Genomic DNA, 56783 nt, shown 5'->3' on the forward strand with positions numbered 1-56783 from the left:
GGATCACGAGCCGCAGCACGTCCGAGGCGCTCCCCGCCGCGCGATCGGCGACCCGTCTGGCCAGGGCGAACAGCCGCTCCGGCAGGACCTCGGCGGCCGACACGACGGCGTCGATCTCCGACAGCGTCCGTGCGTCGTCGGTCTCCTCGGCGACCTCGACGGCATAGGCGTCCACGACCCGCCCGGCCGAGCGCAACGGGACCCGCACGCGCACCCCGGGTCGGACGAGGTCCGCATGCTCCTCGGGGATCGCATAGTCGAACAGGCGATCGAGCTGCGGCAGCGGGGACTCCAGCTGCACGCGGACGATGCGACGGGCCATGGTCACCGCCCCGCCGTCAGAGGCCGGCGGCGCCGCGCAGCTCCTCGGCGCGGTCGGTCCGCTCCCAGGTGAAGTCGGGGAGCTCACGGCCGAAGTGCCCGTAGGCCGCGGTCTGCGCATAGATCGGCCGGAGGAGGTCCAGCTCCTCGATGATCGCCTGCGGCCGGAGGTCGAACACCTGCGAGATCGCACGGGTGATGACGTCGTCCGCGACGGTCCCGGTGCCGAACGTCTCGACGTACAGGCCCACCGGTTGCGCCACGCCGATCGCGTAGGCGACCTGCACCTCCAGCCGCTCGGCGAGACCCGCCGCCACCGCGTTCTTCGCGACCCAGCGCATCGCGTACGCACCGGAGCGGTCGACCTTGGACGGGTCCTTCCCGCTGAAGGCGCCACCGCCGTGCCGCGCGGCCCCGCCATAGGTGTCGATGATGATCTTGCGACCGGTGAGGCCGGCGTCCCCCTTCGGGCCCCCGGTGACGAAGGGGCCTGCCGGGTTGATGTAATAGGTCACGTCGTCGAGGTCCAGCCCCGTGCTCGCGAGGACCGGGTCGATGACGTGGGCGCGGACGAGCTCCTTGAGCTCGTCCTGCGGGACGTCGGGGTGGTGCTGGGTCGAGAGCACGATCGCGTCCACGGTCTTCGGCGTGAAGCCGTCGTAGCCCAGCGTCACCTGGGTCTTGCCGTCCGGGCGGAGGAACGGCAGCGCGCCGGAGCGACGCACCTCGGTGAGCCGCTCGGCGATCCGATGGGCCGTCCACGCGGCCATCGGCATCAGCTGAGGGGTCTCTGTCGTGGCGAAGCCGAACATGATGCCCTGGTCGCCGGCGCCGAGGAGGTCGCGCGGGTCGACGGATCCCCCCTCGCGGTGCTCACGGGCCTGGTCGACCCCGTGCGCGATGTCGCCGGACTGCTCCCCCACCGAGACGCTCACGCCGCAGGACGAGCCGTCGAACCCGGTGTCGCTCGAGGTGTAGCCGATCCCGTTCACGACATCGCGCACGATCGTGGGGATGTCGACGTAGGCCTCGGTCCTGATCTCCCCCGCCACGTGCACGAGCCCGGTCGTCACCAGCGTCTCGACGGCGACGCGCGACCCGGTGTCCTTGCCGATGAGGCCGTCGAGGATGCTGTCCGAGATCTGATCGCAGATCTTGTCCGGGTGGCCTTCGGTGACGGACTCGGACGTGAAAAGGCGCAGGGCGCTCATCGGTGCTCCATCGGTTGCGGGCGGGATGTCCTGCGCGCGGTGTGCCGCGACGCGGTGTCTCCAGTATGAAGGGAGCCGTCGACATCCGGTGAAGGATGACGACGGCTCCCGATGCTCTTCCGCCTACTCGGCGTGGCGGATGCGGAGCTTGTCCTCGTTGATCTCGTGCAGGGCGATCGTGAGCGGCTTGTCCTCGACGGAGGAGTCCACGAGCGGCCCGACGTTGTCGAAGAGGTTGCCCTCGTGCAGGTCGGAGTAGTAGTCGTTGATCTGACGGGCCCGCTTGGACGCGTAGATGACGAGCTCGTACTTGGACGAGACGCGCTCGAGCAGGTTGTCGATCGGCGGATCGATGATCCCCTGGTTGCTTCCGGCCATGAGTGACCTCCTGGATAGGGCGGCACGGTGGCCGCGGACGAGTTTCGAGGCGCGCGGGTACGGATCAGCGCGCAGAGACTGAGGACAATTCTACGACCTCCTGGGCCGCGTCGGCGACGTCCTCGTTCACGACGCGGTAATCGAACTCGCCCTGGGCGGCGAGCTCGGTCTTCGCGGTACGCAGGCGCCGCGCCCGCTCCGCCTCGTCCTCGGTCCCCCGCCCGACGAGACGGTGGACGAGCTCGTCCCACGACGGCGGCAGGAGGAAGACGAGGGTCGCCGCCGGATCCGCCGCGCGCACCTGCCGCGCTCCCTGGAGGTCGATCTCCAGGAGCACGGTCTTGCCCTCCTCGAGGGCGCGCTCGATCGGGGCGCGCGGCGTGCCGTAGCGGAACCGGTTGTGGACCGTGGCGTGCTCGAGCAGCTCGTCGTCGGCGATCATGCGATCGAACTCGGCGTCGTCGACGAAGAAGTAGTGGATGCCGTCCTCCTCACCAGGACGAGGAGCACGGGTCGTGGCCGAGACGGAGAGGTGGATCTCCGGGTGATGGTCGCGGATGTGCGCGGCGACCGTGCCCTTGCCCACGGCCGTGGGGCCGGCCAGCACGAGGAGCCTGCTGCGCCCCTCGCGCGGGGCGAGCACCGGGAACCTGCCGTCCAGCCACCCGGTCAGGGCCCGGCGCTGACGCACGCCGAGACCGCCCAGGCGCTTGACGGGCGAGATCTGCAGCTCCGCGAGGATCCGATCGCGCTTGCCCGCCCCGATCGCGGGCAGCGCGGTGAGGAAATCGGGGACGCGGAGCGATCCGGACGTGGAGTCGGGATCGGCGAAGGCCCGGTCCACGACCTCCTGGGGAGAGACGACACGCATCGTGAGATCGCGCTTCAGCGACGCACGCGCCCGCCGGCGCTCGACCGCCCGACGCGCGGCGGCGGCACGATCGACCTCGGGGACGTCCCGCTTGACGACCTCAGACACCAAGAACCTCCCGATAGTGCGCGACGCGCGCGTCGATGGCGTCGGCGATCCCCTCGGGACCGGCGGACAGGATGCTTCTGCTCTCGCTCGCGAGCACGTTGCGGGCAAGCGGGCCGAAGCGGCGCGCGAGGTCCTCCGGCTCCGCGCCCTGAGCGCCGAAGCCCGGTGCGAGGATCGGGACGCCGGCCAGCAGCTCGTCGTCCAGTCCGAAGGATGTCCGGTCCACGGTGGCGCCGATGACGAGTCCCACCGGGCCCAGCCCCTCGGCGGATCCCGCCCGGACGACGTCCTCGGCGACGCGCCTCGCGACGGAGGCCCCTCCGGCGGTGAGGGCGCGCTGGAGCTCCGCCCCCTCGGGGTTGCTCGTCGCCGCGAGGACGAAGACGCCCTTCCCGGCGCCGACCGCCCGGTCGAGCACGGGGCCGAGCGCTCCGCCGCCGAGGTACGGGCTCACGGTGACCGCATCGGACTCGAGCGGGGACCCCGGGGCGAGCCACGCCTCCGCGTACCCCTCGTTGGTCGACCCGATGTCTCCCCGCTTGGCATCGGCGATCACGAGGAGCCCGGCCGCACGCGCGGCTCGCAGCACCTCCTCCAGCACGGCGAACCCCCGGGAGCCGAACCTCTCGAAGAAGGACACCTGCGGCTTCACGGCGGCGACCCGTCCCGCGGACGCCTCGACGACGCGCAGGGCGAAGCCGCGCACGCCCTCGGCGCTCTGGGGGGCGCCCCAGGCGTCGAGGAGCGCTGCGTGCGGATCGATCCCGACACAGAGGGGGCCCCTCGCGTCGAGCGCCGTGCGCAGCCGGTCGCCGAACCCTCCCGTCACACCGCCGCCTTCCGGTCCGCGATCGCACGGAGACGATCCGCGCGGTCCGCTGCGTACTCCTGGAGGCTCCGCACCTGGAATCCCGCGTCGACAGCGTCCAGCCCGCTGACGGCCGCGCCGAGCGTGGCGATCGTGGTGAACAGCGCCTTGTCCGCGGCCACGGCCGCCGCCCGGATCTCGTAGCCGTCCGCGCGGGCGGCGCCGCCGCTCGGCGTGTTGACGATGATGTCGATCGCCCCCTCGTTGATGAGGTCGACGATGTTCTTGACGCCGGTCTCCTGCGTCTCGCTGAACTTCTCCACCACGGTCACCGCGATGCCGTTCCTGGACAGGATCTCCGCGGTCCCCTCGGTGGCGACGATCGTGAAGCCGAGCTGCTGCAGGCGATGCGCCGGCAGGATCACCGCGCGCTTGTCGGCGTCGGCGACCGAGATGAAGACCGTGCCGGAGGTGGGCGTGCCGCCGTAGGCCGCCGCCTGGCTCTTCGCGAAGGCGGTCGGGAAGTCGCGGTCGATGCCCATGACCTCCCCGGTCGAGCGCATCTCCGGGCCGAGGACGGAGTCGACGTTCTTGCCGTCACGGGTGCGGAACCGCTTGAACGGCAGCACGGCCTCCTTCACCGACACCGGGGAGTCCAGCGGCACGCGCGAGCCGTCGATCTCGGGGAGCATCCCCTCCGCGCGCAGCTCGGCGATCGTGGTCCCGGTCATGATCCGGCTCGCGGCCTTCGCCATCGGGATCCCGAGCGCCTTCGAGACGAACGGAACCGTGCGGCTCGCCCTCGGGTTGGCCTCGATCACGTAGAGCACGCCGGCGCTGATCGCGAACTGCACGTTCAGCAGGCCCCGCACCCCGACGCCCTCGGCGATCGCGAGCGTCGCCTGACGCACCCGGTCGATGTCGGTGCGTCCGAGCGAGACGGGAGGCAGGGTGCAGCTGGAGTCGCCGGAGTGGATCCCGGCCTCCTCCAGGTGCTCCATGACCCCTCCGATGAACAGCTCGGCGCCGTCGTAGAGCGCGTCGACGTCGATCTCGATCGCGTCGTCCAGGAAGCGGTCGACCAGCAGCGGCTGACCGGGGCCGATGATCGCCTGGTCGGCGACACGGACGAAGTAGTCCCGCAGCGCCTCGGTGTCGTAGACGATCTCCATGCCGCGCCCGCCGAGCACGAAGCTCGGCCGCACCAGCACGGGGTAGCCGATCTCCTCGGCGACCCGCACCGCGCCGTCCGCGTCGGTCGCCGTGCCGCTGCGCGGCGCCACGAGCCCCGCCTCGTCGAGGAGGCGGGAGAACAGCTCGCGCTCCTCCGCGAGGTCGATGGCCTCGGGGCTGGTGCCGAGGATCCGGAACCCGGCGTCCTCGATCCCCTTGGCAAGGCCCAGAGGGGTCTGGCCGCCCAGCTGGCAGACGACGCCGAGGATCTCGCCGCTGGCGGACTCCGCATGGAGCACCTCCAGGACGTCCTCCAGGGTCAGCGGCTCGAAGTACAGCCGGTCCGAGGTGTCGTAGTCGGTCGAGACCGTCTCCGGGTTGCAGTTGACCATCACCGTCTCGTATCCGGCGTCGGACAGCGCGAAGGAGGCATGCACGCAGGAGTAGTCGAACTCCACCCCCTGGCCGATCCGGTTCGGGCCCGAGCCGATGATGACCACCTTGGTGCGCTCGGACGGCGCGACCTCGGTCTCGGCGTCGTAGCTGGAGTAGTGGTAGGGCGTGAGCGCGGGGAACTCGCCCGCGCAGGTGTCCACGGTCTTGTAGACGGGCCGGAGGCCCAGCCCGTGGCGGACGCCGCGCACCTCGTCCTCCGGGAGCCCTCGCAGCTGCGCGATCTGCGCGTCGGAGAAGCCGTGCTCCTTGGCCTCGCGGAGCATGTCCGCATCCAGCTCGGCGGCCTCGTGCACGCGCTCGGCGACCTCGTTGATGAGCACGATCTGGTCGATGAACCAGGGGTCGATCGCCGTGGCGTCGAAGGCCTCGGCGATCGTCGCACCCTTGCGGAGCGCCTGCTGGAGCACGACGATCCGACCGTCCGTCGGCGTCTTCGCGATCTCCAGCAGCTCCTGCGCGGTCCGGGGCTCGTCGCCCCAGTGGAAGCTCGATCCGCGCTTCTCCAGCGAGCGGAGCGCCTTCTGGAGGGCCGTGCTGTAGTTGCGACCGATCGCCATCGCCTCGCCGACCGACTTCATGGTGGTCGTGAGCGTGGGGTCGGCGGCCGGGAACTTCTCGAAGGCGAAGCGCGGGACCTTCACCACGACGTAGTCCAGGGTCGGCTCGAAGCTCGCCGGGGTCACCCCGGTGATGTCGTTGGGGATCTCATCGAGGCGGTAGCCGAGTGCCAGCTTCGCGGCGAGCTTGGCGATCGGGAAGCCGGTCGCCTTGGACGCCAGCGCCGATGACCGCGACACGCGGGGGTTCATCTCGATGACGATCACGCGGCCGTTCTCCGGGTTCACCGCGAACTGGATGTTGCAGCCGCCGGTGTCCACCCCGACCGCCCGGATGATGTCGATGCCGATGTCGCGGAGGTTCTGGTACTCGCGATCGGTCAGCGTCAGGGCGGGAGCCACGGTGATGGAGTCGCCGGTGTGGACTCCCACCGGGTCAACGTTCTCGATCGAGCAGACGACGACCGTGTTGTCGGCCGTGTCGCGCATGAGCTCGAGCTCGTACTCCTTCCATCCCAGGATGGACTCCTCCAGGAGGACCTCGTTCGTGGGAGAGTCGTGCAGGCCGGCACCGGCGATCCGGCGGAGGTCCGCCTCGTCGAAGGCGAAGCCCGAGCCGAGGCCGCCCATCGTGAAGCTGGGGCGCACCACGACCGGGTACCCGAGCTCCTCGGCGCCGGCGATGGCCTCGTCCATCGTGTGCGCGATCCGGGAGGCCGCGACCTCCGCTCCCGCGGCGATGACGAGCTCCTTGAAGATCTGCCGGTCCTCGCCCTTGCGGATGGCGTCGACCTTCGCGCCGATCAGCTCGACGTCGTACTTCTCCAGGATGCCGCGCTCGTGCAAGGCCATCGCCGCGTTCAGGGCGGTCTGGCCGCCGAGGGTCGGCAGGATCGCGTCCGGGCGCTCCTTGGCGATGATCGTCTCGATGACCTCGGGCGTGATCGGCTCGATGTAGGTCGCGTCGGCGAAATCGGGATCGGTCATGATCGTGGCCGGGTTGGAGTTGACGAGGATGACGCGCACGCCCTCCTCCTGCAGCACGCGGCACGCCTGCGTTCCCGAGTAGTCGAACTCGCACGCCTGGCCGATGACGATCGGGCCCGAGCCGATGACGAGGACGGAGCTGATGTCAGAGCGCTTAGGCATTGTTCTCCACGGTGCTGGATGCGCCGCTCGCGGCGACGGACGCGACGACGAGGTCGCGGAAACGGTCGAAGAGGTAGTTCGCGTCGTGCGGGCCGGCAGCGGCCTCCGGGTGGTACTGCACCGAGAACGCGGGGATGTCGAGGGCGCGCAGTCCCTCCACGACGTTGTCGTTGAGCCCGATGTGGCTCACCTCGACCCGTCCGTAGCCGTTCGGGCTCTCGAAGTCGCCCTCCAGCGGCGCCTCGACGGCGAAGCCGTGGTTGTGCGCGGTGATCTCCACCCGCCCCGTTGCCTTGTCGAGCACGGGCTGGTTGATCCCGCGGTGCCCGAACGGCAGCTTGTAGGTGCCGAGGCCGAGCGCGCGGCCGAGGAGCTGGTTGCCGAAGCAGATCCCGAAGAACGGCAGCCGCTCGTCCAGCACGGCGCGCAGCAGCGCGACATGGCCGTCGGACGCCGCGGGGTCGCCCGGGCCGTTCGAGTAGAAGACGGCGACGGGGTCGAGGGCGCGGATGTCCTCGATCGTCGCGTTCTGCGGCAGCACGTGCACGTCGAACCCGCGGGCGGCGAGGTTGTCGAGCGTCGAGCGCTTCACCCCGAGGTCCAGGACCGCGAGGTTCCCGATCCGCTCCGCGGTGGCCGGCGTCAGCTCGGCGTCCGCGACCGAGACCTGGGCGGACAGGTTCTGCCCCGCCATCTCGGGCGCGGCCGTGACCCGGCGCAGCTGCTCGTCGGCGTCGAGCGCGGCGTCGGGCCCGGAGAAGATCCCCCCGCGCATGGAGCCGGCCGAGCGGATGCGCCGCGTGACGGCCCTGGTGTCGATGCCACTGATGCCGACGATGCCGTCGCGGTCCAGGACGTCGTCGAGCGAGCTCGTCGCACGCCAGTTCGACACGACACGGGAGGGGTCGCGCACCACGTAGCCGGCGACCCAGACGCGGCGGGACTCGGGATCCTCGTCGTTCATGCCAGTGTTACCGATGTGCGGAGCGGTCTGCAGCACGATCTGGCCCGCGTAGGACGGGTCCGTGATCGTCTCCTGGTAGCCGGACATCGCGGTGGCGAAGACGACCTCGCCGAGCGTGGTGCCGAGCGCCCCGTAGGCGCGGCCGACATGGCGGGTGCCGTCCTCGAGGACGAGCACGGCGGGCTCGGGGGTCGGCGTCTTCGGAGAGGTCATGCGGTTTCTCCCGTCTCGGGTGCAGCGCACAGGCGCTGGAGTTCGGTGATCGCGGCGGTGGGGTCGCCGGTGAATCGGAGATAGCTGTCGACGATCGTCCCGTCGTCGAGGCGCCAGGCGACGCGCACGAGCCCTCCGGGCTCCACGACGCGGTCGATGGTGACCGTGGCGCGGTCGACCGTCATGAGGCGGTCGGAGGAGAGGAAGACCGTCGGGGAGCCGTCGAGGCTGAGCGCGAGGCCGCGGTCGGTGATCGCCGCCTCTCCCCTGGCCCGGTAGACCAGGGGACGCACGGCGAGCCGTTCGAGCGACTGGTCGTGGCGCGTGGTGGCGACGTAGAGGACCTCGTGCCGCGAGGCGATCTCCGCGTGCTCGGGGACGCCCAGCGGTGCGGTCAGTGCCGAGTCCCGGCGCAGCCGCGCGCGCCAGGCGAGGAGCATCGCGAGCAGGACGAGGACGGCGACGGCCGCCATGATGGTGACGGCGAGCTCTCGCGTCATGCGTTCGGCTCCTCGACGATCTCGCCGTCGGCGAGCGTGGCATAGCCGCGGTGCACCGTCCAGCGGACCTGTCCGGGGAGCGGGCGCCCGAGGTAGGGCGAGTTCGTGCCCTGGCCACGAAGGTCCCCCTCGCCGAAGGTGCCACGGGCGTCGGCGTCGTAGAGGGTGAGCTCGGCCGGCTGCCCGGCGGCGATCGGGGTGCCGTGGCCCGCGAGCGAACCGATCCTGGCCGGGGTCGTGCTGAGGACGCGAGCGACGTCCGCCCAGCCGAGCAGCCCCGTCTCCACCATCGCCTCGTGGACCACGCGCAGTGCGCTCTCCAGCCCCACCATGCCGTTCGCGGCCGCCGGCCATTCGCACGCCTTGCTCTCGCTCGGGTGCGGGGCGTGGTCGGTCGCGACGATGTCGATCGTGCCGTCGGCGAGTCCCTCGCGGACGGCCAGCACATCCTCCTCGCGACGAAGCGGCGGGTTCACCTTGAACCGCGCGTCGTAGCCGCGGGCGAGCTCGTCCGTCAGCAGCAGGTGGTGCGGGGTGACCTCCGCGGTCACGGCGATCCCGCGCTTCTTGGCCCAGCGGATGAGATCGACCGAGCCCGCGGTAGAGAGGTGGCAGACGTGCAGCCGGGAGCCGACGTGCTCGGCGAGCAGCACGTCGCGGGCGATGATCGACTCCTCCGCGACCGCCGGCCATCCGACGAGTCCGAGCTCGGCCGACACCGCGCCCTCGTTCATCTGCGCGCCCTCGGTGAGACGCGGGTCCTGGGCGTGCTGGGCGATCACCCCGTCGAAGGACTTCACGTACTCGAGCGCCCGGCGCATGATGAGCGGATCCCAGACGCAGAATCCGTCGTCGCTGAAGACGCGCACCCGTGCGCGGGAGGTCGCCATCGCGCCCAGCTCCGCGAGGCGCTCGCCCTTCTGCCCGACGGTGACGGCGCCGATCGGCTGCACCGTGGCGTAGCCGGCGGCCTCACCGAGCGCGAGCTCCTGCTCCACGACGCCGGCGGAGTCCGCGACCGGCGACGTGTTCGGCATGGCGAACACCGCAGTGAACCCGCCGGCCGCGGCCGCACGGGTGCCGGTGAGCACGGTCTCGGACGCCTCGTACCCCGGCTCCCTGAGGTGGGTGTGCAGATCGACCAGCCCCGGCAGGGCGACGAGCCCCGCCGCGTCGATGACACGGGCGCCCGCAGCGCTCAGCCCCGTGCCGACATCGGCGATCAGCCCGTCGCGCACCAGGATGTCGGCGCTCTCGGCGCCCAGCAGCCGCGTTCCACGGAAGATGAGGGTCTCACTCATCGCTTCTCCCCCATCTCCTCGTCCATCGGTTCTCCCGTCAGCAGCAGGTACAGCACCGCCATCCGCACCGACACCCCGTTCGCGACCTGTTCGAGCACGGTCGAGCGGGGGGAATCGGCGGCGGCGGCGGAGATCTCCAGCCCCCGGTTCATGGGGCCGGGGTGCATCACAATGCTATCGTCCGCGAGCATCGCCACCCGTCGCGAGTCGAGTCCCCAGCGGCGGGAATACTCCCGCTCACTCGGGAAAAACGCGGCATGCATCCGCTCCAGCTGGATCCGGAGCATCATCACCGCGTCCGGCGACTCGGCGAGGGCGGCGTCGAGGTCGTAGAGCACCCGGACCGGCCAGGCCGTCACGTCCTGCGGGATGAGCGTCGGCGGGGTCACCAGCGTGACCTCGGCGCCGAGCGTGTCCAGCAGCCACACGTTCGACCGGGCGACGCGCGAGTGCAGGACGTCCCCGACGATCACGACGCGGACGCCGGAGAGATCCCGGCCCCTGCTGTCGGCGCCGAAGCGGCGCTTGCGGATCGTGAAGGCGTCCAGGAGCGCCTGGGTCGGATGCTCGTGGGTGCCGTCCCCGGCGTTGACGACGCCGGCGGAGATCCATCCGCTCGTCGCGAGCGTGCGCGGCGCGCCGGATGCCGGATGCCGGACGACGACCGCGTCGGCGCCCATCGCCTCCAACGTCTGCGCCGTGTCCTTCAGGCTCTCGCCCTTCGAGACGCTCGAGCCCTTGGCGGCGAAGTTGATCACGTCGGCGGAGAGGCGCTTGGCCGCCGCCTCGAAGGAGATCCGCGTCCGCGTGGAGTCCTCGAAGAAGAGGTTGACGACCGTCTTCCCGCGAAGGGTGGGAAGCTTCTTGACCTCGCGGGACTGGGTGTCGGCCATGTCCTCCGCGACGTCCAGGATCCGCAGGGCGAGCTCTCTGGAGAGGCCACGGGTGTCGAGGAGGTGTCTCATCGCGCCTCCTCGATGCTCACGAACTCCTCGTCGTCGTTCTCCCAGAGGCGCACGTTCACCCGCTCCAGGCGCGAGGACGGAATGTTCTTGCCGACGAAGTCCGGCCGGATCGGCAGCTCGCGGTGTCCGCGGTCCACGAGGATCGCGAGGCGGACGACGCCCGGACGGCCGATGGCCTGCAGCGCGTCGAGGGCCGCGCGGATGCTGCGTCCGGAGAAGAGCACGTCGTCCACGAGGACGACCGTCCTGCCGTCGATCCCGCCCGGCGGGATGTGCGTGGGCTGCGGCGCCCGCGTCGGGTTCTTCGCGAGATCGTCCCGGAAGAGCGTGACGTCGAGGGCGCCGACCGGCACGGCGACCTGGGCGATCCCGCTGATCACGTGCCCCAGGCGCTCGGCGAGGGTGACGCCGCGGGTCGGGATCCCGAGGAGCACCAGATTCTCGGCTCCGCGATTCGACTCGAGGATCTCATGGGCGATACGGGTCAGTGCCCGCGTGATGTCGGCTTCCTGCAGCACGGTGCGTGCGCTCATCCGCCGCTCCCTTCTCCGCCTCACAGGACGGGATTAAAGGTTGCTGATGGGTCCAGTCTAGCGACCGGACGGCTCTCAGACCGCCGACTGCAGCGCGTCCTCCGCCACGTCGTCCGCTTTGGCCGATCGGATCGGATGACCGCTCGTCGAGAGGCAGCGTCCGGTCTTCAGGTCCCACTTCCAGTCGTGCATGCTGCACGTGAGCACGCCGTCCTCGTCGACCTTCCCCGTCCGAGTGAGGTCGGCGCGCAGGTGCGGGCAGCGCCGCTGGACGACCCAGTCGCCGATCTCCGCGTCCTCCGTCTGGTCCGTCTGCTCCGAGTACCAGTTCTCGACGTACTCGATCCGGTCGGTGGAGAGGCACTTGAGGAAGGTGGTGAGGAACTCGTTGAACTTGCCGCTGCGCCCCACGCTGAACTGCATGGACAGGAAGATCGAGTTGGACCAGTCGATCTCGTGGTCGCGGATGTTCGTCGAGACCAGGTCGGCGGGGATCGTGTACCAGTAGATGCACTCCTCCCCCGCGTACTCGCGCACCTTGGCCCGCGGGAAGTCGACGACCATGTCGAGCTCGCCGATGCGGAACCGCACGCACCCGCCGACGCCGAGCCGGATGGTCCGCGACTTCTTCAGCAGCGGCTCCCACCAGGCCTTGAGCTCCGCCAGCATCTCGGCCGGGGGCAGCACGGGGGCGCGGGAGGCCTCCTCGTCGCGGAGCTCCTGCTGCCTGCTCGCGCGCTGCTCCTCCAGGTACTCCCACTTCTCGTCGAAGATGTGGGAGATCTCCGCCTCCGTGTAGAGCGTCTGCGAGACCTCCATCGCGCCGCCGTCCACCTCGACGACCGTCCCGGGGATGAACAGCCGGCCGTCGTAGGCCGGCGCCTCCTCCTTCAGACGCGCGAGGAACTGCTTCTGATCGGTGAAGATCGCGTCGTCCTCCTTGCCGTGGCCGTTGAAGCGGAAGAGCTCGTCGCGGAGGAACATCGGAGGGCCCGCCATCGGGAAGACGTGCGGCGCGTCGACCTTCTCGATGTAGTACATCGCGCGCTTGTGCTGCGCCTCCCGCTTGAGGCGGGCGAAGTTCTGCTTGGCGTCCTGCGGCAGGTCGTAGACCATCGGCCACCAGATCGCGCCGGAGACCTGCGTGAAGTACGCGTCGGGCTTGCCGAACGTCAGCAGCGTCTCCAGGTCCAGGGGGTGCGAGTCGTTCTGGTTGAGCACCGATGCCGTGCCGTCGTCGACGCTCAGCGATGAGTCGCCGACCGGGCCGTCGCTCGGGGCGCGGAGCGGGGTGATCATGATCTTCAGCTCACCGCGCTCGATGACCCGGCCGGCCGGCGCGTAGGTGATGTTGTCGTAGCCGAGAGCGCGAATGTCCCGCTCGAGGTCGTCGGTGACGTACTCCGGGAGCAGCACCTCGATGCCCTTCGGCACGTAGCGCTCCAGCAGGCGCGGGTCGAAGTGATCGCGGTGACGGTGCGAGATGTAGAGGAAGTCCGCCTTGCCGAACCGTTCCCAGTCCAGACCGCGGTTGTCGGGGAACGGGAACCAGGAGCCGTAGAACGAGGGGCCGAGCACCGGATCGCAGAGGATCGACCCGCCCTTCGTCTCGATGAACATCCCGGCGTGGCCGAGTCCCGTGATCCGCATGTGCATTTCCTCCTGGTGTGGACGGCATCGATCCTACCGGTGGCTCCCCCGGCGAACCCGGAGGGGCGCCGTGGATAACGCTCATCCGCCGAGCAGGTCCCGGATGTCGTCGGCGGTGAGAGCCTGGGCGAAGAGGTCGTCGTCGTCCATCACCGCCGCGGTGAGCCGGGCCTTCCGTCGCTGCAGATCCAGCACCTTCTCCTCGATGGTCCCCGCCGCGATCATCCGGTAGACGAAGACCCGGTTGCGCTGGCCGATCCGGTGCGCCCGGTCGGCGGCCTGCGCCTCCGCCGCGGGGTTCCACCACGGGTCGAGGAGGAAGACGTAGTCGGCCTCCGTGAGGGTGAGGCCGACGCCTCCGGCCTTGAGGCTCAGGAGGAAGGCGGTGGCTTCCCCGGACCGGAAGCCGTCGACCACCGCCGCGCGATCGCGCGTCGAGCCGTCCAGGTACGCGGTGCGCACGCCCGCCGCGCGCAGGCGCTGCTCCGCGAGGCGGAGGAACGACGTGAACTGGCTGAAGACGAGAGCGCGATGTCCCTCGGCGCGCAGCTCGAGGATGTGCTCGACGAGCGCGTCCAGCTTCCGGGAGCCGATCCGCTCGTCCTCGGCGTCGATCAGCCCCGGTGCGAGGCTGAGCATGCGCAACAGGGTGAGGGAGCGGAAGACGATGAACCGGGTCCGCTCCAGATCGGGGAGCAGCCCGAGAACCTTCTGCCGCTCCCGCTGCAGCACCGCGTCGTAGACCGCACGGTGCCGGGCGCTCAGCTCGATCCGCAGCACCTGCTCCTGCCGCTCGGGGAGCTCGGGGGCGACGAGCTCCTTGGTCCGCCGGAGCACGAAGGGACGGATCCGGCGGCGCAGTCGCTCGATCCTCGCCTGCCGGTACGGCGCGCCCTCGGCGTTCTCGGGCACCTTGCCGTCCTCGATCGGCTGGATGTACTCCTCCCGGAATCGCCGGGAGGAGGCGAAGAGGCCGGGCGCGGTGAGCGAGAGGATCGCCCAGAGGTCGGCGAGGCCGTTCTCGATCGGGGTCCCCGACGCGGCGTAGACCGCGTCGGCGGTGAGCCGCACGACGGCCTGGTGCTGCCTCGTCGCAGGGTTCTTCACGTTCTGCGCCTCGTCGAGGATCACGGCGGACCAGCGCCGCTCCGCGAAGACGTCGGCGTCGAGACGGAGGATCGTGTACGACGTCAGCACGAGGTCGGCGTCGCCGATCTCGTCGGCCAGCGGCAGCGCGGAGCTCGCACGGGTCCGCCCGATGACCGCGATGCGGAGACCGGGGGCGAAGCGGGCCGCCTCCTGCGCCCAGGCGCCGAGCACGGACGTCGGCGCGACGACGAGACAGGGGTCGCCGGGCTCCGTCGCGCGGATGCGCGCGATCAGCGCCAGGAACTGCAGCGTCTTGCCGAGCCCCATGTCGTCGGCGAGGAGCCCGCCGAGCCGGTGCCGCCACAGCAGCGCCAGCCAGTCCAGTCCCTGCCGCTGGTAGGGACGCAGCTCCGCCTGGATCATCCGGGGGACCTCGACGGATGGCACACCATCCGCGGCGTCGAGGCCGAGGACGCGCTCGCGCCACTCCGTCGCGGGCCGCGCCTCGTCGGCCAGGTCCTCGAAATCGGCCCAGAGCGAGACGTGGGTGCGGTGGATGCGCGGACCCGTCTCCCATTCGCCGAGCGCCACCGCCTCGTCGATCAGCTCCCGCAGCCGGTCCAGCGCCGGGTGCCGCAGCGCGAACCAGGTGCCGTCCACCAGCAGCAGCTTCGTACGGCGCAGGCTGAGCGCGCGGAACAGCGGCTCGAAGGGGATGTTCCGGCCGGCGATGCGGACGATCACGCCGAGGTCGAACCAGTCCGCGTCCGTCGTCTCGACAGTGCTGATCGTGATCTCCGGCTCCCCGGTGAGCTCGTGATAGCGACGGGGCGTCCCGGTCACGACGACGAGGACGCCCTCCTCCTCCAGCGCCGGGGCGACGTGCGTGACGAACTCGGCCGCATCCCCGTCCTTCACGGTGCCCGACGACGCGAAGGGCGCCTCGGTCGCCCGCCGCCACGCGGCGCGGAGGTCCTCCGCCCGTTCCCGCTCGACGGCCGGCTCCCTCGCCGCCTCACCATCCTCCCCGCTGTCCTCGCCGTCCTCGCCGTCGTCGAAGGGGAACCGTCCGAGGCCCTCGTACTCCCATTCGATGCGGAAGTCCACGATGTCCCCGCTCCGGTGGACGACGGAGAGCACAGGGCGCGGAGGGGACGGCTCCGGGAGGACGAGCGTCCCCGCGACCCGCAGCTCCCCGCGCCGTCGGAGGTGGGGCAGCGCCTCCCGGACGAAGGCGGCGCGGTCCGTCTCCCGGACCGCGGCACGTCCTCCGGCGCCCATCAGCGCGCGCAGCGGCGCATCGAGCGCACGCTCGGCGACCGTCAGCTCGATCGCCGTCCCGACCACGCGATGCGCGTGGAAGCCGGTCGCGCCGATCGGGCGCACCGCTGCCCCGGAGAAGCGCGTCCCGTCGGTCTCGGCCTCGGCCGTGAGCAGGATCCCGTCACCGTCCGGCGACGTCTCGGCGACGATCCCGACCCGCGTCTGCGCCGCCCAGATCAGCGTCGTGCTCTTCTCGGTCGCCACGAACGGGATCCCGAGCTCTCCTGCTCGGCGAAGATGCGGCCAGAGCAGCGGAGACTCCACCGGATCGAGCAGGAGCCAGTCCCCCGCGGTCCCCGACAGGAGCGACTCCCGTGCGATGCTCAGCAGATCGGCGAACCACCGCGACTGGGGCACGGCGAAACGGGATCCGCGACGACGCACGCCGTCCCAGGTGGCATCGCCCTGGATCCAGGTCCCCTCGACCGAGCCCGGACGCAGCGGACGGACGCCGAGGAACAGCTCCCCGGGATCGCGGACCAGATCGCGTGCGCTCGCCGTGCGCAGCGGGCGCGCCGACCAGTGCCGCTCGTTCGCGGCATCCCTCCGGCGCAGCTCGATCCCGAGCGCGAGCGGCGTCCGCTCGGAGACGCGTTCCGGGAGGAGCGAGCGCCAGGAGGGGACCGATGCGTCGGGCACCTCGGCGCTCAGACCGCCCGCGACACCCGCGCCAGCACCCCGTGCACGAATGCGCCCGAGTCGTCGGTGGAGAACTCCTTGGCGAGCTCGACCGCCTCGTCGATCGCGACGGCCGTTGGTACCTCGTCGTTGTGCACGATCTCCCAGACGCCGATCCGCAGCAGCGCGCGGTCGACGGCGGGCATGCGCTCGAGCTTCCAGTCCCGGCTGTGCGTCGTGATGTGCTCGTCGATCTCATCGCGGTGGTCGATGATGCCGTCCACGATCTCGCGGGCGTAGAGCCAGGAGGCCTCGCGGGCCGGCTCCGCCGCCGCGCGCTTCGCCTCGGCGGCGAGGGTCACGGCGAGGTCGTCTCCGCGCACGTCGGCGGAGAACAGGATGTCGAGGGCGCGTTTGCGCGCCTTGGTCCGAGCGCTCATCTGGTCGCCTGGGGCGATCAGTCGTTGACGCGGCCGAGGTAGTCGCCCGTGCGGGTGTCCACCTTGACCCTGGTGCCGGTCTCGAGGAACAGCGGCACCTGGATCTCGTACCCGGTCTCGAGGGTGGCGGGCTTGGTGCCGGCCGAGGAGCGGTCGCCCTGGAGACCCGGCTCCGTGTAGGTCACCTCGAGCACGACGGATGCGGGCATCTCGACGTAGAGGGGGTTCCCGTTGTTGAGCGCGATCGTCACCTGCTGGTTCTCCAGGAGGAAGTGGGCAGCGTCCCCCACGGTGACGGCGCCCACGTTGATCTGGTCGTAGTCCTCGGCGTCCATGAAGACGAAGCTGTCGCCGTCCGTGTAGAGGTACGTGAAGTCGCGACGGTCGACGTTCTCGATGTCGATCTTCGCCCCGGCGTTGTACGTACGGTCGACGACCTTTCCGCTCACGACGTTCTTCAGCTTCGTGCGGACGAACGCGCCGCCCTTGCCTGGCTTGACGTGCTGGAACTCCACGACGCTCCAGAGCTGTCCGTCGATGCTGAGGACGACGCCGTTCTTGATGTCTGCGGTCGATGCCATGCGCGGGAGGTTCCGTTCGTGTGTGGTCGAGATGCTCGATGCCGACGGCGGGACGCTGATGCGTCGAGGCGGCGACAGTCGAGTCTACGGGATGAGGGCCGTGAGCCGGCGCACGGCCTCGGCGTAGCCTGCCACACCCTGACCCGCGACCCGGACCGCCGCGACGTCGGCGAGGTAGGAGAACCGCCGGAACTCCTCCCTGGCCTCGATGTCCGAGATGTGCACCTCGGCGAAGGGCAGGGCTATGCCGGTCAGCGCGTCCCGCAGCGCCACGGAGGTGTGGGTGAGGCCGCCCGGATTGACGATGATCCCCGCGCAGTCCTCCCGCGCGGCGTGGATCGCGTCGATGAGCGCCCCTTCATGGTTGCTCTGCATCGCGCGGAGGTCGTACCCCACCGCAGACGCCGCCTCCCGGGCGATGCGCTCGACGTCGGCGAGCGTCGCCGTGCCGTACACCTCCGGCTCCCTCGTGCCGAGCAGGTTGAGGTTCGGGCCGTTCAGGAGCAGGAGCAGGCGTTCGGTCACGCTCGGCACGCTACCAGCCGCCGGGCCCCGATCAGTCGCCGATCTCCTGGTAGGCGGCGAAGAGCAGCGACTCATCCGGCGCCTGGAGGACCGTCGGCTTCGCGATGTCGTCGAGGACGATGAACCGGAGCATGCTGCCCCTGCTCTTCTTGTCGCGCTGCATCGTCGCGAGCAGCTGCGGCCAGGCGCCGGCCCGGTAGGACCTGGGGAGCCCCAGGAGCTCGAGGATCGACCGGTGCCGGTTCGCCACCTCGTCCGACAGCCGTCCGGCGAGCCGTGAGAGCTCGGCGGCGTAGAGCATCCCCACCGAGATCGCCGCACCGTGCCGCCAGCGATAGCGCTCCGCGTGCTCGATCGCATGCCCCAGCGTGTGGCCGTAGTTGAGGATCTCGCGCTGTCCGGCCTCGCGGAAGTCCTCCGAGACCACCGCCGCCTTCATCCCGATCGCGAGCTCCACGGCGCGACGGAACTCGGGCGTCTCCGGGTCCACGACACGGGCGGGGTCCGCCTCGATGATGTCGAGGATCTCCGGCGCCCAGATGAACCCGGCCTTCACGACCTCGGCGAACCCGGCCGTGGCCTCGTTCTGGCTGAGGCTGCCGAGCTCGCGCAGGTCGCCGATCACCGCACGGGGAGCCCAGAACGCCCCGACCAGGTTCTTTCCCTCGGCCGTGTTGATCCCGGTCTTCCCCCCGACCGCCGCATCGACGAGGCCGAGAACGGTCGTGGGGACCTGCACGACCTGGATGCCGCGCAGCCATGTCGCCGCGACGAAACCGGCGAGGTCCGTCACCGCCCCGCCGCCGTATCCCACGACGGCATCCGTCCGGGTGAAGTCAGCCTGCCCCATCACCTGCCAGCAGAAGGCGGCGACCTCGACGCGCTTGCCCTGCTCGGCATCGGGGATCTCGGCGAGGAGCACCTCGCGGGGCCCGTTCCCCACGTCCGCGAGCAGGCGCTCCCGGAGGTCCGCCGCCCGCTCGGCGAGCGTGGGCGGGTGCACCACGAGGATCTTCCGGACCGAGGGCGCGAGCGCCGCGGACACGGAGTCGAGGATCCCGCGACCGATCGTGATGTCGTACGCGTCCCTGCCGCTCACCGGGATCGTCGTGCTCTGCTCGCTCATGCTCGTCCTCTCGTCCATGCCGCGATGCGCGAGGCGACGCGGCTCATCGGCGTGCGCGACGTGTCGAAGGTCGCGTCGGCGACCTCCTCGTACCAGTCACGGCGCTCTTCCATGATCCGTTTCCAGCGGTCCACCGGATCCTCGCCGCCGGCGAGGAGGGGACGGGCGGAGCCGGTGATCCGCGGCCCGACGGCCTCGGGGCTGACGGTGAGCAGCACGACGGGAACGCCCCGCAGCAGCTCCCTGGTCGCCGCGGAGACCACCGCCCCTCCCCCGACGGAGATCACGCCGCCGAGAGCGACCGCGTCGGAGACGGCCGCGCGCTCCCACTCCCGGAAGCGCTCCTCACCGTGCTCCGCGAAGATCTCCGGGATCGGGCCGTGATCGCGCACGATCGCCTTGTCGGTGTCTACGAAGGGGAGCTCCAGCAGCCGGGCGACCCGTCGACCGACGCTCGTCTTCCCCGCCCCCATCGGGCCGATGAGGACGAGGACCCGATCAGGCTCGCTCATCGTGCTCGATGAGCGCCGCCTCCGAGGCCGGAGCCGTGCGCAGCTCCTCGGGGATCGACGCGAGGTACCCCTCGAGGTTGCGGCGCGTCTCGGCGACGCTGTCACCGCCGAACTTCTCCAGCACGGCGCCCGCGAGCTCGACGGCGACCATCGCCTCGGCGACGACGCCCGCGGCGGGGACCGCACACACGTCCGACCGCTGATGGTGGGCGGTCGCTGCCTCCCCGGCCGCGATGTCCACGGTGCGGAGCGAGTGCGGGACGGTCGCGATCGGCTTCATCCCCGCACGGACCCGCAGGACGGTCCCGGTGGACATCCCGCCCTCGATGCCGCCGGCGCGGTCCGATCCGCGGGTGATGCCGTCCTCCGCGAGGAACAGCTCGTCGTGCGCGGCGGACCCGCGACGACGGGTCGTCTCGAAGCCGTCGCCGACCTCGACGCCCTTGATCGCCTGGATGCTCATGAGCGCCTGCGCCAGCCGCGCGTCGAGGCGGCGGTCCCAGTGCACGTGGGATCCGAGCCCGGGCGGCAGGCCGTAGGCGAGGACCTCGACGATCCCGCCGAGCGTGTCGCCGTCCTTGCGTGCGGCGTCGACCTCCGCGACCATCCGCTCCGAGGTCCCCGCGTCGAAGCAGCGCAGCGGGTCGGCGTCCAGGGCCGCGACGTCGTCCGGTCCTGGCAGGACGGATCCGTCCGGCACCTGCACCGGGCCGATCGAGAGGGTGTGGCTGACCAGGCGGATGCCGAGCTCGCCGAGGAAGGCCCGTGCGACGGCGCCGAGGGCCACGCGCGCCGCGGTCTCGCGGGCGCTCGCGCGCTCCAGGATCGGGCGGGCCTCGTCGAAGCCGTACTTCTGCATGCCCACGAGGTCGGCGTGCCCCGGACGCGGACGCGTGAGCGGCGCGCTGCGGCCCCGCGACCGCTCCGTGACCTCCACGGGCTCCGGGCTCATGACCTCCACCCACTTCGGCCATTCGGTGTTGCCGATCCTGAGGGCGATCGGGCTTCCGAGCGAGCTCCCGTGGCGGACGCCGCCGGAGATGCTCAGGGCGTCCTCCTCGAACTTCATCCGCGATCCGCGACCATAGCCGAGCTTGCGGCGCGCCAGATCGGCCTTGATCGCCTCGGAGGAGATCGGGACGCCCGCGGGCAGCCCCTCCATGACGGCGATGAGTTCGGGGCCGTGCGATTCGCCGGCGGTGAGAACGCGGAGCATTGCTCTAGTCTCCCATGAGCGCGCGGCGCATCTCGGCCACGACCGCGCCCTCCTCGGGGAGCGGCAGCGTCACATCCCCGCCGACGAAGATCCGGACCTGCAGCACGGCCTGATGCAGCAGCATCCCGAGGCCGGGGAGCGCCGGCTCATCGCTCCACCCGCGAGCGAGGGCGGACGGCCATGGCGAGTAGGCGACGTCGAACAGGGCGCCGCCGGCGACCGCGAGGCTCTCCACGGTCGCCTCGGGCGGCTCTGCCCCGCCGGGCAGCGTAGAGATCGTGAGCGCCACGGGCTCGAACCGGCCGTCGAACCGGCGGTCCTCCAGCCGTGCCCCCGCCGCCTCGGCGATCCGGCGGAGGGGTTCGACAGCCTCGGCCCGCCGGGAGACCACCTCGATCCGCTCGGCGCCGAGATCCGCGGCGGCGACGATCGCCGACGCCGCGGTCGCCCCGGCTCCGAGGATCCGCACGGATCGCGCACCCCCCAGACCGCTCTCCCGCAGCGCGAGGACCAGTCCCCCGATGTCCGTGTTCCAGGCGTGGCCTCGCCGGTCGCCGTCCAGGACGAGCGTGTTCGCGGTGCCGGTGAGCTCGGCGTGCCGGTCGCGCACGCGCGCCCAGGCGAAGGCCTCCTCCTTGAGGGGCATCGTGAGGGAGAGCCCGTGCCAGTCCGGCCCCAGCGCGTCCACCGCGGCCCGGAACGCCGACGCGCCCACCTGACGCCGCCCGTAGTCCCAGTCCAGCCCCAGCGCGCGGTATGCCGCGGCGTGCAGGGCCGGCGACCGGCTGTGGCCGATCGGATCGCCCCACACGGCGAGCCGCAGCCGGCCGTGCGGGGCGGATCCGGTCAGCATCCCGAGTCGGGATTCGCCGTGCACCACTGCCGCATCTGCTCGACGTAGCCGAGGTGCTCCTCGTACGTCGTGCTGAACTTGGTCTCGCCGGTGTCGAGGTTGACGGTGACGAAGTAGAGCCACGGCCCGTCGGCGGGGTGCATCGCCGCGTCGATCGCGGCATCGCCGGGATTCGCGATCGGCGTCGAGGGGAGCCCCTCGTGCACATAGGTGTTCCACGGGTTGTCGTCGCCCTGTGCCTCATCCGACGTGCTGGCCGAGCCCTTGTGCAGCTCGCCGTAGCCGTACTGCGCGGTGGAGTCCATCTGCAGCTTCATGTTCTGCGCCAGTCGGTTGGCGATCACGCGCGAGACCTTGAAGAAGTCGCCCTCGGCTCTCGCCTCGCGCTGGATGATCGACGCGATCGTGAGCACCCGCTGCTCATCCGCGGCCGGGACGCCGGCGTTCGCCAGCGACTGCCGTGTCCGCTCCACGAGCTTCGCGATGATGTCGGTCGGCGTGTCCTCCGGGGCGAACTCGTACAGCGCGGGGAAGAGCCACCCCTCCAGAGAGGCCCCCGCGACGCCGTAGGCGCTCGGGTCGGCGGCCGCGGCCTGGAGGTCGGCGAGCGGCATGCCCAGGCTCTCCGCGATCGTGCTCAGCGTCTTCGGCACGGTCAGCCCCTCCCGGAGCAGCACCGAGTTGGCCATCTTGTTCGCCGGATCCTGCAGCGCCTTCAGCGCGGCCGAGGCCGTCATCTTCTGCTGAAGGTGGTAGACCCCGGGGTAGAAGGTGATCGCGACGTCGTCGGCGACCAGCATGTCGTAGAACACCCGGTCGGTCTTCGTGACGCCCGCGTCGTACAGCTTCGTCGAGACGTCCGTGCCGACGTCGCCCTCGCTGATCGTCAGCAGCGCCTCACCCGTGGCCTGCCCGTCCTCGTAGTCCTTGGGCGGGCCCCAGCCGAACGCCTCGCTGATCTTCTCGCCATAGGAGTTCCAGACCCAGATCCCACCGGCGGCGATCCCGCCGAGGAGGGCGAGGACGATGATGAGGGCCACGAGACAGCCCGTGCGCCGCTTCCGACGAGGGGTGCCGTGCTCCGGCTCCGGTTCCGGTCGGAACAGATCCTCCAGGCTCGCGTGCTCCGCCGGCTCCTCGCGCGGGCTCACGACCGGCGACGATCCGGCGGCGGGAAGCGGCTCCTGCGCATCCGGCGACGGCGTGCGCCGCGGATCTGGCGCGGCGTCGGTCGTGCCGGGTTCCGAGGGAACCTGACCGGGACCGCCTGCAACGGCGCCGACAGCACCAACAGCACCGACAGAACCGACAGCTGGGAGAACACCCGCGACGGGCGACGGAGTCGGGTCCGCGTCCGACCCCGCTCCCGACACGCTCGGCGCCGACGCCGTCTCCGGAGCCTGACCGTCCCGAGCGGCGGCGCGGGCGGCGCGCCGGGAGCCCGGCGCCGGCACGTCCGGCTCCTGCTGAGGGATCTGCCGTTTCGGGTCAGGGAGATCGCTGAAGAGGTCGGACAGGGCGTCTGCTCCGGACTCGGGTGACGGTTCGGGGCGATCGGGCATTATCGGGGAGTCTCCTCGTCGAGAGTAACCAGGGTGCCGGTCGGGGTGCCGGTGCTCTTCTCGGTGTCGACCGCGTGCTGCAGCAGCACGACCGCGGCGACCTGATCCACAATGCCACGAGAACCCCGCTGAGTGCGACCGGAGGCCCGCAGCGCCTGATGCGCGCTCACCGTGCTCAGACGCTCGTCGACCAGACGGACCGGCCGCGAGGTCGCCTCCGCCAGCGTCTCCGCGAAGGCGCGCGCATCCGTCGTGGACTCGGTGTCCTCACCGCGCATGTTGATCGGGAGGCCGACGACGATCTCGATCGGCTCGTACTCGGTCGCGAGCTGTGTGAGCCGCGCGATCGAGTCGTCGTTCCGCGGCACGGTCTCGACCGGCACCGCGAGGAGGCCGTCCGGGTCGCACCGGGACACGCCGATGCGCGCCCGCCCCACGTCGATGCCGAGTCGGACGCCGCGTCGGAACACGCTCACGCTCGGCGCAGCTCCTGCTCGATCGCGGAGAACGCTGCGGGCAGGGCCGAGACATCCGATCCACCGCCCTGGGCGACGTCGTCCCGTCCGCCGCCGCCACCGCCGAGGACGCCCGCGGCGATCTTCGCCAGGGCGCCGGCCTTCGCTCCGGCGCTGCGCGCCGCCTCGTTCGCCGCGATCACGACCATCGGGCGTCCGCCGACGGCTCCGGCGATCGCCGCGACCGCAGCGCCCGCACCCAGCGCATCGCGCACGGAGAGCGCGATGTCGCGCACGTCATCCGCCGCAGACACCTCACCGAGGTCGTGCGCGACAAGCCGGAAGGAGCCGACCGTGGTCGCCGACTGCGCGATGGCGGGCGCACGGCCGGCACGCTCGGCCGCCTCGAACTGCGCGATCCGCTTCTCGGCCGCCTTCAGCTGCGCGGCGAGATCGGTGATCCTGCTCGTCAGCTGGTCGCGCGGGGTCTTCAGCGACGCGGTCAGCTGCGAGACGATCGCGCGCTCAGCGGCGAGGTCGCGGAAGGCGTTCTGGCCGACGAGCGCCTCGACCCGGCGGTTGGACGCGCCGACCGAGGACTCCCCCACCAGGTTGATGAGACCGATCTCGGCGCTGGTGCGCACATGCGTCCCTGCACAGAGCTCGCGGGACCACGGGCCGCCGATGTCCACCATCCGCACGACCTCGCCGTACTTCTCGCCGAACAGCGCCATCGCTCCGGCCGCCTTGGCCTCGTCCAGCGACATGATCCGGGTCGTCACCTCCAGGCCGTCCTGGACAGCCTGGTTCGCGATGTCCTCGATCTCGGTCCTCGTCTCCGGCGAGAGCGCCTGTCCCCAGGCGAAGTCGAAGCGCATGTACCCGGCACGGTTGAGCGAGCCCGCCTGGGTGGCGGTCGGGCCGAGCGTGTCGCGGAGGGCGGCGTGGACGAGGTGCGTGGCCGAGTGCGCCTGCCGTGCGGCGCGCCTGTTCGCGACGTCGACGACAGTGGTCGCCGCGGCGTCCACGGCCACGACTCCCTGACGGACCTCGACCGTGTGGCTGATGAGCCCGGGAACGGGACGCTGGACATCGAGCACGTCGAGCACGAAGCCGGCGCCCGTGATGGTCCCCTTGTCGGCGACCTGACCGCCGGACTCCGCGTAGAGCGTGGTCTCGGCGAGCACCACCTCGGCGACCTGCCCCTCGCCGGCGCTCGCCGCGGGCTGACCGTCGATGAGGATCCCGAGCACGGTGGACTCGGCCTCGAGCTCGTCGTAGCCGAGGAAGCCCGTCTCCCCGAGCGCGCGCATCTCACGGTAGACGGACACGTCGGCGAGCTGGCGCTTGCGGCTCTTCGCATCGGCCTTCGCGCGGGAGCGCTGCTCCTGCATGAGCGAGTCGAACGCGGTCCGATCGACGCTGAGACCTGCCTCCTCGGCGATCTCCAGGGTGAGATCGATCGGGAAGCCGTACGTGTCGTGCAGCAGGAAGGCCTCCGGTCCGCTGAGCGTCGACCCGCCGCCCTTCCGCGTCTCGTCCAGCGCGAGGTCGAGGATCGTCGATCCCTGTGCCAGGGTCCGCAGGAAAGTCTCCTCCTCGGCGAACGCGGCGGCGGAGAGCTGGTTCCAGTCCTTCTCGAGCACCGGGTAGGCGCTCTTCATCGCGTCGCGCGACGCGGAGAAGAGCTCCGGGAAGGTCGGCGCGTCGACGCCGAGCAGACGCATGGAGCGGACCGTGCGGCGCATCAGCCGGCGCAGGATGTATCCACGGCCCTCGTTCGAGGGCCGGATGCCGTCGGAGAGCAGCATCAGCGAGGAGCGCACGTGGTCGGCGATCACCCGGAACCGCACGTCGTTCTGCGCATCGGCGCCGTACTTGAGCCCCGAGAGGTCGACGGCCCGGTCGAGGACGGGGCGGACCTGATCCGTCTCGTACATGTTCTCGACGCCCTGCTTGAGGAACGCGACGCGCTCCAGGCCCATCCCGGTGTCGATGTTCTTCTGCGGGAGCTCGCCGACGATGTCGAACTCGGTCTTGCCGCGGACGTCGTCGATGAAGTCCTGCATGAAGACCAGGTTCCAGATCTCCAGGAACCGCGAGTCGTCGACGGCGGGGCCGCCGTCCCTGCCGTACGCGGGACCGCGGTCGAAGAAGATCTCGGAGTCGGGGCCGCCGGGTCCGGGCTGACCGGTGTTCCAGTAGTTGTCCGCCCGGCCCAGCCGCTGGATGCGCTCGGGGTTCAGCCCGATGACGTCGCGCCAGATCGACTCGGCCTCGTCATCGGTCTCATAGACCGTGACCCAGAGGTCCTTCTCGTCGAAGCCCAGCCCGCCGTCGCTCTCCGCCGAGGTCAGGAGCTCCCAGGCGTACCGGATCGCGCCTTCCTTGAAGTAGTCCCCGAAGGACCAGTTCCCGAGCATCTGGAAGAAGGTGCCGTGCCGTGCCGTCCGGCCGACCTCCTCGATGTCGTTCGTGCGGATGCATTTCTGGACATCGGCGATCCGCGGATGCGGCGCCGGGACCACTCCCGTGAGATACGGGATGAACGGGACCATGCCCGCCACCGTGAAGAGCAGCGTCGGGTCATCGCTGACCAGCGATGCCGAGGGGACGATCACATGGTCGTTCTTCTCGAAGTAGTCGAGGTAGCGCTGCGCGATTTCCGCGGTCTTCATGGGCGTGCGAGAGTTCCTTGCGTCGGGGACGGAGCCGGCCCGTGCCGGTCCGAGGGGATGGGCGTGGGCGGATCAGTCCTGCGACTTCTCCTGCACGCCGGTGAGCCGGGCCTCCTGCTCACGGAAGGCATCGCCGAGGATGCCGGTGAACTCGCTGATGCGAGCGTCGACCTCGGACAGGATGTCGTGGCCGCGGGGGTCCTTGTTGAGGAAGTGCGCCGCGACGAATCCGCCGATCACGCCGACCAGGAACCACAGAACGCTCTTCATGTCGTCACCTCCGCTGGGGCCGCACAGCACGGCGATTCCATCGTATGCGCAAAAGCCAGGAGGCGCCGGGTCACCCCGACGCCTCCTGGCTTGCGCTGTGCGCTGGACGTTCGAACGTCAGCGAGCGGCGTAGTACTCGACCACGAGCTGCACTTCGCAGGTCACCGGGACCTCGACGCGCTTCGGGCGACGGACGAGACGGGCCTGGAGCTTGTCGAGCTCGACCTCGAGGTAGCCCGGAACCGGGGGCAGGACCTCGGCGTGACCGCCGGCGGCTGCGACCTGGAACGGCTCGAGCGCCTCGCTCTTCGCCTTGACGTGGATGAGCTGACCCGGCTTCACGCGGAAGGACGGGCGGTCGACCAGCTGGCCGTCGACGAGGATGTGACGGTGCACGACGAGCTGGCGGGCCTGCGAGGTCGTGCGGGCGAAGCCGGCGCGGAGCACGAGCGCGTCCAGACGCATCTCGAGCAGCTCGACCAGGTTCTCACCGGTCAGGCCATCGCGACGACGGGCCTCGTCGAAGGTGTTGCGCATCTGCTTCTCACGGATGCCGTACTGCTCCCGAAGACGCTGCTTCTCCCGCAGACGGACGGCGTAGTCGCTGTCGGCCTTGCGCTTGGTGCGGCCGTGCTCGCCCGGAGCGTAGGGACGCTTCTCGAGGTAGCGGGCGGCCTTCGGGGTGAGCGGGATACCGAGGGCGCGGCTGAGACGGACCTTGCGGCGGTCCTGGGACTTCGTGACCACGAAGCGTTCCTTCCATGACGCGGCCGTGACCATCACGGCTCGCGGACGTATCTCCTCGCTCCCGCCTCGACGACGCGCACGCCGGGGCATGCCGAAGAGTGGTTCAGGGATGAGGGATGCCCGAAAACACGGTTTCGAGCCGATTCACCTTATCAGATCGGCACTGCCATCGCTCAGACCCCGGTCCTGGACCGGTCGGCGACGGACGGCGCCGTCCGGCCGGCGCGGGCGCCTCCCGGACCGCCGAGCGTGAGCCAGAGGATAGTGGCCGCGAGCAGCACGACAGCGATGCCGGTGCCGAGGACGAGATACCCCTGCGTCAGCACCCAGCCGACGCTCACCACCAGCGCCGCGGTGCATGCGATCGCCGCCCACAACGGCATCGTCCGCGCACGCTCGTTCGGCCAGAGCCGCTCGAGTCGGGGCACGATCAGGCAGAACACCGCGATCACGACGACGATCGCGAGCACCCAGGGCACCCGCGTGATCCACCACGTCACGGTGAGAGGCTGCGGGAACGGGAGCCCGAGGGCGAGCTGGACGCCCACGACGACGGCCATCGCCACGGTGTGCCATAGATAGATGACCATGCCGAACATCCCGAGGGCGCCGATCGCGACCAGTACCGGCCTCATGCGCATCGCCGCGCGGATCCCGGGCTGCAACAGGGTGAAGAGGTACACCTGCGCGAGGCCGAGCAGGAGCAGCAGCACCGTCGGCGGATTGAGGTTCGCGATCATGTCCGGGTTGTACCCCAGGACGAAGACCGCCACCGCCATGAGCCCGTACGCCGCGACGGCGAGCAGGAGCAGCAGCCAGCGCGGGCGGCGCGAGTACCACTGATCGCGCACGCCGAAGCCCAGCTGCTGCACGAACAGCCAGACGAACAGCCAGTTGAGCGGGCCGATCGGCACATGAAGGAAGCGATCGGTCAGGTCGACCGCGACCGCGAGACCGGCCAGCGTGAAGTACGTCGCCCACGCCGCGCGACGATGGAGTGCGGCCATCAGCGGCACGAACGAGGTGCAGATGGCGTAGACGGCGATGAACCAGAGGGGCTCGGCGAGCCGGAACGCGAAGGTGCGCAGGAAGTCGGGATCCACCCCGCACAGCGCGAGCACCCCCAGCGCCGTCAGGACGCCGAGCATCGCCAGCAGCACGGGACGAGCGAGCCGGAGCATGCGCGCTCTGATGTACTCGGCTGCCGTGCCGCCCGCACCGTGCAGCCGCCGCCAGGTCGTGATCCCCGCGAACCCGCCCGCGATGAAGAAGGTGGGCATGATCATGCCCACCCAGGTGATCGCCGTCAGCGGCTTCCACTCGGCCAGCGCGTTGAACGCGTGCAGCGGCTCGCCGGAGATGCCCATCTGCAACGCGTGCAGCAGCACCACCACGGGCAGGCAGATCGCACGGACGAAATCGATCGAGAGATCCCGATCAGGAGGGATCCGCGGAATCGATCTCGCCATGGCGGCTACCCTTCCCCGAGGATGCGCCGGATCCGCTCCAGACGCGCCTGCACGTCGCGCTCGCCACCGAGCGCCTTGGGCTGATAGTAGCGGCGCCCGCGCAGTTCCTCGGGAAGATACTGCTGGGGCACGATCCCCGCGTCGCTGTCGTGCGGGTAGCGATAGCCCTTGCCGTGCCCGAGCCGCTTCGCCCCCGGATAGTGCGCATCCCGGAGATGCACGGGGACACGGCCGAAGCCCCCGGCGCGCACGTCGGCGATCGCCGCGTCGATCGCCGTGTAGGCGGCGTTCGACTTCGCCGTGGTGGCGAGGTACACGGTGGCCTCGGCCAGGGGGATCCGCCCCTCGGGCATGCCGATGAACGCGACCGCGTCGGCGGCCGCCACCGCGATGACGAGCGCCTGCGGATCGGCGAGCCCGATGTCCTCGGAGGCGGAGATCACCAGGCGGCGTGCGATGAAGCGCGGGTCCTCGCCCGCCTCGATCATCCGTGCGAGGTAGTGCACCGCGGCGTCGACGTCTGATCCGCGGATCGACTTGATGAAGGCGCTGATGACGTCGTAGTGCTCGTCCCCCTGCCGGTCGTAGCGGAGCAGCGCACGGTCCACAGCCTGCGCGACGTCGTCGGCGGTGACCGCCGGCGTCGCGCCGTCCTCGACCCGCTCGGGGGCGGAGGCGACCGCGGCCGCGGCCTCGAGGCCGGTCAGCGCGCGGCGTCCGTCGCCGGAGGCGAGCCGGATGAGCGCAGCACGGGCATCGTCATCGAGCGTCACCGAGCCGTTGAAGCCGCGCGGGTCCGTGACGGCACGGTCCACGAGCACGCCGATGTCCTCATCGGTGAGAGGCTTCAGGGTCAGCAGGAGCGACCTCGACAGCAGCGGGGAGATCACGGAGAAGGACGGGTTCTCGGTCGTCGCGGCGATGAGGATCACCCAGCCGTTCTCGACACCGGGAAGGAGCGCGTCCTGCTGGGCCTTGGTGAACCGGTGGATCTCGTCGAGGAAGAGGATGGTGCTCTGTCCGTAGAGGTCGCGCTGCGTCAACGCCTCCTGCATCACCTCGCGAACATCCTTGACGCCGGCCGTGATCGCCGAGAGCTCGACGAAACGTCTGTCCGAGGAACGGGCGACGGCCTGGGCGAGCGTGGTCTTGCCCGTCCCCGGAGGCCCCCACAGGATCATCGAGACGCTGCCGGCGGCGGTGGAGGCAGGATCGGCCAGGGTGACGATCGGCGACCCCGGCCGCAGGAGGTGCTGCTGCCCGGCGACCTCGTCCAGCGAGACCGGCCGCATGCGCACGGCGAGCGGCGTCTGGCCCGAGAGGAGGGGCGCTGAGGGCGTCATCCCTCCAGGCTAGTGCGCGGCTCCGACACCGCTCGCGATAGGCTCGATCGTCACGTCGACAGGAGGATCCATGGCCGCTCGCCGCCCGACGAACGCCCGCGACCGCCGTGTGAAGGTCGAGCAGGAGCGCGCCAGGGTCCATGCCGCGCGTTCGCGCTGGCACGAGGGCGTGAACGCCCGACGCGTCCGCGACAACGTGATCGCGGCGATCGCCGGATCCGTCATCGTCGTGGGTGCGATCGTCAGCCAGGCCGTGCACGCGCAGGTCACCGCGCCCGCGCCGTCGCCGTCCCCCACGGCGGTGCCTACCGTGATGCCGAGTGAGATCCCCGGGGGCCCGGACACGACTCCGATGCCTGGCGCCACCGATGCCCCTGTCCCCTCCCCGTCCGCGACCCCCTGACGACGTCCTGGCCCGTCGCCCGGCAGGCGCCCGGATTCCCGGACCGGCGGACCGCGGACGCGCGTATTAGGCTGAGCCTTGTCCTTTCCGCCTCCCGCGGCGCAGCCGCGCAAGGAGTTCACCGTGTCTGCCGAAGAGCCCACGAACGTTCCCGTTCCCACCCCGCCGCGTCTCCCCCGCCCGCCGGCCGCGAACCGGCCGGTCCCGGCCGCCCCCGCGTCGCCGGCCGTCGCACCGGAGACGCCAGGCGCCTCGTCCTGGGGCCGCGTCGACGACGACGGCACCGTATCGGTCCGCGAGGGCGACGACTGGCGCGTCGTCGGACAGTATCCCGACGGCACGCCGGCCGAGGCCCTCTCCTACTTCACCCGCAAGTACGACGACCTCGCGTTCAAGGTGCGCACGCTGGAGCAGCGGCAGCAGAGCGGCGGTGCGACGGCCAGTGACCTGGCCAAGCAGGCCCGCCACCTGATCGACGAGGTCACGGACGCGGCGGCTGTCGGCGACATCGTCGGGCTCCGCGGTCGCCTCGATGCCCTCCTCGCCTCGCTCGCCGATGCGACCGCGGCCGAGGCGGAGGAGAACAAGGCGGCCCTGGAGCAGGCCATCGCCGATCGGACGGCACTGGTGGTGCGCGCCGAGGAGATCGCCGCGCAGGATCTCACCTCCGTCCAGTGGAAGAAGGTCACCGCCGACCTCACCGAGCTGTTCGACGCCTGGCAGCACCAGCAGCAGAACGGGCCGCGTCTCCCCAAGGGACAGGCCAACCAGCTCTGGAAGCGGTTCCGCGACGCGCGGTCCACCGTGGACCGGCAGCGCAGGGCGTTCTACGCCGAGCTCGACGAGAACCACAAGTCCGCCCGCGACGCGAAGAGCCGCCTCGTCGAGCGCGCCGAGGCGCTGGCTCCGCGTGGCGTGGACGGGATCCCCGCCTACCGCTCGCTGCTGGACGAGTGGAAGGCCGCCGGCCGGGCCGGACGCAAGGCCGACGACGCGCTGTGGGCGCGGTTCAAGGCCGCCGGAGACGCGCTGTACTCCGCTCGCGCCGAGCAGTCCGCCGCGGAGGAGGCCGAGTCCGCGCCGCGCATCGAGGCCCGTCAGGCACTCCTCGAAGACGCGAAGGCCGTCGCCGACGAGGCCAACCTCGGCAAGGCGCGTGCTCTCCTCACCCGCATCCAGCGGCAGTGGGACGAGGTCGGGCGCGTGTTCCCGCGCGACAAGGAGCGCGCCCTCGATGACCGTCTGCGCGTCATCGAGCAGGCGCTGAAGGCGCGCGAGGAGGTCGACTGGAAGCGGAACAACCCAGAGACCAAGGCTCGGGCCAGCGAAATGGGCCGACAGCTCCTCGAGGCGATCGAGAAGCTCGAGGCCGAGCGCGACGCCGCGGAACGCGCCGGCGATGCCAAGGCGGTCAAGGCCGCGAACGAGGCGCTCGACGCGCGTCGCGCCTGGCTCGACGCCCTCGGCTGAGCCCCCGCGGCGACGCCACGCCTCCTGCACAGGCGGCTTCTGTCCACAGGGCGGGGATCGATCGGTCCCCGCCCTGTGGCGTTCCCGCATGCTGGATCTCGTGCATGCGGCAGGCTTCCTTCTTCTCCCCGGCGATCGCCTCTCCCAGGCCGAGCTGTGCGCGGCTCGGCTGGACGGCGACGTCGTCGAGATCGGCGACGCCTACGCACCGGCGGACCGGGTGGAGACCGCTCATCTCCGGGCAGCTGCGATCGCCGGCCGCCGCGGGCCGCACAGCGGGCTGGCGTTCGCGGGGACGAGCGCGGCGTGGATCCACGGCGCGGGTGACGCGCCGCCCGAGCGGCACGAGCTGCAGCTCACGGAGAGGCGCCGTGTGCGTCTGGCATCTCCGCATCGCGTGCTGCTGCACGAGCGCCGGCTGCCCGCGTCCGACACCGTGGTCCTGGACGACGTGCGCGTCGCCTGCCCCGTCCGCACGCTCGTGGACCTCGCCCGATGGGCCTCACGCAGAGAGGACGCTCTCCGCTGGGCGCTCGCACTGGCCGTCGCCCGCCCGGAGCTCCTCGCAGAGGCGGGGCCCCGCATCGAGCAGTTCCGCGGGACGCCCGGTCACCGCACCGCCGAACGGCTCTTCGACCGTATGACCCGCGCCGCCCTGCGCCCTCTCGAAGCCTGTCAGGACACCCGTCAGGACGAGGTGACCCGATAGACGTCGTAGACGGCGTCGATCCGCCGGACCGCGTTGAGCACACGATCGAGGTGGACGGTGTCGCCCATCTCGAACACGAAACGGCTCAGCGCCAGGCGCTCGTTCGTCGTGGAGACCGTCGCCGAGAGGATGTTCACGTGATGCTCGCTGAGCACCCGCGTGACGTCCGAGAGCAGGCCGGCGCGATCGAGCGCCTCGACCTGGATCTGCACCAGGAAGACGCTGCGCGCGGTCGGCGCCCACTCCACCTCGACCATGCGATCCTTGTCAGCGGCCAGCGCCTTGACGTTCACGCAGTCGGACCGGTGGACCGACACGCCGCTCCCCCGCGTCACGAACCCGACGATCTCGTCCCCCGGCACCGGTGTGCAGCACTTCGCGAGCTTCACGAGGATGTCCGCGGCACCGCGGACGAGCACGCCGGAGTCGCCCTCCCGCGGGATTCGGCTCCGACCGTGAGCGGGAAGTTCGATCGCCCCGGTGCTGGTGTCCTCCTCGCTGGCGGCGACGAGCGCCGTGACCTTCTCGAGCACGGACTGAGTCGAGACGTGCCCCTCGCCCACTGCGGCGTACAGGGCCGAGACGTCCTCATAGCGAAGCTGATGAGCGACCTCGGCGAAGGAGTCCTGGCTCATCAGTCGCTGCAGCGGCAGGTTCTGCCGGCGCATGGCCCGGGCGATGGCCTCCTTGCCCTGCTCGATCGCCTCCTCGCGGCGCTCCTTCGTGAACCATCCGCGGATCTTGTTGCGCGCGCGGGTGCTCCTGACGAAGCTCAGCCAGTCCTGACTAGGCCCCGCATCGGGGTTCTTGGAGGTGAACACCTCCACGACGTCGCCGCTGTTGAGGGTGGTCTCCAACGGGACGAGGCGCCCGTTGACCTTCGCACCCATCGTCCGATGGCCGATCTCGGTGTGGACGGCATAGGCGAAGTCGACCGGTGTGGCGCCTGCGGGGAGGCCGATCACCCGTCCCTTCGGCGTGAAGACGTAGACCTCCTTCGCGCCGATCTCGAAGCGCAGGGAGTCCAAGAACTCACTGGGGTCCGCCGTCTCGGCCTGCCAGTCCGAGATGTGCGCGAGCCAGGCCATGTCGGTGTCCGAGGCACGGAGCTCGGCGCGCCCGCCGTTCATCCGCTCCTTGTACATCCAGTGCGCGGCGACGCCGTACTCCGCCTGCTGGTGCATCTCGTGCGTGCGGATCTGGATCTCGACCGTGCGCCCGTCCGGACCGATCACGGTGGTGTGCAGCGACTGGTACAGATTGAACTTCGGGGTCGCGATGTAGTCCTTGAACCGGCCGGGCAGCGGAGTCCAGCGAGCGTGGATAGCGCCGAGCACCGCGTAGCAGTCGCGCACCGTGCCGACCAGCACGCGGATGCCGATCAGGTCGTAGATGTCGTCGAACTCGCGCCCTCGCACGACCATCTTCTGGTACACGGAGTACATCTGCTTCGGGCGCCCCGCGACCTTGCCGCGGACACGGAGGTCGCGCAGGTCCGACTCGACCGCGCCGACAACCTCGCGGATGTACTTCTCCCGCTGGGGCGTGCGCTGTTTGATCAGGCTGTCGATCTCCGCATAGATCTTCGGATGCAGCACGGCGAAGGAGAGGTCCTCGAGTTCGGACTTGATCGCCTGGATACCGAGCCTGTGCGCGAGGGGCGCGTAGATCTCGAGCGTCTCCGTCGCCTTCCGCGCCGCCTTCTCCGGCGGCACGAAGCCCCAGGTCCTGGCATTGTGCAGACGGTCGGCGAGCTTGATGATCAGGACCCGGATGTCCTTGGACATCGCGACGATCATCTTGCGGACGGTCTCCGCCTGCGCGCTCTCGCCGTACTTGACCTTGTCGAGCTTGGTGACGCCGTCCACGAGCATCGCGACCTCGTCGCCGAAGGTCGCCGTCAGCTCCGTGAGCGCGTATCCGGTGTCCTCGACCGTGTCGTGCAGCAGCGCGGCCGCGATCGCGCGAGGGCCGAGGCCCAGCTCCGCGAGGATCTGCGCGACGGCGAGCGGGTGGGTGATGTACGGCTCCCCGCTCTGCCGCTTCTGGCCCTCGTGCTTCTCGGCGGCGACCGCGTAGGCGCGCTCGATGATCGCGAGGTCGCCGCGCGGATGGTTCTGCCGGACGGTGCGGACCAGGTTGTCGAGGTCGTTGATCCGGGGCGCGCGCGAGAAGATGCGCGGCACGAGGCGGCGCAGACTCGATCCCTGGACGGCGCTGGACTCGCTCATGCCGCCTCCTCCCCCGGAGTGAACATCCTACGCGCGCCGCGCACCGTCGAGGCCGCCCGCACCGCTCAGGCCTGAGCCGATGAGACGGCGCGCTCCCGCGCCTCGCGAACCCGATTGTCGTGCTCGGCGATGGGCTTCTCGTTCTCGCGGAAGAGGGAGTAGAGGGGCGCGGCGACGAACAGCGTCGAGTAGGTGGCGACCAGGATTCCGACGAAGATCGACAGCGAGATGTCCGTCAGCGTCTCGGCTCCCAGCCAGAAGGCGCCGATGAACAGGATCGCACCGACCGGCAGCGCCGCGACGACCGAGGTGTTGATCGATCGGACCAGGGTCTGGTTGACCGCGAGGTTCACCGACTCCCCGAAGGTTCTGGCGGAGCGTTCGCCCTCCTCCGTCGTGTTCTCCCGCACCTTGTCGAAGACGACGGTGGTGTCGTACAGGGAATACGCCAGGATCGTGAGGAATCCGATCACCGCGGCCGGCGAGATCTCGAAGCCGCACAGCGCATAGACGCCGACCGTGATCACCAGCACGTCGAGCAGGCCGATGATCGCCGCCGCCGACATCTTCCAGGTGCGGAAGTAGATGGCGAGGATCAGGAACGTGAGCGCGAGGAAGATCGCCAGCCCCCAGAGGGACTGCCGCGTCACGCTCTCGCCCCAGCTGGGTCCGATGAACGACGGGCTCACGGCCTCGGCGTCCACCTTGTACGCGGAGGCGAGCGCCTCGGCGACCGCGCGGGTCTCCTTGTCGGTCATCTGGTCGGTCTGCACGCGGACGTCACGACCGCCGACCGTCGTCACCTTCGCCGCGGCCCCCGGGACGACCGACCGAACGGCGTCGGTCGCGATCCCCTGATCGGTGCTGGCGGGCGACTCGACCGTGAACTGCGATCCGCCCGTGAATTCGATCGAGAACTGGATCGGCCGGAACAAAGGCACCAGCGCCGAGCCGACGACGAGCGCGATGGCGATGATGAACCACAGCCGCCTCCGCCCGACGAACGGGAAGGAGGTCTTGCCGGAGTACAGGTCGTTGCCGAACTGGTTCATGGAGCGCATCAGGCGTCGCCTCCTGTCCCGGTCGAACCGGATCTGTCGGTCACGGACTCGGCGCGCTTGCGCTCGGCGATGGTCTGTCGGCGCTCGGCCTCACCGCGCGAACGGCCGGCGCGCGCGGCCTTCCCGGTGCTGACGGCCGCGACCTGCCGGAACTGGGTGCGCGTGCGGTACACGGCGCCGAGCGACTCGGGGTCCAAGCCGGAAAGCTTGTGCCCCTCACCGAAGAAGCGGGTGCGTGCCAGCAGCTGCATGACCGGATGGGTGAAGATCACGAAGATGAACACGTCGATGAGCGTGGTGAGGCCCAGCGTGAACGCGAAGCCCTTCACGGTGGCGTCGGCGAGGATGTACAGCACGACGGCCGCGAGGATGTTGATCGACTTCGAGATGTAGATCGTCCGCTTCGCGCGGCTCCAGCCGTCCTCCACGGCTCCGGTGATGGACTTGCCGTCACGGAGCTCGTCTCGGATCCTCTCGAAGTACACGATGAACGAGTCCGCGGTGAACCCGATGGACACGATGAGGCCGGCCACGCCCGCGAGCGAGAGCCGGAAGCCCATCCGCCACGCGAGGATGCACACGATCACGTAGGTCAGGACCGCCATCACCGCGATCGATGCGATGATCACGAACCCGAGGGCGCGATAGCTGAACAGGGAGTAGATCGCGACGAGGCCGAGACCGATGAGGCCGGCGATGAGCCCGATCTGGAGCTGCTGCGATCCGAGGGTCGCCGAGATCGTGTCGGAGCTCTCGACCGCGAAGCTGAGCGGGAGCGCGCCGTAGCGGAGCTGATCGGCGAGGGTCTTGGACGTCTCCTGCGTGAAGGTCCCGCTGATGCTCGGCTTGCCGTCGAGGATGATGCCGTTCATCGACGGGGCGGAGATGACCGATCCGTCGAGCACGAAGGCGAACTGGTCGCGCGGGCTGAGGTTCTGCCCCTTGTAGGCGAACAGCCGCTTACTGACCTCGCCGAAGGCCTTGGTCCCGGTGTCGTCGAAGCTGAGGTTGACCGTCCATTTGCCGGAGTCCTGCTCGCGCCCGTTGGTGGCGTTGGTGATCGACGTGCCGTCCAGCTCGACCGGGCCCAGCAGGTACTTGACCTGCCCCTCCGGGTCGCAGGCGATCAGCGGCTCATTGGAAGGGGCGCCCGCGGGGTTGCGCTGAGCGGTCGCGCAGTCGTAGGCGAGGAACTCGGCCTGGAGCTTCGGGGTGGCCCACGCGAGATCGCTGCCGTCGGTCGGCGACGGGGACGGGGTCGAAGCGAGGGACGGATCGGGCGACGGGTACGGCGTCTCCTTGCCATCGTCACCGACGAACGTCGTCGCGGGCGAGGTCGCCGCGAGCACGGCGCGCAGCTCGAGCTTCGCGCTGGCCTCGATCCGGTTCCTGGTCTCCTCGTCCGCCTTGCCGGGGATCTGCACGACGATGTTGCGGCCGCCCTCGGTGGTGATGTCGGCCTCGCCGACACCGGAGGCGTCCACGCGCTGGCTGATGATCGCCCTCGCCTGGTCGAGCTGCTCCTGCGTCGGGTTCGAGCCGTCCTCCGTCTGCGCGCTCAGGACGATCTGCGTCCCGCCCTGCAGGTCGAGGGCGAGCTCCGGCGTCCACGAGCTCTTGTCGAACACGTAGACGCCGAGGGCGTTGATTCCGAACAGCACACCGGTCACGGCGAGCAGGCCGATGAGGACCCGCCATGCGTGCTTGACGGGAGAGGATGAGGCCACGAAGGATCAGGGCTTTCTGTCGAGCGGGAGGGAGCGTGTTACTTGTTGCCGTCGGCGTCGCGCTCGAGGCGGGCGCGCGTCTCCTCCGCGGACTCGATCTTCGCGTCGGACGTCGCATCCTTCGGGGCCGGGGTCTCCGTCGCCGCGGGCGAGGTCACCGCGGGCGAGGAGAGCTCGCGCTCGTCGAGCGGCGTGTGGCTCTCGTCGAGCGGGACATGGGTCTCGTCGACGGACGGGGTCGGCTCGTCGGTGACGATGCGCAGGATCGCCTGCGAGTGCACCTCGATGACGACGCCGGGAGCGATCTCGACCTGAGCGGGCTGGTCCAGGTTCTCGGGGTCGAACTCGACGATCGTGCCGTAGAGGCCGCCCTGGAGGAGCACGCGGGCGCCCGGAACGGTCTGCTTCGCCTTGTCCTCCTGCTCCTGCTTCATGCGCTGCGTGCGACGACGGGTGCTGAAGATCATGAAGACGAGGAGGATCGCCAGGACGAAGAAGAGACCGTACTGGGAGATGAAGGTGCCGAAGTCCATACGGGCTGTGCCTTTCGACGACATGCGCGCACCAGCGACGGCGGGCATGGGGAGGGGTGGGAAGTTCTCAGCGATTATAGGTCATCGAACAATGCGGCACCCTCGGACCGGGCGATCCCGAGATGCGCGTACGCCTCGGGCATCGCGATCCGGCCGCGCGGGGTTCGCCCCATGAAGCCGATGCGCACGAGGTAGGGCTCCACGACGCTCTCCACCGTGTCCGCCTCCTCCCCGACCGACACGGCCAGCGTGCCGAGGCCCACGGGGCCTCCGCGGAAGCGGCGGACCAGGGCGTCCAGGACCGCGCGGTCGAGCCTGTCCAGACCGATCGGGTCGACGTCGTAGAGCTCCAGCGCGGCGCGCACGTCGGCGATCGAGGCCGAGGTGCCGGCGCCGTGCACGAGAGCGTAGTCGCGGACGCGGCGCAGCAGCCGGTTCGCGATCCGGGGCGTCCCCCGCGAACGGCGGGCGATCTCCTCCCGCGCGATCTCCGGGAGGTCCACCCCTAGGAAGGCGGTCGAGCGCGCGACGACCTGCTCCAGCTCGTGCGACTCGTAGTACTCCAGATGCGCGGTGAACCCGAACCTGTCGCGCAGCGGGTTGGGCAGCAGGCCGGAGCGGGTCGTCGCCCCGACCAGCGTGAACGGCGAGAGCTCCAGCGGGATGCTCGTGGCGCCTGCGCCCTTGCCCACCATGATGTCGATCCGGAAGTCCTCCATCGCCAGATAGAGCATCTCCTCGGCGGAGCGCGCCATCCGATGGATCTCGTCGATGAAGAGGACCTCGCCCGGTGTGAGGCTGGACAGCAGGGCCGCGAGGTCGCCGGCGTGCTGGATGGCAGGGCCGCTGGACAGCCGCAGCGGACGACCGCTCTCATGGGCCACGATCATCGCGAGCGTCGTCTTGCCGAGGCCGGGCGGGCCGGAGAGCAGGATGTGGTCCGCCGGACGATCCTGGATGCGCGCGGCCTCCAGGAGGAGCTTCATCTGACCGCGGACCTTCTGCTGCCCGACGAACTCGTCGAGGCTCGTCGGGCGGAGCGCGCCGTCGAGGACCCTCTCGACCTCGTCGATCGCCTCTCCGGCGTCGGGGAACTCAGCCACGGGCGCTCCCCTGGCCCGCGGCCTGCGCGGGGCCCAGCGTTGCCAGCGTCCGCCGCAGCAGGAGCGAGACCGATGCGCGCTCCGTCTCGCTGGCCTCGGCGGCGCTGCGCTCGGCGGCCTCCGCGGCGACCCGCTCCGACCACCCGAGACCCACCAGCGCGGCGACGAGCTGCGAGACGGTCTCGGTGGAGAGGTCGGCCGCGGCGACAGGAGCCGCGGAAGGGGCCTTGAGCTTGCCTGCGAGCTGGACCACGATGAGCTTCGCCGTCTTCGGCCCGATCCCGGAGACCCGCCGGAAGGGGGCGTCGTCATCGGCGGCCACCGCTGCCGCGATCTGATCGACGGAGAGGTGCGAGAGCACGCCCAGAGCCGACTTCGGCCCGACGCCGGTCACGCTCAGGAGGTGCCCGAAGACCTCCAGCTCCTCAGGGGCGGCGAAGCCGAACAGGGACAGCGCGTCCTCCCGCACGATCAGCGAGGTGTGCAGACGGAGCTGCTCGCCCAGGTGCGCCGTGTGCGCGACGTCGGCGGGGACCGCCACCGTGAAGCCCACTCCCCCCACCTCGACGATGATCGAGTCGGCGCTCGCCGACAGCACGGTGCCGCGCAGGGAGGAGATCATGCCTCCAGCCTAGGCGCGTGGTCGTATGTATGTTCGAGCGACACGCTCCGCGTCGGCCCAGGCCTGCTGTGCAGGGGTGAGCGTGTCGCCGCCCGCACCGCCGGGAGCGATCGGCCCTCCTCGCCAGGCGTGGCACAGGGCGACCGCGAGGGCGTCCGCCGCATCGGCCGGCTGGGGCGGGGCGTCGAGTCGCAGGATCCGCGCGATCATCGCCTGGACCTGGCGTTTGTCCGCCGAGCCGTATCCCGTGACGGCGGCCTTGACCTCGCTCGGCGTGTGTGTGGCCGTCGGCATCCCGGCCTCCGCAGCCACCATCAGCGCGACGCCGCTGGCCTGCGCCGTCCCCATGACGCTCTGCACGTTGTGCTGCGCGAAGACCCGCTCGACCGCCGCCACGTCGGGGGCGAACCTCTCGATCACGTCGCGGATCCCGGCAGCGACGGCGGCGAGGCGCTCGCCGACCGGCGCATCGATCGGCGTGCGGATGACCCCGACGTGCACGAGCGTTCCCCGACGGGTCGCATCGACGTCCACCACGCCGATGCCGCAGCGCGTGAGCCCTGGATCGATCCCGAGGACGCGGCGGCTGCTCGTGGGCTTCACCCCTTCAGGCTACGCATCCACCGCCCGTGCGGCGCGAAGGAGCGCCGCGGGCTCATCGATCGCCCCGAGGCGTCCGCCACCCCATCCGGCCCTGCGCGGCATCCATGAACCGGCTCTTCGCCCGGGTGTAGTCGTCGTAGTCGGCAGCGTCCGCGTGCTCGGCGGCGAGTGCCCGCTTCAACGCCTCGTACTCTCGGCGGGCCTCCTCGTCACGCCGGAGCCAGTCGCGGAAGGCGACCACGAAGTCGGCGAAGGGCGAGTCCGCGAGCCGGACGTGGAGGATCACCTCACTCTCCCCTGAGGTTGGGCCCGGGCCCGCTGGCCGGTGGAAGAGGAGCTTCTCGTGGCGCGCGGCGCTCGTCCCGGGACGGGGGATGTCGGCGTGCACGCCGGGCGAGTCCGGTCTCGATCCGAGAGCGCGGGAGAGTCCCAGCCCGTCAAGGGCGACGGTGACGGGAACGACTTCCGGAAGCGTCGGCGCTCTCAGCTGGAGATCGATGATGGGCTTCGCCGCGAGACCGGGGACCGCGGTGGAGCCGATGTGCTCGTAGACGAACGAGCCCGCGCCGGGGACGCCGCTCAGCGCCGTCTCGATCCGGCTCAGCCACTCGTCCGCCAGAACAGGCCAGCCCGGGTCGTACGGGACGATCCGGGCTGACGCCATGTCTGTGTGCTCCCCGACCTGTCAGTCGTCGTTCTCGAGCTCGGCCAGGACCTCGGCGCTGAGATCGAAGTTGCTGAAGACGTTCTGCACGTCGTCGCTGTCCTCGAGCGCGTCGATGAGACGGAACACCTTGCGGGCGGTGTCGGCGTCGACCTCGACCTTGAGGTTGGGCACGAACTCGACATCGGCCGACTCGTAGTCGATGCCGGCGTCCTGGAGCGCGGAGCGAACGGTCACGAGGTCGGAGGCCTCGGTGACGATCTCGTAGCCCTGGGCGTGCGGCTCGACCTCTTCGGCGCCAGCCTCGAGGACGGCCAGCATGACGTCGTCCTCGCTGGTGCCCTCGTTGGAGACGACGATGACGCCCTTACGGGTGAAGTTGTACGCGACACTGCCGGGATCGGCGAGGCTCCCGCCGTTGCGGCTGAGGGCCGTGCGCACCTCGGCGGCCGCACGGTTCTTGTTGTCGGTCAGGCACTCGATCATGAGCGCGACGCCGTTGGGACCGTAGCCCTCGTAGGTGATCGAGGTGTACTCGACCGCCTCGCCGCCGATGCCAGCCCCGCGCTTGACCGCGCGGTCGATGTTGTCCTTCGGGACGGAGGTCTTCTTCGCCTTCTGCACGGCGTCGAAGAGCGTCGGGTTGCCGGCAAGGTCGGGGCCGCCGATCTTCGCCGCCACTTCGATGTTCTTGATGAGCTTGGCCCACGCCTTCGCACGACGCGAGTCGATGACCGCCTTCTTGTGCTTCGTCGTCGCCCACTTGGAGTGTCCGGACATATGTCTCCGCTCGTATCGAACCCTCGTCGAGAAGAGGGCGTCTTCCATTCTAACGAACGGTGTGCGCGGCGCGAGAGCGGACGTGGGCGAGGAACCGTTCGTGCACGCGGCTCTCCCCCGTGATCTCGGGGTGGAAGCTGACGCCGATCAGCGCGCCCCGCTCGACGGCGACGACCCGCCCGTCCGGAAGCGTCACGAGAGGTGTGGTCGTGCCGACGTCCGTGATCACGGGGCCGCGGATGAACGTGACCCGCAGCGGTTCCGACCCGAAGGCCGGCGCGGAGAGCTCGGCGTCGAACGACTCCGCCTGTCGCCCGAACGCGTTGCGCCGGACCGTGACGTCCAGGCCGCCGAAGGACTCCTGCCCGTCGATCGCGTCGTGCACCGTGTCGGCGAGCATGATGAGGCCCGCGCACGTGCCGAGCACGGGCAGCCCGTCGGCGATCGCGGAACGGATCGGCTCCGCGACGCCGAAGAGCCGCGAGAGCTTGTCGATCACGCTCGACTCCCCGCCAGGGATCACGAGCCCATCGATCCCGGCGAGGTCCTCCGCCCGCCGCACCGAGGAGACCTCGACGCCGAGAGCGCGCAGCATGGCCGCGTGCTCCCGGACATCGCCCTGCAGCGCGAGCACGCCGACGCGCGGCGTGCTCACCGGATCACCATCCGCGATCGGCCAGCCGGTGCGGGGCGGGCAGGTCTGCGACGTTGATGCCGACCATCGCCTCGCCGAGCCCGCGCGAGGCCTCGGCGATGACCGCGGGGTCGTCGTGGAAGGTCGTCGCCTTCACGATCGCGGCCGCGCGGGCAACAGGATCGCCGGACTTGAAGATGCCGGAGCCGACGAACACGCCGTCGGCGCCGAGCTGCATCATCATCGCCGCGTCGGCCGGGGTCGCGACCCCGCCGGCCACGAACATCACCACGGGCAGCCGCCCGCTCGCCGCCACCTCCGCGACGAGCTCGTACGGCGCCTGCAGCTCCTTCGCGGCGACGAACAGCTCGTCCCGCGAGAGCGACGTCAGGCGCGCGATCTCGCCGCGGATCGTCCGGATGTGCTTCATCGCCTCGGACACGTCACCGGTCCCGGCCTCGCCCTTCGAACGGATCATCGCCGCACCCTCGGTGATTCGGCGCAGGGCCTCGCCGAGGTTCGTGGCGCCGCAGACGAAGGGCACCGTGAACCCCGCCTTGTCGATGTGGTTCACGTAGTCGGCGGGTGAGAGCACCTCGGACTCGTCGATGTAGTCGACGCCGAGCTCCTGCAGCACCTGCGCCTCGACGAAGTGGCCGATGCGCGCCTTGGCCATCACCGGGATCGAGACCGTGTCGATGATCGCGTCGATGAGGTCGGGGTCGCTCATGCGCGCGACGCCGCCCTGCGCCCGGATGTCCGCCGGCACGCGCTCCAGCGCCATCACCGCGACGGCGCCCGCGTCCTCGGCGATCTTCGCCTGGTCGGCGGTGACGACGTCCATGATGACGCCGCCCTTGAGCATCTCCGCGAGCCCGCGCTTGACCTGGGCCGTTCCCACTTCGGTGTTTGTCATAGGTCAAAGCATACGCTGTCTGAGCCGAAGACCGACAAGCTCGCAGACATTCCGTCGCGAGCACGCGAGTTCCCGCTGCGGGATGCGAGGATCGAGGGATGAAGATCCTCTCGATCCAGTCCGCGGTCGCCTACGGCCACGTCGGGAACTCCGCGGCGGTTTTCCCCCTGCAGCGCATCGGTGTCGACGTGCTTCCCGTGCACACCGTCAACTTCTCCAACCACACGGGCTACGGCGCCTGGCGCGGTCCGATGATCTCCCCCGAGGACGTGCGCGAGGTCATCACCGGCATCGAGGAGCGCGGGGTCTTCGGCCAGATCGACGCCGTGCTCTCGGGCTACCAGGGCGGCGAGGGGATCGCCGAGGTCATCATCGACGCGGTCGCGCGCGTCAAGGCGGCCAATCCCGACGCGATGTATGCGTGCGACCCCGTGATGGGCAACGCCAAGTCCGGTTGCTTCGTCGCGCCCGCCATCCCCGAGCTCCTCCGGGATCGCGTCGTGCCCGTGGCGGACATCATCACCCCGAACCAGTTCGAGCTCGGATACCTCACCGGCACCTCGCCGGACACGCTTGAGAGCACGCTCGCCTCGGTCGATGCGGCCCGTGCGATGGGTCCCTCCACGGTCCTCGTGACGAGTGTCGAACGTCCGGATCGGGCCGAGGGCACGATCGAGATGCTCGCCGTGGACGACGAGGGCGCATGGCTCGTCGCCACCCCGCATCTGCCGATGAAGGCGAACGGATCCGGCGACGTCACCGCGGCGCTGTTCTCAGCGCACTACGTGAGCACCCGGGATGCGAAGAGCGCCCTGGAGCTCACCGTGTCGAGCGTCTTCGATCTCCTGCAGCGCACGCACGAGTCCGGCGACCGCGAGCTTCAGCTCGTCTCCGCCCAGGAGTTCTACGCCAACCCGCAGCTCCAGTTCACCGCGCACCGGGTCCGCTGACTCGACCGCCCGACGCCTCGGCCGCGCGATCTCGGCGACGCGTGCTCAGCGCGGCCAGGCCCGGGCGAGCGCCTCGCGCACCTCGCCCAGCAGCTGCGGCAGGGCCTTCGTCTTGGCGATGATCGGGAAGAAGTTCGCGTCGGATCGCCAGCGCGGCACCACGTGCTGATGCAGATGCGCATCAACGCCGGCGCCTGCCACCGCGCCCTGGTTCATGCCGATGTTGAAGCCGTCGCACCGCGACACCTCCCCCAGCACCCGCATCGCGGTCTGGGTGAGCGCGCCGATCTCAGCGACCTCCTCGGGGGTCGCCTGATCGTAGGTCGGGATGTGCCGGTACGGGCACACGAGCAGATGTCCGGAGTTGTAGGGGAAGAGGTTCAGGAGCACGTAGGCGGTCTCGCCGCGGGCGACGATCAGCCGATCCGCGTCGTCGTGCTTCGGCGCCTCGCAGAACGGGCACTCCTCGCGGAGCGGCTCGGGACCGGCCTGGATGTAGGCCATGCGGTGCGGTGTCCAGAGTCGCTGGAACTCGTCAGGGACGCCGGCGAACAGCCCGGCATCCTCCAGGGAACCGTCGCCTTCGCTCGTGACGTCGGGCTCCCTCGCCGTCATGCCAGGTCCTCGGCGGTGTGCACCAGGGCGTGGGCCTCCACCGCCCGCCGGACGCGCTCCACCGCTTCAGCGAGCGGGACGCCGTTCTCCTGCGAGCCGTCGCGGAACCGGAAGGAGACGGTGCCGGCTGCGCGGTCCTGCTCCCCCGCAATGAGGATCAGCGGGACCTTGCCGGTGGTGTGGTTGCGGATCTTCTTCTGCATCCGGTCATCGGAGTGGTCGACCTCGGCGCGGATGCCCGCGGCACGAAGCGTCGCGACGGCCTCGTCGAGATAGTCGGCATACTGCTCGGCGACGGGCACGCCCACCACCTGCACCGGGGACAGCCACAGCGGGAAGTCGCCCGCGTAGTGCTCCAGGAGGATCGCGAAGAAGCGCTCGATCGATCCGAAGAGGGCGCGGTGGATCATGATCGGACGCTTCTTCTGGCCGTCCTTGTCCGTGAACTCCAGGCCGAAGCGCTCGGGCAGGTTCGGATCCACCTGGACCGTCGAGAGCTGCCAGACCCGCCCGATCGCATCGGTGGTCTTCAGGTCGATCTTGGGCCCGTAGAAGGCGGCCTCGCCCGGCACCTCGGTGAGCTTGAGCCCTGAGGCCAGCGCGACCGTCCGGAGGGCGTCCGTGGAGTAGTCCCAGAACTCGTCGGAGCCGATCCACTTCTCCTTCTCGTCGTCGCGCATGGACAGCTCGAGCTCGAAGTCGTCGAGCCCGAAGTCGCGGAGCATCGAGATGATGAACTCGAGCACCTTCGACACCTCGGCCTCGAGCTGGTCGGGCGTGACGAAGAGGTGCGAGTCGTCCTGGGTGAACCCCCGCACGCGGGTGAGGCCGTGGAGCGCACCGGAAAGCTCGTACCGGTAGACGGTGCCGTTCTCCGCGAGTCGGAGCGGGAGGTCCCGGTAGCTGCGTGCACGCTCCTTGTAGATCAGGATGTGCATCGGGCAGTTCATGGGCTTCAGGTAGTAGTCCTGGCCCTGCTTCGTGATCGCGCCGTCCTCGTCGCGCTCCTCATCCATATGGATGGGCGGGAACATGCCCTCCCGGTACGTGACGAGGTGGTTCGACTGGAGGAACAGGTCCTCCTTCGAGATGTGGGGGGTGTAGACGTAGGTGTATCCCGCATCGATGTGGCGACGACGCGCGTGCTGCTCCATCTCGCCACGGATGATCCCGCCCCGCGGATGCCAGACCGACAGACCCGATCCGATCTCGTCGGGGAACGAGAACAGGTCCAGCTCCTTGCCGAGGCGTCGGTGGTCGCGCCTGGCCGCCTCCTCGAGGCGCTGTTGATAGGCGCGCAGCTCGTCCTTCGACGGCCAGGCGGTGCCATAGATGCGCTGGAGCTGCGGGTTCTTCTCGCTCCCCCGCCAGTACGCGGCCGCGATCCGGGTGAGGTCCCAGCCGTTGCCGATCATTCTGGTGTTCGGCAGATGCGGACCACGGCAGAGGTCCTTCCAGACGACCTCGCCGTCCCGGGAGACGTTGTCGTAGATCGTCAGCTCGCCTTCGCCGACCTCGACCGATGCGCCTTCTGCGGCCTCCTTACCGCCCTTGAGGCCGATCAGCTCCAGCTTGAAGGGCTCGCCGGCGAGCTCTGCGCGCGCCTCGTCGTCGGAGACCACGCGGCGAACGAAACGCTGTCCCTCGCGGACGATCCGCTGCATCTCCTTGGAGATCGCCTTGACGTCCTCCGGCGTGAACGGGGTGTCGACGCCGAAGTCGTAGTAGAAGCCGTCGGTGATCGGCGGGCCGATCCCGAGGTTGGCCTGCGGCTTGATGCGCTGCACGGCCTGAGCGAGGACGTGCGCCGCGGAGTGGCGGAGGATGCTGAGACCCTCCGGGCTGTCGAACGTGACGGCCTCCACCTCGTCCGTGTCCGTCAGGGGCGTCGCCAGGTCCTTCAACTCGCCGTTCACGCGCATGGCGACGACGGAACGATCGGGGAAAAGGGCGAAGCCGTCGCGGGCGATCGGCTGGGCGTTCTCAGGCACAGACACTCTCCATCCAAGGTCGCCTCTAGGCTACTCGCATGAGTACGAGCACTCCGACCGGTCGTGAGCACCGGTTGCGCCGCATGGTCGGCCGCGATCCCCAGGAACCGCACCGCGCTGCCAGCCCGCTCGAGCTGTTGTACGACCTGACCCTGGTCGTCGCCTTCAGCCAGGCAGGCACCCAGATGGCGCACCTGCTGGAGATCGGCCACTACGGGGCGGCGATCAGCTCCTTCTGCTTCGCGATGTTCGCGATCTGCTGGGCCTGGATCAACTTCACCTGGCTCGCGTCCGCCTTCGACAACGACGACATCTTCTTCCGCATCGCCACCATGGTCCAGATGATGGGCGTCCTCATCATGGCGCTCGGCATGCCCGCCCTCTTCCATTCGATCGACGAGGGCGTCCACATCGACAACGTCGTCCTGGTCGCTGGGTACGTCGTCATGCGTGTCTCGACGCTCGCGCTCTGGCTGCGCGTCGCTCACGACAGCCCGAGATACCGCAAGACGGCCCTGCTTTACGCGAAGCTCATCGCCGTCGCCCAGGTGTACTGGATCGTCCTCATCTTCATCAACCCGCCGCTGCCGGTGATGGTCGGCCTGCTGCTGTTCGCCGTGGTCCTGGAGGTGCTGCCGCCGGTGATCGCAGAGCGCATCGACGGCGGGACGCCCTGGCACGCGCATCACGTCGCGGAGCGCTACAGCCTGCTGGTCATCATCGCGCTCGGCGAGGTCATCCTCGGCACGATCCTCGCGATCTCCGCGGTCGTCGAGGAGCAGGGGTGGACCTGGGAGGCGGGGACGGTCGCCTTCGGCGGCACGGCCCTCGCCTTCGCCCTGTGGTGGCTCTACTTCACCATGCCGTCCGGCGAGGTCCTCGCGCACCATCGGGAACGAGGCTTCGGATGGGGGTACGGGCACATCGTCCTCTTCGGATCGGTCGCCGCCGCCGGAGCCGGGCTCCACGTCGCCTCCTTCGTGATCCAGGGCGAGGCGAAGATCGACCCCACCGCCGCGATGCTCACCCTGGCGATCCCGGTGGGGATCTTCATCGCCGCCCTGTTCATCCTCTACGCCGTGCTCCTGCGGCAGCTGGACGGCCTGCACCTCTGGCTGTTCGTCGGAGCGATCCTCGCCCTCGTCGCGGCCGTCGTCACGGTGGCGTCCGGAGCGGACCTCGCGGTGGGCATCGTGGTCGTCGTGCTGTCCCCGGTGGTCGTCATCGTCGGCTATGAGACCATCGGCCACCGGCATCAGGATGAGGCGATCGCCCGGGCGATCGCCTCCTGACTCGTCGGCTCGTCGGAGGGGCGGTCTTCGGATGTCCCTTCCGACGGGGACCGCTCAAAGCCGACGCCGGCGACGGACGTCGATGAGGCCGCGCAGCGCGGCGACCGCCTTGATCACCGGAATCTCGCCGAAACGGTGGTCGTCGGCGCGGATCAGGCGGGCACCCAGCTCGGGGCGGAGCGCCCGGAGGAGAAGACGCGCCCTCTCGGCGTGGAGCGAGTTGGAGACGATCGCGATCGCCCCCTCATCGGTGAGGAAGGGCATCACATTGCGGATGTTCTCCTCCGTGGAGCGGCTCTCCCGCTCCACGCGCACCGTCCCGGTATAGCCGCGGGAGACGGCATACTCCGCCATGAGCGTCGCCTCCGGGACGTCGGCGGCGACGGGACCGCCGCTGAGGATGAGCACGTCACCGGGCGTCCGCATGGTCCGCAGGCCCGCCCGGACCCGGTACCGGTTGACCGCGTTGGCCCGGCCGCCCCGGTTCCGGTACCCGAGGACGATGACGGCGCGAGGAGTGCTCTCATCCCCCTCCGGAACGTCGCGCCGACTGGCCCGCCCACTGACCCACTCCCCCCAGAGGAGGAAGGCCACGAGGGCGGATAGGCCGGAGGGCCCGAAGAGGATGAGCCGCCGCATGCTCTCAACGCTAGACCGGACTCGTGCTGATTCGTCCTTGCTTACGGTCCTATGCGAGCGGGTTGGGTCTCAGCGTGAGGCCTTCATCGCCGGCCTCGGCCGTTGCCGTGAGGGACGATCCTCTCCCGACGCGGGAGGTCGCGCGGAGACGTCGATGGGGTCGAGCCCGCGCCGGGACTGCCAGACGAGCTCGCGCCCGGCCGCCGCGTGACCGGATGCGCGGACGGCCCGCTCGTCGGCCCAGGAGTTCAGCAGATGACCCGAGTGGCCCTTCACATGTTGGAGCACGGCGGCGGGGAGGCCCGCGCTCCGACGCGCCTCCTTGGCGGCGATGAGGGCTTCGAGGAGCTCCTGGTTCTTCACGGGCTTCTTGGCCGACGTGAGCCACCCTCGCCGACGATGGCCCTCCATCCACGACTCATAGGTCTGGATGGCGTACATCGAGTCCGCGAGCACCGTCAGGTTCCGGACGGAGGCGTTGTCCTGCAGGGCGTGCAGCAGCGCGGCGAGCTCTCCGACGTTGTTGGTCCCGGCGACGACGCTGCCCGCGGCCCACTGCCCGTCCTCGCCGACCCATGCCCAGCCCGCGGGGCCGGGGTTCCCCTTGCACGCGCCATCGGTCGCGACCGTGTAGCGATCCGATGCCGTCGCCTCGTGGCCCTGTGCCGGTTCTGCGCTGCTCATGCTTCCAGTATGCGCAGCCGGGGAATACGACTCACGACATCCCCCGGTCCCCGGCGTCGCCGGCGCGCGCCCAAGCGGTCCGTCATCCGCACGGGATGCGGTACAGGCGCGTGGCGGGGATCTCGATCCTGGTGGCGTCGGTCGCCTCGCCGAAGCAGGCGGCGATAGACGTCGGCAGCGTGGACGGGTCCTCGCCCCGAGGGGACGAGACCCCCACGATCCAGAGCGATCGGTCCGCGGCGGCAGCGGCACTGGGATCGGCGTCCCAGACCGCGGTCCGGAGCGGATCCACACTCGTGACGACGCGAACGGCGAGAGGCTCCCGCGGGCCCTCTGCGGAGGCGGCCTCGATCTCCTGGACGAAGGCGTCGTCGCCCGCCGAGAGCGCGAAGCCCATCGCCACGCCGCCCTGTCCGTAGCGCTGCATCACGATGAGCAGGTCTCCCACGTGGGCATCGCTCTGGATCTGGGAGACCGCCGCAGGGAAGTCGTCCCTCGGAGACGGGTGAGCGCTCAATCCGGCGACCGTGTGCCAGCCCGTCGCCGCGACGAGGCCGATCGCGAGGACCCCGGCGATGAGGCGCCCCCCGAGACGCACGGAGGCTCGCCAACGCCCCGCATCGGAGCCCCCGACCCGACCGACGATCGCGCCGGCGATCGCGCCGGCGATCGCGCCGGTGAGCAATGCGACGCCGAGGGAGATCCAGAGCAGATACCGCCAGCTCACCACCGGCTGCACGACAAGCGAGAGGGAGACGAGGAGCACGACGGGCATGACGACGAGCGCCGCGGCGAACAGGGTCGCCCGGCGGCATGCCGCCGCCGTCACCGCGAGCACGGCCAGCAGCGCGATCAGCGCGACCATCGCGGCCGTTGGAGGAAAGCCCCGGCCCGTCATCCCCGCAGCCTTCGCGATCGCCGTGGTCACCGTGTCCATGCTGACCGGGGCGACCCACTCGATCTGCCCTCCCTGCGAACCGGCGTTCCACAGCAGGAGCAGCGTCGTCACCGCCCAGGGCGCGCTCGCGGCGATCCAGGCGATCAGGGTCTTCCGAGAACGGATGAGCACGACCGTCGCCACGATGGCGGTCGCGGCGAACGGCTGCATGAGCACGGCCAGGATGCCCGCAAGCGCATAGCCGACCCACGCGCCTACCCGCTTCCCTGTCCCACCAGGCACGGGTTGTTCGCGCAGGGCAGCCTCGAGGAGGAACGTCGCGAGGGCGATCGCGCACAGCGCGAGCGCATAGGGCCGCGCGTTCGCCGCCTGCGAGAGCACCGCGCTGTTGAGGGCGAGCATCGTTCCCGTCACGACCGCCGCCGTACGGCCCCACCATCGCAGCGCGAGCATCGACAACAGCGCGACGGCCCCGCCGAAGGCCAGAACTGACCAGATGCGCATGCCCGGCCCGAGACCGGTGACGCCCGAGAACAGATGAACCAACGCGTAGTAGGGGGCGATCACGGCATCGACATGCGAGGTCGCGGCGACGAGGTCGTTGATGCCCAACGCGGCATATTGCCGAGTCGCGAACTCGTCGCGCCAGAGGGGCGACGTCACACTCATCCAGGTGGAGAGCGCCAACGCCAGTGCCGTCGGCAGGACTACGGAGAGGAGGGACGACCAGCGCCCGCGTTGAGGATCTCGCTGCGCGTCCTGTCTCTGCTGCACAGCCCCTGTGACCCCTTCGACGCACTTCAGACATCGCCCCAGTCTCACCTGAGAGTGAGGGTGTTCGTTTACGAGTCCAATTTATCGCACTTCAACGATTGGGACTTCGGGTACGGTCGGGAACGGCCAGTAGACCCCGAGGAATATCAAGCTGCGACCCTCGTAGGACCCACGACAAACTGTGGCGACAGTTCGCGAATCGTTCGGATCCGCTCCAACCGCAACAGCTGGTTCATTCGCATCCCGGCGAGCCGCCGCAGCGTCGGCGCGAGCCGGACCGGCACACAGACGTCGAGGACAACGACCGTGTCGGCGCCCATGATGTCCCGGGCGAGCTCATGCAGTGCTGTAGGCCGGCGAGCCTATTGCCCAGTCTCAGTAAGAACCAAATACCCGAGGGAATACAGACAGGTATGTGCTTTCGCGGACATCACGTCGAAGAGCGGCTTCGCGCTTTCATCGGCCCTCTTCTTCATTCCGATAGTCTCCTGAAACTGTTCCTTGGTGAAATCGTCGCCAACTACACCTGCCTTCTTGAGGCAGTTGACTGCAGCTTGCGGGAAGTCCGCAAGAAGGTCCGGGTTGGCCTGTTGCATGCGGAAGATCTCCTGCGTGGCTGCGTTCGTTGAGGCGTAGCAATCAGCTTGAGCTTTTGCCTGAGCATCAACATCATCCCCGAATGAAACGCCATCCACAGGCTGGTACTCGATTACGCCGTTCAGCAGTTTGGTCTCGGCAAACTTGAATCCAACGCTTTCCATGCAGGCCCCGAAGAGGTTCATACCCTCTTCATAATCAGCCTGAGAAATACTCCCCGCATTCGCAGCCCTTCCCAGTGTAGTGCGGTCCCACTCGGATAGGTCTTCACGGCTAAGCACCCGGTCAATCAGTGCCTCCAATGACGGCGCCAGCTTGCCGCCATTACTCTGGCTTTCCGTCGCCACACACCCCGACAACAGGAGCGACACAACAATCAGCGTCGAAATCCCCAGCTCACGAGCCTTCATCACACTTTTCCCCCTTACATGACCACGATGCAGAGCTGAGCAGCACCGTCACCTAGTGGCTATTCTGCATATGGGCGAGACTAGCTCTGAGCGATTACCCAATCGTAGCCATCTCGATACATTCGATATGACGTAGTACATACCGACGCTACTGGCGTGTGTTCGCACCGATTGCGCGCACCGCAGGTCGCCACAGCCCCCGCCCGCTTCCGTAAGCCCCACCCGCGTCATGCTGGACGGGCGCCCTTCGCGTCCCACTACCTTGGATTCGGCTGCATGTTTGCCATCAACTTGTCTACCGGTGCTGAGTGCGAGTGTCTGTCCTCCGTTTGGGGGACAGACACCGATATCGTGGATGACACCAGGAGTGGCTTGCGTCGCGACATGCCGATCCATCAAAGGTGGGCACGGCTGCGGGTGCCTCAGCGGTTCGCCTTCAAGGCCCTGGGCGCTTGCCTGGCGGCAAGGTCGGCCTTTGCGAGCCCGCGGAAGTCACGGTGCAATGTGATGAAGGTGCCCAGTTCGTCGAGTGGAGCCTTGGGCATGATGCAGTCGCCATAGCTCTCGGTCTCACAGGTGAGAAGGAGCACACGCACCACAAGTACCAGCGATACTGCGACGGCCGGCCAAAGATGAGGGGAATAGACCACCTAGGACGTGTCTAGCAAAGAGCGCGTCAGTCTTTGCAGTGGGTTCGTATACCCGTGGCCGGGGTCCGTCTCCAGGGGGATGTGTGGACACGACGTGTGTGGTGCAGTTAGATCATGGAGTTGACGCTTCGAAGAGGTGAAATGGACGTTCGCGGTTCTCGGCGGTTGCGGCTGACGCTGCAGCTCGCCACCGTCGTCGCGATCGTCAGTACGGGCTTTGCCGCTATTTGGTTCGGGTTCGCTGCCGCCGATGCGTCTGGCGTTCAGATGGCCGCGGCCAGTGGGATGTTCGCAGCAGTCGCCAGCGGGTGGTCGGGAGCTTTCGCAGCGACTATGGCGAAGTTGAAATCGGACGAGACGGCCCAGGCCTGACTGGATTCGCTCGCCCAAGCGATGACGCCGTGGATAAGGACGGCGGTGCGATAGACATCGAGTGTTTGTCGTATCGGGTGGCGAGGCCTCGCCATTGCTTGGCATGGCAGAAGCGACGTTTCGATCACGTTGCGGTTCCGGTAGTCGCCGGCGTCGAGGCTGACGGGCCTGCCGCAGCGTGAGCCGTGATGGCAGGCTGAGCACAATGCCAATAGCTCTGAAGGCGCCAGACGGGCTCCCCCGCGATGTTGCGTTCCATGCCTAACGCCACACCTCTCTCTTTCCGCTGTCTTGTCCGAATGGATGTCAGATCGGGTCAGACGTTCGATGAGCTGGTCACGCGCGTCGAAGTGGGCGCCACAAAATCCTCCCGGTTGTCCGCCTCCTGCGAGACTGGTCTGGTGAAGAGTGAAGTTGCCTGGCTCGAGCCGCCCATGGTGCGCGGGCGATTCGGCTGGGGCCCGGAGTTCGTCGATGATGATCGATTCACGCACGAGTGGTGGTTAGAGAACGGCGACTTCGGCCCGCCTGCACACCAGTGGCGATCGTACGTTCGCGGAGGCGAAGAAGTGGCGCGAGCGCTCCTCTCCCTTCAGTACGTCAGTCATTCGCCTGCCACGTCGCGACAGGCAATGCTGATCTGGAACTTCGAGATCCGCGAGGACCTCCGATGCACCGGGGAACACCTCGGCACAACGATCATCGAGCAACTCGCCGAGGAGTACCACGACCGAGAGATCTACATCGGCTCAGCGCCCGATGCCATGGGGTTCTGGACGAAGTTCGGCTGGCCGCTGTGCGATTGCGACGATTGCCGCAGTCGGCACATGATCGTGCGATGCCCGCACGAGTAGAGCCCCGCCGACGCGGACATGGAGGATGTCCGGCAAGGCACGCGCGCAACGTCCGAACCCCCGATTATCCTGAAGCACATGACCATCTCTGTCGTGCACGGCGATCTCCTCGCCGCTCCGAGCACGGCAGACACTCCACAGCTCCGTGCTGTGGCCGGACTCGCGCCGTGGTGGCGCTCACGCCTCGCCCAGGCGGGTCTATCCGCTGCCGCGGCGGACCTGAGCACGGCACTCGCGTCGGTGCCGCCAGCACCGCTCCCCCAGCTCGACACCGACGTCCCATCCGTGGACCCCTGGTCCCTCGGAACGGAATATGTGGAGACGCTCGATCCGGCATCGCGGGCACAGTTTGGGCGCCACTACACGCCGCGTGATCTCGCAGAGCAGCTGTGGACGATGACCCGGAAGGCGATGGGGTTCGGGATTGATCCACACAGGCTTCCCGGTCTGCTCCGCGACCCTGCCGTCGGCAGCGGCGCCCTGCTCATCGCACCGCTGCGCGAGCACCTGCTGGCGAGCGCTGATGATGATCCTGCGCTCGTGCTCAACTCGCTGCCGAACCTCATCGAAGGCATTGACAACGACCCCTGGGCCGCATACATCGCCAACGTCGTGCTGGCTGCGGAGATGCTCCCGACCTGGGCGCGGATCCCTGAGCATCGTCGGCGCCCGCTCCCCGCGCTCGTTCGCGTCGGAGACGGCATCGCCGCCGACCTCCCGCCGGCGCACTCATGGATCATGAACCCCCCGTACGGCCGGCAGCGATTGAGCGATAAGCAGCGCGCTCAGTTCGCCGACACCCTGTACGGGCACGCGAACCTGTACGGGTTGTTCATCGCGTCGACGATCGGCAAGACGGCGAAGGACGGCGCCGTCGGCGCGCTCGTGCCCACCTCGTTCACGGCGGGCCTGTACTTCTTCCGTCTTCGGGAACAGCTCGCGACGCGCATGCCGATGAAGGCGCTCTCCTTCGTACACAGCAGGGACGGCGTCTTCGGAGGTGTGCTGCAGGAGACGTGCCTCGCCGTGTTCAGCCCGCGCCGTTCGCAGCGCACCGCGGTGACGCGCATCAACGGTCACGTCAGCGATGTCGCCAAGGTGCCCATCCCTCGTGGCAACGGTCCTTGGTTGATCCCACGTGAATCGCGTGACGCCGCGACCGCCGCCAAGTCGGCGTCTCTTCCCCTTCGGCTCGGCGACCTCGGCTGGCGCGCGTCCACCGGCCCGCTCGTGTGGAATCGGCGAGTCGCCGATCTGCATGCGCGTCCCGGGAAGAACCGTGCCCGGATCGTCTGGGCCGCGGACATGATCGCGGGTCGGGTCGCCCGCGCCCGAACACGCGACTCGATGCGCTACCTGGCACTGAACGTAGCCAGCGACCCGAAGGTGATGACGCTCACCGAACCTGCCGTGCTCGTGCAGCGCACGTCCGCGCCGGAGCAGGACCGCCGGCTCATCGTCGCCGATCTCGATGCGGTGACCCTCCAGCTCAACGGTGGGAGTGTCGTCATTGAGAACCACATCAACGTCCTCCGCCCGACGACCGAGCACCCGCTCATCGATCACGCGACGCTGGCGCACGTTCTCGCGTCGGCGCCGCTGGACCGCATCATCCGGTGCATCTCCGGCTCCGTGGCCGTGTCGGCGTACGAGCTCGACGCTCTCCCCTTTCCGGATGCGGAGACGGTGCGCGCATGGGCGAACCTCGACAGGGCCGAGCTGGACACGGCCATCGAAGAGGCCTACCGCTAGCCTGACGAGGTGACCATCTACCTCCCGATCGTGCCCGTCGACGAGGCCGTGAAACGACTTGAGCTGATCTTCCCGCGCGCGGCGTTCGATTCAGTGCTCAGCAGCCCGCTCGCGGCGGCGAGCGTGACCGCGATGATCTACGTCGGCGCCGTATGGGACGACGACCTCGAGGCATCCGGGCAGCGGTGGATCCGTCCAAGTATGGTCATGTGGCTGAACGACACCGAGCTCGAGTACACCGGCATCCAGGAACGCGATGCGTGGTACACGGCGGCGCTCGTCGGCAAGAAGGCCACGGCGAAGCTCGCTTCGACCCGCGGGTACTCGATGGCGCAGCGCTACGCCGACAACACCCGTGAGACCCTGCGGGACGAGACCTGGCCGAAATGGCGTGAGCACGGAGCCACCCTCTTCCGCGGTGGCATGCCAACGTCCTTCCCCGGCCCGCGATGGACCCTCACCCGGTCGTTCGCCGCGCTGTTCGACCCCACGCTCGAGGGGGATGCACTTACCTCGGCGATCGAGGCGTGGGTACAGACCAACATGTCAACAGCCGGGCGGATGAAAGCGATGAGCGCCCGCGACCTCGCGCGAAGCGAGGATGCGGTCGACGTCGTGCTCCCCAACGGCACGCACCGACAGCTGGAGGCCGGCGGAGCTTCGCAGATCCTCAAAGGCGTCATCGAGGCATGGGCGCCCGCCCGTCTATCTTCGCCGATGGTGCTCAGCATCTCCGAGCCCGGCGACAAGGTCTACCTGATCGACAACGAACGACTCGCGTCGATCGGAATCAGCATCGACATCTCGAAGCTGCTCCCCGATGCGCTCCTCGTCGACGTCGGCGTGAACCCCGTCGAGTTCTGGATGATCGAAGCCGTGCAGAC

The 56783-nt window shown here is 69.6% G+C and carries 53 protein-coding genes and 1 pseudogene (2 of these 54 running past the window's edge); 9 read left to right on the forward strand and 45 right to left on the reverse strand.

What is annotated here, in order from left to right; genetic code table 11:
• The 27 genes from J2Y69_RS15635 to J2Y69_RS15765 form a co-directional block, all read right to left on the reverse strand.
• Positions 1-322 carry the 5' end (the start) of a primosomal protein N' family DNA-binding protein gene (locus tag J2Y69_RS15635; protein ID WP_310022446.1) on the reverse strand. Its footprint begins 1655 nt before the window's first position, so 322 of the gene's 1977 nt are visible here — the first part of the coding sequence; it begins with the start codon at positions 320-322; the stop codon falls past the left edge of the window.
• Positions 323-338: 16 nt separating this feature from the next.
• On the reverse strand, positions 339-1532 hold the full coding sequence (metK, locus tag J2Y69_RS15640) for a methionine adenosyltransferase (protein ID WP_310022450.1): 1194 nt from the start codon (positions 1530-1532) through the stop codon (positions 339-341).
• 123 nt (positions 1533-1655) lie between these two features.
• On the reverse strand, positions 1656-1910 hold the full coding sequence (rpoZ, locus tag J2Y69_RS15645) for a DNA-directed RNA polymerase subunit omega (RefSeq protein ID WP_310022451.1): 255 nt from the start codon (positions 1908-1910) through the stop codon (positions 1656-1658).
• A gap of 64 nt (positions 1911-1974) precedes the next feature.
• On the reverse strand, positions 1975-2889 hold the full coding sequence (gmk, locus tag J2Y69_RS15650) for a guanylate kinase (RefSeq protein WP_310022452.1): 915 nt from the start codon (positions 2887-2889) through the stop codon (positions 1975-1977).
• Positions 2882-3718, reverse strand: coding sequence for an orotidine-5'-phosphate decarboxylase (pyrF, locus tag J2Y69_RS15655; RefSeq protein WP_310022454.1), 837 nt, complete (start codon positions 3716-3718; stop codon positions 2882-2884). The genes gmk and pyrF overlap by 8 nt, the downstream gene beginning before the upstream one ends.
• On the reverse strand, positions 3715-7032 hold the full coding sequence (gene carB, locus J2Y69_RS15660) for a carbamoyl-phosphate synthase large subunit (RefSeq protein ID WP_310022456.1): 3318 nt from the start codon (positions 7030-7032) through the stop codon (positions 3715-3717). Before carB ends, pyrF begins: the two co-directional genes overlap by 4 nt.
• The gene (carA, locus tag J2Y69_RS15665; RefSeq protein ID WP_310022459.1) at positions 7025-8209 is read right to left on the reverse strand and encodes a glutamine-hydrolyzing carbamoyl-phosphate synthase small subunit; all 1185 of its coding nucleotides are present in this window, start codon (positions 8207-8209) and stop codon (positions 7025-7027) included. Before carA ends, carB begins: the two co-directional genes overlap by 8 nt.
• Positions 8206-8709 carry a PH-like domain-containing protein gene (locus J2Y69_RS15670; RefSeq protein ID WP_310022461.1) on the reverse strand — a complete coding sequence of 168 codons (504 nt, stop codon included), beginning with the start codon at positions 8707-8709 and terminating at the stop codon, positions 8206-8208. Before J2Y69_RS15670 ends, carA begins: the two co-directional genes overlap by 4 nt.
• Positions 8706-10010 (reverse strand): dihydroorotase, encoded by a 1305-nt coding sequence (locus J2Y69_RS15675; protein WP_310022463.1) that lies wholly within the window; start codon positions 10008-10010, stop codon positions 8706-8708. The genes J2Y69_RS15670 and J2Y69_RS15675 overlap by 4 nt, the downstream gene beginning before the upstream one ends.
• The gene (locus tag J2Y69_RS15680) at positions 10007-10975 is read right to left on the reverse strand and encodes an aspartate carbamoyltransferase catalytic subunit (protein WP_310022465.1); all 969 of its coding nucleotides are present in this window, start codon (positions 10973-10975) and stop codon (positions 10007-10009) included. Before J2Y69_RS15680 ends, J2Y69_RS15675 begins: the two co-directional genes overlap by 4 nt.
• Positions 10972-11508 carry a bifunctional pyr operon transcriptional regulator/uracil phosphoribosyltransferase PyrR gene (gene pyrR, locus J2Y69_RS15685; protein WP_310022467.1) on the reverse strand — a complete coding sequence of 179 codons (537 nt, stop codon included), beginning with the start codon at positions 11506-11508 and terminating at the stop codon, positions 10972-10974. The genes J2Y69_RS15680 and pyrR overlap by 4 nt, the downstream gene beginning before the upstream one ends.
• A 75-nt stretch (positions 11509-11583) precedes the next feature.
• Positions 11584-13158, reverse strand: a complete 1575-nt coding sequence (locus J2Y69_RS15690; protein ID WP_310022469.1) for a Rieske 2Fe-2S domain-containing protein — start codon at positions 13156-13158, stop codon at positions 11584-11586.
• 81 nt (positions 13159-13239) lie between these two features.
• Positions 13240-16209, reverse strand: a complete 2970-nt coding sequence (locus J2Y69_RS15695) for a DEAD/DEAH box helicase (protein ID WP_310022472.1) — start codon at positions 16207-16209, stop codon at positions 13240-13242.
• A gap of 8 nt (positions 16210-16217) precedes the next feature.
• Entirely contained in the window at positions 16218-16628 is a 411-nt protein-coding gene (gene nusB, locus J2Y69_RS15700) for a transcription antitermination factor NusB (protein WP_310022474.1), read from the reverse strand.
• 17 nt (positions 16629-16645) lie between these two features.
• Positions 16646-17209, reverse strand: a complete 564-nt coding sequence (gene efp, locus J2Y69_RS15705; RefSeq protein ID WP_310022476.1) for an elongation factor P — start codon at positions 17207-17209, stop codon at positions 16646-16648.
• Between the two features lie 84 nt (positions 17210-17293).
• Positions 17294-17734, reverse strand: a complete 441-nt coding sequence (aroQ, locus tag J2Y69_RS15710; RefSeq protein WP_310022479.1) for a type II 3-dehydroquinate dehydratase — start codon at positions 17732-17734, stop codon at positions 17294-17296.
• Between the two features lie 31 nt (positions 17735-17765).
• A complete protein-coding gene (gene aroB, locus J2Y69_RS15715; RefSeq protein WP_310022481.1) occupies positions 17766-18860 on the reverse strand; it encodes a 3-dehydroquinate synthase in 1095 nt (364 codons plus the stop codon).
• Positions 18857-19372: a shikimate kinase gene (locus tag J2Y69_RS15720; RefSeq protein WP_310022484.1), complete on the reverse strand. Its 516-nt coding sequence runs from the start codon at positions 19370-19372 to the stop codon at positions 18857-18859. Before J2Y69_RS15720 ends, aroB begins: the two co-directional genes overlap by 4 nt.
• Positions 19359-20588, reverse strand: coding sequence for a chorismate synthase (gene aroC / locus J2Y69_RS15725; RefSeq protein WP_310022486.1), 1230 nt, complete (start codon positions 20586-20588; stop codon positions 19359-19361). Before aroC ends, J2Y69_RS15720 begins: the two co-directional genes overlap by 14 nt.
• 4 nt (positions 20589-20592) lie before the next feature.
• Positions 20593-21441, reverse strand: coding sequence for a shikimate dehydrogenase family protein (locus J2Y69_RS15730; RefSeq protein WP_310022488.1), 849 nt, complete (start codon positions 21439-21441; stop codon positions 20593-20595).
• Entirely contained in the window at positions 21435-22592 is a 1158-nt protein-coding gene (gene mltG / locus J2Y69_RS15735; protein ID WP_310022490.1) for an endolytic transglycosylase MltG, read from the reverse strand. The genes J2Y69_RS15730 and mltG overlap by 7 nt, the downstream gene beginning before the upstream one ends.
• Before the next feature lie 410 nt (positions 22593-23002).
• Positions 23003-23479: a Holliday junction resolvase RuvX gene (gene ruvX / locus J2Y69_RS15740; RefSeq protein ID WP_310022493.1), complete on the reverse strand. Its 477-nt coding sequence runs from the start codon at positions 23477-23479 to the stop codon at positions 23003-23005.
• The gene (gene alaS / locus J2Y69_RS15745; RefSeq protein WP_310022495.1) at positions 23476-26136 is read right to left on the reverse strand and encodes an alanine--tRNA ligase; all 2661 of its coding nucleotides are present in this window, start codon (positions 26134-26136) and stop codon (positions 23476-23478) included. The genes ruvX and alaS overlap by 4 nt, the downstream gene beginning before the upstream one ends.
• A gap of 72 nt (positions 26137-26208) precedes the next feature.
• Positions 26209-26406 carry a hypothetical protein gene (locus J2Y69_RS15750; RefSeq protein ID WP_310022497.1) on the reverse strand — a complete coding sequence of 66 codons (198 nt, stop codon included), beginning with the start codon at positions 26404-26406 and terminating at the stop codon, positions 26209-26211.
• Positions 26407-26523: 117 nt separating this feature from the next.
• On the reverse strand, positions 26524-27153 hold the full coding sequence (rpsD, locus tag J2Y69_RS15755) for a 30S ribosomal protein S4 (RefSeq protein ID WP_310022499.1): 630 nt from the start codon (positions 27151-27153) through the stop codon (positions 26524-26526).
• 173 nt (positions 27154-27326) lie between these two features.
• The gene (locus J2Y69_RS15760; protein WP_310022502.1) at positions 27327-28622 is read right to left on the reverse strand and encodes an acyltransferase family protein; all 1296 of its coding nucleotides are present in this window, start codon (positions 28620-28622) and stop codon (positions 27327-27329) included.
• Between the two features lie 5 nt (positions 28623-28627).
• Positions 28628-29965 carry a replication-associated recombination protein A gene (locus J2Y69_RS15765; RefSeq protein WP_310022504.1) on the reverse strand — a complete coding sequence of 446 codons (1338 nt, stop codon included), beginning with the start codon at positions 29963-29965 and terminating at the stop codon, positions 28628-28630.
• A 70-nt stretch (positions 29966-30035) separates the two neighbouring features.
• Between J2Y69_RS15765 and J2Y69_RS15770 the strand changes: the two genes are divergently transcribed.
• The 3 genes from J2Y69_RS15770 to J2Y69_RS15780 all read left to right on the forward strand — a co-directional run bounded on the left by J2Y69_RS15770 (position 30036) and on the right by J2Y69_RS15780 (position 32547).
• On the forward strand, positions 30036-30368 hold the full coding sequence (locus tag J2Y69_RS15770) for a hypothetical protein (RefSeq protein ID WP_310022506.1): 333 nt from the start codon (positions 30036-30038) through the stop codon (positions 30366-30368).
• A 123-nt stretch (positions 30369-30491) separates the two neighbouring features.
• The gene (locus J2Y69_RS15775) at positions 30492-31838 is read left to right on the forward strand and encodes a DUF349 domain-containing protein (protein ID WP_310022508.1); all 1347 of its coding nucleotides are present in this window, start codon (positions 30492-30494) and stop codon (positions 31836-31838) included.
• Between the two features lie 88 nt (positions 31839-31926).
• Positions 31927-32547: a type IV toxin-antitoxin system AbiEi family antitoxin gene (locus tag J2Y69_RS15780; RefSeq protein ID WP_310022510.1), complete on the forward strand. Its 621-nt coding sequence runs from the start codon at positions 31927-31929 to the stop codon at positions 32545-32547.
• Here J2Y69_RS15780 and J2Y69_RS15785 read toward each other — a convergent pair.
• The 11 genes from J2Y69_RS15785 to pdxS all read right to left on the reverse strand — a co-directional run bounded on the left by J2Y69_RS15785 (position 32526) and on the right by pdxS (position 43421).
• The gene (locus J2Y69_RS15785; protein WP_310022512.1) at positions 32526-34778 is read right to left on the reverse strand and encodes a RelA/SpoT family protein; all 2253 of its coding nucleotides are present in this window, start codon (positions 34776-34778) and stop codon (positions 32526-32528) included. The genes J2Y69_RS15780 and J2Y69_RS15785 overlap by 22 nt on opposite strands.
• A gap of 65 nt (positions 34779-34843) precedes the next feature.
• Positions 34844-35839, reverse strand: coding sequence for a protein translocase subunit SecF (gene secF / locus J2Y69_RS15790; RefSeq protein WP_310022514.1), 996 nt, complete (start codon positions 35837-35839; stop codon positions 34844-34846).
• On the reverse strand, positions 35839-37566 hold the full coding sequence (secD, locus tag J2Y69_RS15795) for a protein translocase subunit SecD (RefSeq protein ID WP_310022515.1): 1728 nt from the start codon (positions 37564-37566) through the stop codon (positions 35839-35841). The genes secF and secD overlap by 1 nt, the downstream gene beginning before the upstream one ends.
• A 38-nt stretch (positions 37567-37604) precedes the next feature.
• Positions 37605-38099, reverse strand: a complete 495-nt coding sequence (locus tag J2Y69_RS15800) for a preprotein translocase subunit YajC (RefSeq protein ID WP_310022517.1) — start codon at positions 38097-38099, stop codon at positions 37605-37607.
• A gap of 74 nt (positions 38100-38173) precedes the next feature.
• Complete coding sequence (gene ruvB / locus J2Y69_RS15805) at positions 38174-39202, reverse strand: Holliday junction branch migration DNA helicase RuvB (RefSeq protein WP_310022519.1); 1029 nt, start codon at positions 39200-39202, stop codon at positions 38174-38176.
• Positions 39195-39824 carry a Holliday junction branch migration protein RuvA gene (gene ruvA, locus J2Y69_RS15810; protein ID WP_310022522.1) on the reverse strand — a complete coding sequence of 210 codons (630 nt, stop codon included), beginning with the start codon at positions 39822-39824 and terminating at the stop codon, positions 39195-39197. Before ruvA ends, ruvB begins: the two co-directional genes overlap by 8 nt.
• A 9-nt stretch (positions 39825-39833) precedes the next feature.
• Positions 39834-40427, reverse strand: a complete 594-nt coding sequence (gene ruvC / locus J2Y69_RS15815; RefSeq protein WP_310022524.1) for a crossover junction endodeoxyribonuclease RuvC — start codon at positions 40425-40427, stop codon at positions 39834-39836.
• 52 nt (positions 40428-40479) lie between these two features.
• Positions 40480-41091: a GrpB family protein gene (locus tag J2Y69_RS15820; RefSeq protein WP_310022525.1), complete on the reverse strand. Its 612-nt coding sequence runs from the start codon at positions 41089-41091 to the stop codon at positions 40480-40482.
• A 21-nt stretch (positions 41092-41112) separates the two neighbouring features.
• Positions 41113-41871 carry a YebC/PmpR family DNA-binding transcriptional regulator gene (locus J2Y69_RS15825; RefSeq protein ID WP_310022527.1) on the reverse strand — a complete coding sequence of 253 codons (759 nt, stop codon included), beginning with the start codon at positions 41869-41871 and terminating at the stop codon, positions 41113-41115.
• Positions 41872-41920: 49 nt separating this feature from the next.
• On the reverse strand, positions 41921-42526 hold the full coding sequence (pdxT, locus tag J2Y69_RS15830) for a pyridoxal 5'-phosphate synthase glutaminase subunit PdxT (protein WP_310022529.1): 606 nt from the start codon (positions 42524-42526) through the stop codon (positions 41921-41923).
• 4 nt (positions 42527-42530) lie between these two features.
• A complete protein-coding gene (gene pdxS, locus J2Y69_RS15835; RefSeq protein ID WP_310022531.1) occupies positions 42531-43421 on the reverse strand; it encodes a pyridoxal 5'-phosphate synthase lyase subunit PdxS in 891 nt (296 codons plus the stop codon).
• 98 nt (positions 43422-43519) lie between these two features.
• Between pdxS and pdxY the strand changes: the two genes are divergently transcribed.
• Positions 43520-44371, forward strand: coding sequence for a pyridoxal kinase PdxY (pdxY, locus tag J2Y69_RS15840; RefSeq protein ID WP_310022533.1), 852 nt, complete (start codon positions 43520-43522; stop codon positions 44369-44371).
• Between the two features lie 45 nt (positions 44372-44416).
• Here the strand turns inward: pdxY and J2Y69_RS15845 are convergent, their stop codons facing one another.
• Both J2Y69_RS15845 and thrS read right to left on the reverse strand, forming a co-directional pair.
• Positions 44417-44986 carry an HIT family protein gene (locus tag J2Y69_RS15845; protein WP_310022535.1) on the reverse strand — a complete coding sequence of 190 codons (570 nt, stop codon included), beginning with the start codon at positions 44984-44986 and terminating at the stop codon, positions 44417-44419.
• On the reverse strand, positions 44983-46908 hold the full coding sequence (thrS, locus tag J2Y69_RS15850; protein ID WP_310022565.1) for a threonine--tRNA ligase: 1926 nt from the start codon (positions 46906-46908) through the stop codon (positions 44983-44985). Before thrS ends, J2Y69_RS15845 begins: the two co-directional genes overlap by 4 nt.
• Positions 46909-47015: 107 nt before the next feature.
• On the opposite strand from thrS, the gene J2Y69_RS15855 reads away from it, so the two are divergent.
• The gene (locus J2Y69_RS15855; protein ID WP_310022537.1) at positions 47016-48269 is read left to right on the forward strand and encodes a low temperature requirement protein A; all 1254 of its coding nucleotides are present in this window, start codon (positions 47016-47018) and stop codon (positions 48267-48269) included.
• 54 nt (positions 48270-48323) lie between these two features.
• Here the strand turns inward: J2Y69_RS15855 and J2Y69_RS15860 are convergent, their stop codons facing one another.
• The 4 genes from J2Y69_RS15860 to J2Y69_RS15875 form a co-directional block, all read right to left on the reverse strand.
• Positions 48324-48908 (reverse strand): YdcF family protein, encoded by a 585-nt coding sequence (locus tag J2Y69_RS15860; protein ID WP_310022539.1) that lies wholly within the window; start codon positions 48906-48908, stop codon positions 48324-48326.
• 69 nt (positions 48909-48977) lie between these two features.
• Complete coding sequence (locus J2Y69_RS15865) at positions 48978-49592, reverse strand: ribonuclease H family protein (protein ID WP_310022541.1); 615 nt, start codon at positions 49590-49592, stop codon at positions 48978-48980.
• 82 nt (positions 49593-49674) lie between these two features.
• Complete coding sequence (locus J2Y69_RS15870; protein ID WP_310022543.1) at positions 49675-51153, reverse strand: hypothetical protein; 1479 nt, start codon at positions 51151-51153, stop codon at positions 49675-49677.
• A 473-nt stretch (positions 51154-51626) separates the two neighbouring features.
• The gene (locus J2Y69_RS15875; protein WP_310022545.1) at positions 51627-52271 is read right to left on the reverse strand and encodes a hypothetical protein; all 645 of its coding nucleotides are present in this window, start codon (positions 52269-52271) and stop codon (positions 51627-51629) included.
• Positions 52272-53035: 764 nt separating this feature from the next.
• Here J2Y69_RS15875 and J2Y69_RS15880 point away from each other — a divergent pair.
• Positions 53036-53293: a hypothetical protein gene (locus tag J2Y69_RS15880; protein ID WP_310022567.1), complete on the forward strand. Its 258-nt coding sequence runs from the start codon at positions 53036-53038 to the stop codon at positions 53291-53293.
• A gap of 11 nt (positions 53294-53304) precedes the next feature.
• On the opposite strand, the pseudogene J2Y69_RS15885 reads toward J2Y69_RS15880, so the two are convergent.
• A pseudogene (locus tag J2Y69_RS15885) lies at positions 53305-53478 on the reverse strand (IS5/IS1182 family transposase); the annotation flags it as partial.
• Positions 53479-53694: 216 nt separating this feature from the next.
• Here J2Y69_RS15885 and J2Y69_RS15890 point away from each other — a divergent pair.
• The 3 genes from J2Y69_RS15890 to J2Y69_RS15900 form a co-directional block, all read left to right on the forward strand.
• Complete coding sequence (locus J2Y69_RS15890) at positions 53695-54147, forward strand: hypothetical protein (RefSeq protein ID WP_310022547.1); 453 nt, start codon at positions 53695-53697, stop codon at positions 54145-54147.
• A 78-nt stretch (positions 54148-54225) separates the two neighbouring features.
• Complete coding sequence (locus tag J2Y69_RS15895; protein ID WP_310022549.1) at positions 54226-55899, forward strand: DNA methyltransferase family protein; 1674 nt, start codon at positions 54226-54228, stop codon at positions 55897-55899.
• A gap of 9 nt (positions 55900-55908) precedes the next feature.
• A protein-coding gene (locus J2Y69_RS15900) for a BsuBI/PstI family type II restriction endonuclease (protein ID WP_310022550.1) crosses the window boundary here: on the forward strand, positions 55909-56783 show its 5' portion. The gene runs 259 nt beyond the window's last position; only the first 875 of its 1134 coding nucleotides appear in the window; the start codon lies at positions 55909-55911; the stop codon falls past the right edge of the window.

The sequence above is a fragment of the Microbacterium resistens genome (genome assembly GCF_031456305.1).
In the GTDB taxonomy this organism is placed as follows: Bacteria; Actinomycetota; Actinomycetes; order Actinomycetales; family Microbacteriaceae; genus Microbacterium; species Microbacterium resistens_A.

Bases quoted from the DNA above. Each gene is read 5' to 3' on its own strand.
- secF (WP_310022514.1), bottom strand. From the start codon at position 35,839: ATGCGCTCCATGAACCAGTTCGGCAACGACCTGTACTCCGGCAAGACC.
- carA (WP_310022459.1), bottom strand. From the start codon at position 8,209: ATGACCTCTCCGAAGACGCCGACCCCCGAGCCCGCCGTGCTCGTCCTC.
- J2Y69_RS15875 (WP_310022545.1), bottom strand. From the start codon at position 52,271: ATGAAGGCTCGTGAGCTGGGGATTTCGACGCTGATTGTTGTGTCGCTC.
- J2Y69_RS15860 (WP_310022539.1), bottom strand. From the start codon at position 48,908: ATGCGGCGGCTCATCCTCTTCGGGCCCTCCGGCCTATCCGCCCTCGTG.
- J2Y69_RS15800 (WP_310022517.1), bottom strand. From the start codon at position 38,099: ATGGACTTCGGCACCTTCATCTCCCAGTACGGTCTCTTCTTCGTCCTG.
- J2Y69_RS15690 (WP_310022469.1), bottom strand. From the start codon at position 13,158: ATGCGGATCACGGGACTCGGCCACGCCGGGATGTTCATCGAGACGAAG.
- J2Y69_RS15895 (WP_310022549.1), top strand. From the start codon at position 54,226: ATGACCATCTCTGTCGTGCACGGCGATCTCCTCGCCGCTCCGAGCACG.
- J2Y69_RS15785 (WP_310022512.1), bottom strand. From the start codon at position 34,778: ATGAGCGAGTCCAGCGCCGTCCAGGGATCGAGTCTGCGCCGCCTCGTG.
- pyrR (WP_310022467.1), bottom strand. From the start codon at position 11,508: ATGAGCGCACGCACCGTGCTGCAGGAAGCCGACATCACGCGGGCACTG.
- J2Y69_RS15855 (WP_310022537.1), top strand. From the start codon at position 47,016: ATGAGTACGAGCACTCCGACCGGTCGTGAGCACCGGTTGCGCCGCATG.
- ruvA (WP_310022522.1), bottom strand. From the start codon at position 39,824: ATGATCTCCTCCCTGCGCGGCACCGTGCTGTCGGCGAGCGCCGACTCG.
- thrS (WP_310022565.1), bottom strand. From the start codon at position 46,908: ATGCGCGTGAACGGCGAGTTGAAGGACCTGGCGACGCCCCTGACGGAC.
- J2Y69_RS15750 (WP_310022497.1), bottom strand. From the start codon at position 26,406: ATGAAGAGCGTTCTGTGGTTCCTGGTCGGCGTGATCGGCGGATTCGTC.
- J2Y69_RS15675 (WP_310022463.1), bottom strand. From the start codon at position 10,010: ATGAGTGAGACCCTCATCTTCCGTGGAACGCGGCTGCTGGGCGCCGAG.
- J2Y69_RS15780 (WP_310022510.1), top strand. From the start codon at position 31,927: ATGCTGGATCTCGTGCATGCGGCAGGCTTCCTTCTTCTCCCCGGCGAT.
- J2Y69_RS15720 (WP_310022484.1), bottom strand. From the start codon at position 19,372: ATGAGCGAGCCTGATCGGGTCCTCGTCCTCATCGGCCCGATGGGGGCG.
- alaS (WP_310022495.1), bottom strand. From the start codon at position 26,136: ATGAAGACCGCGGAAATCGCGCAGCGCTACCTCGACTACTTCGAGAAG.
- J2Y69_RS15845 (WP_310022535.1), bottom strand. From the start codon at position 44,986: ATGACGGCGAGGGAGCCCGACGTCACGAGCGAAGGCGACGGTTCCCTG.
- J2Y69_RS15880 (WP_310022567.1), top strand. From the start codon at position 53,036: ATGGAGTTGACGCTTCGAAGAGGTGAAATGGACGTTCGCGGTTCTCGG.
- J2Y69_RS15820 (WP_310022525.1), bottom strand. From the start codon at position 41,091: ATGGCGTCAGCCCGGATCGTCCCGTACGACCCGGGCTGGCCTGTTCTG.
- metK (WP_310022450.1), bottom strand. From the start codon at position 1,532: ATGAGCGCCCTGCGCCTTTTCACGTCCGAGTCCGTCACCGAAGGCCAC.
- J2Y69_RS15825 (WP_310022527.1), bottom strand. From the start codon at position 41,871: ATGTCCGGACACTCCAAGTGGGCGACGACGAAGCACAAGAAGGCGGTC.
- J2Y69_RS15770 (WP_310022506.1), top strand. From the start codon at position 30,036: ATGGCCGCTCGCCGCCCGACGAACGCCCGCGACCGCCGTGTGAAGGTC.
- J2Y69_RS15760 (WP_310022502.1), bottom strand. From the start codon at position 28,622: ATGGCGAGATCGATTCCGCGGATCCCTCCTGATCGGGATCTCTCGATC.
- J2Y69_RS15730 (WP_310022488.1), bottom strand. From the start codon at position 21,441: ATGCTGACCGGATCCGCCCCGCACGGCCGGCTGCGGCTCGCCGTGTGG.
- J2Y69_RS15865 (WP_310022541.1), bottom strand. From the start codon at position 49,592: ATGAGCAGCGCAGAACCGGCACAGGGCCACGAGGCGACGGCATCGGAT.
- pdxY (WP_310022533.1), top strand. From the start codon at position 43,520: ATGAAGATCCTCTCGATCCAGTCCGCGGTCGCCTACGGCCACGTCGGG.
- nusB (WP_310022474.1), bottom strand. From the start codon at position 16,628: ATGAGCGCTCGGACCAAGGCGCGCAAACGCGCCCTCGACATCCTGTTC.
- carB (WP_310022456.1), bottom strand. From the start codon at position 7,032: ATGCCTAAGCGCTCTGACATCAGCTCCGTCCTCGTCATCGGCTCGGGC.
- rpoZ (WP_310022451.1), bottom strand. From the start codon at position 1,910: ATGGCCGGAAGCAACCAGGGGATCATCGATCCGCCGATCGACAACCTG.
- J2Y69_RS15680 (WP_310022465.1), bottom strand. From the start codon at position 10,975: ATGAGACACCTCCTCGACACCCGTGGCCTCTCCAGAGAGCTCGCCCTG.
- aroB (WP_310022481.1), bottom strand. From the start codon at position 18,860: ATGAGCGAGCAGAGCACGACGATCCCGGTGAGCGGCAGGGACGCGTAC.
- efp (WP_310022476.1), bottom strand. From the start codon at position 17,209: ATGGCATCGACCGCAGACATCAAGAACGGCGTCGTCCTCAGCATCGAC.
- J2Y69_RS15765 (WP_310022504.1), bottom strand. From the start codon at position 29,965: ATGACGCCCTCAGCGCCCCTCCTCTCGGGCCAGACGCCGCTCGCCGTG.
- J2Y69_RS15670 (WP_310022461.1), bottom strand. From the start codon at position 8,709: ATGACGCGAGAGCTCGCCGTCACCATCATGGCGGCCGTCGCCGTCCTC.
- pdxS (WP_310022531.1), bottom strand. From the start codon at position 43,421: ATGACAAACACCGAAGTGGGAACGGCCCAGGTCAAGCGCGGGCTCGCG.
- aroC (WP_310022486.1), bottom strand. From the start codon at position 20,588: ATGCTCCGCGTTCTCACCGCCGGCGAATCGCACGGCCCCGAACTCATC.